54 protein-coding genes and 1 tRNA gene (2 of these 55 only partly in view) are annotated in these 56,597 nt (G+C 67.4%); 24 read left to right on the forward strand and 31 right to left on the reverse strand.

All coding sequences use genetic code 11. The features are described 5' to 3' along the window. From ACFVW6_RS18810 to ACFVW6_RS18835, 6 genes are all read right to left on the reverse strand, one after another. Window positions 1-56, reverse strand: partial view of an acetaldehyde dehydrogenase (acetylating) gene (locus ACFVW6_RS18810; RefSeq protein WP_378829179.1) — the start only. 889 nt of this gene lie to the left of the window's left edge; only the first 56 of its 945 coding nucleotides appear in the window; its start codon is at window positions 54-56; the stop codon falls past the left edge of the window. Then, window positions 56-871, reverse strand: a complete 816-nt coding sequence (locus ACFVW6_RS18815) for a 2-keto-4-pentenoate hydratase (protein ID WP_378829181.1) — start codon at window positions 869-871, stop codon at window positions 56-58. Before ACFVW6_RS18815 ends, ACFVW6_RS18810 begins: the two co-directional genes overlap by 1 nt. Continuing rightward, window positions 868-2,622 (reverse strand): bifunctional 3-(3-hydroxy-phenyl)propionate/3-hydroxycinnamic acid hydroxylase, encoded by a 1,755-nt coding sequence (locus ACFVW6_RS18820; RefSeq protein WP_378829182.1) that lies wholly within the window; start codon window positions 2,620-2,622, stop codon window positions 868-870. The genes ACFVW6_RS18815 and ACFVW6_RS18820 overlap by 4 nt, the downstream gene beginning before the upstream one ends. Further along, entirely contained in the window at window positions 2,619-3,644 is a 1,026-nt protein-coding gene (locus ACFVW6_RS18825) for a VOC family protein (protein ID WP_378829184.1), read from the reverse strand. The genes ACFVW6_RS18820 and ACFVW6_RS18825 overlap by 4 nt, the downstream gene beginning before the upstream one ends. Next, complete coding sequence (locus ACFVW6_RS18830; RefSeq protein WP_378829431.1) at window positions 3,641-4,501, reverse strand: alpha/beta fold hydrolase; 861 nt, start codon at window positions 4,499-4,501, stop codon at window positions 3,641-3,643. Before ACFVW6_RS18830 ends, ACFVW6_RS18825 begins: the two co-directional genes overlap by 4 nt. 106 nt (window positions 4,502-4,607) lie before the next feature. After that, window positions 4,608-5,588, reverse strand: a complete 981-nt coding sequence (locus ACFVW6_RS18835) for a lysophospholipid acyltransferase family protein (RefSeq protein WP_378829186.1) — start codon at window positions 5,586-5,588, stop codon at window positions 4,608-4,610. 119 nt (window positions 5,589-5,707) lie between these two features. On the opposite strand from ACFVW6_RS18835, the gene ACFVW6_RS18840 reads away from it, so the two are divergent. Beyond that, a complete protein-coding gene (locus ACFVW6_RS18840; RefSeq protein WP_378829189.1) occupies window positions 5,708-6,916 on the forward strand; it encodes a TetR/AcrR family transcriptional regulator in 1,209 nt (402 codons plus the stop codon). Between the two features lie 229 nt (window positions 6,917-7,145). Further along, window positions 7,146-8,975, forward strand: a complete 1,830-nt coding sequence (locus tag ACFVW6_RS18845; RefSeq protein WP_378829191.1) for an acyl-CoA dehydrogenase — start codon at window positions 7,146-7,148, stop codon at window positions 8,973-8,975. A gap of 56 nt (window positions 8,976-9,031) precedes the next feature. Here the strand turns inward: ACFVW6_RS18845 and ACFVW6_RS18850 are convergent, their stop codons facing one another. The 4 genes from ACFVW6_RS18850 to ACFVW6_RS18865 all read right to left on the reverse strand — a co-directional run bounded on the left by ACFVW6_RS18850 (window position 9,032) and on the right by ACFVW6_RS18865 (window position 13,328). Beyond that, window positions 9,032-10,318 carry a YhgE/Pip domain-containing protein gene (locus ACFVW6_RS18850; RefSeq protein WP_378829194.1) on the reverse strand — a complete coding sequence of 429 codons (1,287 nt, stop codon included), beginning with the start codon at window positions 10,316-10,318 and terminating at the stop codon, window positions 9,032-9,034. A 101-nt stretch (window positions 10,319-10,419) separates the two neighbouring features. Continuing rightward, window positions 10,420-11,154: a DUF2993 domain-containing protein gene (locus ACFVW6_RS18855; RefSeq protein ID WP_387792220.1), complete on the reverse strand. Its 735-nt coding sequence runs from the start codon at window positions 11,152-11,154 to the stop codon at window positions 10,420-10,422. 114 nt (window positions 11,155-11,268) lie between these two features. Continuing rightward, window positions 11,269-12,588, reverse strand: coding sequence for a sensor histidine kinase (locus ACFVW6_RS18860; protein ID WP_378829434.1), 1,320 nt, complete (start codon window positions 12,586-12,588; stop codon window positions 11,269-11,271). Between the two features lie 5 nt (window positions 12,589-12,593). Beyond that, window positions 12,594-13,328, reverse strand: coding sequence for a response regulator transcription factor (locus tag ACFVW6_RS18865; RefSeq protein ID WP_378829437.1), 735 nt, complete (start codon window positions 13,326-13,328; stop codon window positions 12,594-12,596). A gap of 221 nt (window positions 13,329-13,549) precedes the next feature. On the opposite strand from ACFVW6_RS18865, the gene ACFVW6_RS18870 reads away from it, so the two are divergent. The 6 genes from ACFVW6_RS18870 to ACFVW6_RS18895 all read left to right on the forward strand — a co-directional run bounded on the left by ACFVW6_RS18870 (window position 13,550) and on the right by ACFVW6_RS18895 (window position 19,432). Then, window positions 13,550-14,455 (forward strand): cutinase family protein, encoded by a 906-nt coding sequence (locus ACFVW6_RS18870; RefSeq protein ID WP_378829198.1) that lies wholly within the window; start codon window positions 13,550-13,552, stop codon window positions 14,453-14,455. 49 nt (window positions 14,456-14,504) lie between these two features. Then, entirely contained in the window at window positions 14,505-15,233 is a 729-nt protein-coding gene (locus ACFVW6_RS18875; RefSeq protein ID WP_378829200.1) for a hypothetical protein, read from the forward strand. A 255-nt stretch (window positions 15,234-15,488) separates the two neighbouring features. Then, complete coding sequence (locus ACFVW6_RS18880; protein ID WP_378829202.1) at window positions 15,489-16,649, forward strand: amidohydrolase family protein; 1,161 nt, start codon at window positions 15,489-15,491, stop codon at window positions 16,647-16,649. 100 nt (window positions 16,650-16,749) lie between these two features. Next, on the forward strand, window positions 16,750-17,583 hold the full coding sequence (locus ACFVW6_RS18885; RefSeq protein ID WP_378829204.1) for an SDR family NAD(P)-dependent oxidoreductase: 834 nt from the start codon (window positions 16,750-16,752) through the stop codon (window positions 17,581-17,583). A 41-nt stretch (window positions 17,584-17,624) separates the two neighbouring features. Then, window positions 17,625-18,299, forward strand: a complete 675-nt coding sequence (locus ACFVW6_RS18890) for a response regulator transcription factor (protein WP_378829207.1) — start codon at window positions 17,625-17,627, stop codon at window positions 18,297-18,299. Window positions 18,300-18,445: 146 nt separating this feature from the next. Continuing rightward, window positions 18,446-19,432 carry an alpha/beta hydrolase gene (locus tag ACFVW6_RS18895; protein WP_378829209.1) on the forward strand — a complete coding sequence of 329 codons (987 nt, stop codon included), beginning with the start codon at window positions 18,446-18,448 and terminating at the stop codon, window positions 19,430-19,432. A 16-nt stretch (window positions 19,433-19,448) separates the two neighbouring features. Here the strand turns inward: ACFVW6_RS18895 and ACFVW6_RS18900 are convergent, their stop codons facing one another. Further along, entirely contained in the window at window positions 19,449-20,075 is a 627-nt protein-coding gene (locus ACFVW6_RS18900) for a TetR/AcrR family transcriptional regulator (RefSeq protein ID WP_378829211.1), read from the reverse strand. Window positions 20,076-20,216: 141 nt separating this feature from the next. On the opposite strand from ACFVW6_RS18900, the gene ACFVW6_RS18905 reads away from it, so the two are divergent. The 3 genes from ACFVW6_RS18905 to ACFVW6_RS18915 all read left to right on the forward strand — a co-directional run bounded on the left by ACFVW6_RS18905 (window position 20,217) and on the right by ACFVW6_RS18915 (window position 23,098). After that, window positions 20,217-21,353: a VOC family protein gene (locus ACFVW6_RS18905; RefSeq protein WP_378829213.1), complete on the forward strand. Its 1,137-nt coding sequence runs from the start codon at window positions 20,217-20,219 to the stop codon at window positions 21,351-21,353. After that, the gene (locus tag ACFVW6_RS18910; protein ID WP_378829216.1) at window positions 21,350-22,288 is read left to right on the forward strand and encodes a fumarylacetoacetate hydrolase family protein; all 939 of its coding nucleotides are present in this window, start codon (window positions 21,350-21,352) and stop codon (window positions 22,286-22,288) included. Before ACFVW6_RS18905 ends, ACFVW6_RS18910 begins: the two co-directional genes overlap by 4 nt. A gap of 144 nt (window positions 22,289-22,432) precedes the next feature. Then, on the forward strand, window positions 22,433-23,098 hold the full coding sequence (locus ACFVW6_RS18915) for a TetR/AcrR family transcriptional regulator (RefSeq protein WP_378829218.1): 666 nt from the start codon (window positions 22,433-22,435) through the stop codon (window positions 23,096-23,098). A gap of 11 nt (window positions 23,099-23,109) precedes the next feature. Here ACFVW6_RS18915 and ACFVW6_RS18920 read toward each other — a convergent pair whose 3' ends face one another. From ACFVW6_RS18920 to ACFVW6_RS18935, 4 genes are all read right to left on the reverse strand, one after another. After that, window positions 23,110-24,147: an amidohydrolase family protein gene (locus tag ACFVW6_RS18920; protein ID WP_378829220.1), complete on the reverse strand. Its 1,038-nt coding sequence runs from the start codon at window positions 24,145-24,147 to the stop codon at window positions 23,110-23,112. Window positions 24,148-24,311: 164 nt separating this feature from the next. Further along, entirely contained in the window at window positions 24,312-25,061 is a 750-nt protein-coding gene (locus ACFVW6_RS18925) for a hypothetical protein (RefSeq protein ID WP_378829222.1), read from the reverse strand. A gap of 6 nt (window positions 25,062-25,067) precedes the next feature. Next, a complete protein-coding gene (locus tag ACFVW6_RS18930; protein WP_378829224.1) occupies window positions 25,068-26,027 on the reverse strand; it encodes a hypothetical protein in 960 nt (319 codons plus the stop codon). 57 nt (window positions 26,028-26,084) lie between these two features. Further along, window positions 26,085-27,632 carry an MFS transporter gene (locus ACFVW6_RS18935; RefSeq protein ID WP_378829226.1) on the reverse strand — a complete coding sequence of 516 codons (1,548 nt, stop codon included), beginning with the start codon at window positions 27,630-27,632 and terminating at the stop codon, window positions 26,085-26,087. A 315-nt stretch (window positions 27,633-27,947) separates the two neighbouring features. On the opposite strand from ACFVW6_RS18935, the gene ACFVW6_RS18940 reads away from it, so the two are divergent. From ACFVW6_RS18940 to ACFVW6_RS18955, 4 genes are all read left to right on the forward strand, one after another. Next, a complete protein-coding gene (locus tag ACFVW6_RS18940) occupies window positions 27,948-29,030 on the forward strand; it encodes an MCE family protein (protein ID WP_378829228.1) in 1,083 nt (360 codons plus the stop codon). 32 nt (window positions 29,031-29,062) lie between these two features. Further along, window positions 29,063-29,332, forward strand: coding sequence for a hypothetical protein (locus ACFVW6_RS18945; protein WP_378829231.1), 270 nt, complete (start codon window positions 29,063-29,065; stop codon window positions 29,330-29,332). A 575-nt stretch (window positions 29,333-29,907) separates the two neighbouring features. Beyond that, window positions 29,908-31,851, forward strand: a complete 1,944-nt coding sequence (locus ACFVW6_RS18950; RefSeq protein WP_378829233.1) for a nitrate- and nitrite sensing domain-containing protein — start codon at window positions 29,908-29,910, stop codon at window positions 31,849-31,851. 839 nt (window positions 31,852-32,690) lie between these two features. Next, window positions 32,691-33,911 carry an alpha/beta hydrolase family protein gene (locus ACFVW6_RS18955; protein WP_378829235.1) on the forward strand — a complete coding sequence of 407 codons (1,221 nt, stop codon included), beginning with the start codon at window positions 32,691-32,693 and terminating at the stop codon, window positions 33,909-33,911. 79 nt (window positions 33,912-33,990) lie between these two features. Here ACFVW6_RS18955 and ACFVW6_RS18960 read toward each other — a convergent pair whose 3' ends face one another. Genes ACFVW6_RS18960 through ACFVW6_RS18970 form a run of 3 tightly spaced genes read right to left on the reverse strand, consistent with a single transcriptional unit; the run spans window position 33,991 to window position 36,269 of the window. After that, window positions 33,991-34,809: an NAD(P)H-binding protein gene (locus ACFVW6_RS18960; RefSeq protein WP_378829237.1), complete on the reverse strand. Its 819-nt coding sequence runs from the start codon at window positions 34,807-34,809 to the stop codon at window positions 33,991-33,993. Continuing rightward, on the reverse strand, window positions 34,806-35,693 hold the full coding sequence (locus ACFVW6_RS18965) for an alpha/beta hydrolase (protein ID WP_378829239.1): 888 nt from the start codon (window positions 35,691-35,693) through the stop codon (window positions 34,806-34,808). The genes ACFVW6_RS18960 and ACFVW6_RS18965 overlap by 4 nt, the downstream gene beginning before the upstream one ends. A 57-nt stretch (window positions 35,694-35,750) precedes the next feature. Next, on the reverse strand, window positions 35,751-36,269 hold the full coding sequence (locus ACFVW6_RS18970; protein WP_378829243.1) for a nuclear transport factor 2 family protein: 519 nt from the start codon (window positions 36,267-36,269) through the stop codon (window positions 35,751-35,753). Between the two features lie 305 nt (window positions 36,270-36,574). Here ACFVW6_RS18970 and ACFVW6_RS18975 point away from each other — a divergent pair, with 305 nt between their 5' ends. Beyond that, a complete protein-coding gene (locus ACFVW6_RS18975; RefSeq protein ID WP_378829245.1) occupies window positions 36,575-37,510 on the forward strand; it encodes a LysR family transcriptional regulator in 936 nt (311 codons plus the stop codon). Between the two features lie 656 nt (window positions 37,511-38,166). On the opposite strand, the gene ACFVW6_RS18980 is transcribed toward ACFVW6_RS18975, so the two are convergent. Continuing rightward, the gene (locus ACFVW6_RS18980) at window positions 38,167-38,997 is read right to left on the reverse strand and encodes a hypothetical protein (RefSeq protein WP_378829247.1); all 831 of its coding nucleotides are present in this window, start codon (window positions 38,995-38,997) and stop codon (window positions 38,167-38,169) included. Here ACFVW6_RS18980 and ACFVW6_RS18985 point away from each other — a divergent pair. The 3 genes from ACFVW6_RS18985 to ACFVW6_RS18995 all read left to right on the forward strand — a co-directional run bounded on the left by ACFVW6_RS18985 (window position 38,996) and on the right by ACFVW6_RS18995 (window position 40,395). Continuing rightward, window positions 38,996-39,343 carry an Lsr2 family protein gene (locus tag ACFVW6_RS18985; protein ID WP_378829249.1) on the forward strand — a complete coding sequence of 116 codons (348 nt, stop codon included), beginning with the start codon at window positions 38,996-38,998 and terminating at the stop codon, window positions 39,341-39,343. The two genes, ACFVW6_RS18980 and ACFVW6_RS18985, sit on opposite strands and share 2 nt — an antisense overlap. 133 nt (window positions 39,344-39,476) lie before the next feature. Further along, window positions 39,477-39,857, forward strand: coding sequence for a DoxX family protein (locus ACFVW6_RS18990; protein WP_378829251.1), 381 nt, complete (start codon window positions 39,477-39,479; stop codon window positions 39,855-39,857). 391 nt (window positions 39,858-40,248) lie between these two features. Next, window positions 40,249-40,395: a hypothetical protein gene (locus ACFVW6_RS18995; RefSeq protein WP_378829253.1), complete on the forward strand. Its 147-nt coding sequence runs from the start codon at window positions 40,249-40,251 to the stop codon at window positions 40,393-40,395. Window positions 40,396-40,572: 177 nt separating this feature from the next. Here the strand turns inward: ACFVW6_RS18995 and ACFVW6_RS19000 are convergent, their stop codons facing one another. After that, window positions 40,573-41,499, reverse strand: a complete 927-nt coding sequence (locus ACFVW6_RS19000; protein ID WP_378829255.1) for an alpha/beta hydrolase — start codon at window positions 41,497-41,499, stop codon at window positions 40,573-40,575. Window positions 41,500-41,672: 173 nt separating this feature from the next. Further along, window positions 41,673-42,674 (reverse strand): helix-turn-helix transcriptional regulator, encoded by a 1,002-nt coding sequence (locus ACFVW6_RS19005; RefSeq protein WP_378829257.1) that lies wholly within the window; start codon window positions 42,672-42,674, stop codon window positions 41,673-41,675. A 93-nt stretch (window positions 42,675-42,767) separates the two neighbouring features. Between ACFVW6_RS19005 and ACFVW6_RS19010 the strand changes: the two genes are divergently transcribed. After that, window positions 42,768-43,610, forward strand: coding sequence for an NAD(P)H-binding protein (locus tag ACFVW6_RS19010; protein ID WP_378829259.1), 843 nt, complete (start codon window positions 42,768-42,770; stop codon window positions 43,608-43,610). A gap of 343 nt (window positions 43,611-43,953) precedes the next feature. Here the strand turns inward: ACFVW6_RS19010 and ACFVW6_RS19015 are convergent, their stop codons facing one another. The 3 genes from ACFVW6_RS19015 to ACFVW6_RS19025 all read right to left on the reverse strand — a co-directional run bounded on the left by ACFVW6_RS19015 (window position 43,954) and on the right by ACFVW6_RS19025 (window position 45,786). Beyond that, window positions 43,954-44,742: a ferritin-like domain-containing protein gene (locus tag ACFVW6_RS19015; RefSeq protein WP_378829262.1), complete on the reverse strand. Its 789-nt coding sequence runs from the start codon at window positions 44,740-44,742 to the stop codon at window positions 43,954-43,956. A 396-nt stretch (window positions 44,743-45,138) separates the two neighbouring features. Beyond that, window positions 45,139-45,223, reverse strand: a tRNA-Leu gene (locus ACFVW6_RS19020). 50 nt (window positions 45,224-45,273) lie between these two features. Next, window positions 45,274-45,786: a PadR family transcriptional regulator gene (locus tag ACFVW6_RS19025; protein WP_378829264.1), complete on the reverse strand. Its 513-nt coding sequence runs from the start codon at window positions 45,784-45,786 to the stop codon at window positions 45,274-45,276. A 104-nt stretch (window positions 45,787-45,890) separates the two neighbouring features. On the opposite strand from ACFVW6_RS19025, the gene ACFVW6_RS19030 reads away from it, so the two are divergent. Beyond that, window positions 45,891-46,445, forward strand: a complete 555-nt coding sequence (locus tag ACFVW6_RS19030; protein WP_378829266.1) for a hypothetical protein — start codon at window positions 45,891-45,893, stop codon at window positions 46,443-46,445. Between the two features lie 28 nt (window positions 46,446-46,473). Here the strand turns inward: ACFVW6_RS19030 and ACFVW6_RS19035 are convergent, their stop codons facing one another. After that, complete coding sequence (locus ACFVW6_RS19035; RefSeq protein WP_378829268.1) at window positions 46,474-47,748, reverse strand: glycosyltransferase 87 family protein; 1,275 nt, start codon at window positions 47,746-47,748, stop codon at window positions 46,474-46,476. Window positions 47,749-47,879: 131 nt separating this feature from the next. Next, window positions 47,880-48,311: a MarR family winged helix-turn-helix transcriptional regulator gene (locus ACFVW6_RS19040; RefSeq protein WP_378829270.1), complete on the reverse strand. Its 432-nt coding sequence runs from the start codon at window positions 48,309-48,311 to the stop codon at window positions 47,880-47,882. Window positions 48,312-48,368: 57 nt separating this feature from the next. Here ACFVW6_RS19040 and ACFVW6_RS19045 point away from each other — a divergent pair, with 57 nt between their 5' ends. Continuing rightward, window positions 48,369-49,388: a hypothetical protein gene (locus tag ACFVW6_RS19045; RefSeq protein ID WP_378829272.1), complete on the forward strand. Its 1,020-nt coding sequence runs from the start codon at window positions 48,369-48,371 to the stop codon at window positions 49,386-49,388. 303 nt (window positions 49,389-49,691) lie between these two features. Beyond that, window positions 49,692-52,007, forward strand: coding sequence for a hypothetical protein (locus tag ACFVW6_RS19050; RefSeq protein ID WP_378829274.1), 2,316 nt, complete (start codon window positions 49,692-49,694; stop codon window positions 52,005-52,007). Here the strand turns inward: ACFVW6_RS19050 and thpD are convergent. The 5 genes from thpD to ACFVW6_RS19075 form a co-directional block, all read right to left on the reverse strand. After that, on the reverse strand, window positions 52,004-52,927 hold the full coding sequence (gene thpD, locus ACFVW6_RS19055; RefSeq protein ID WP_355280350.1) for an ectoine hydroxylase: 924 nt from the start codon (window positions 52,925-52,927) through the stop codon (window positions 52,004-52,006). The two genes, ACFVW6_RS19050 and thpD, sit on opposite strands and share 4 nt — an antisense overlap. After that, window positions 52,914-53,315, reverse strand: coding sequence for an ectoine synthase (locus tag ACFVW6_RS19060; protein WP_378829278.1), 402 nt, complete (start codon window positions 53,313-53,315; stop codon window positions 52,914-52,916). Before ACFVW6_RS19060 ends, thpD begins: the two co-directional genes overlap by 14 nt. Beyond that, window positions 53,312-54,583, reverse strand: coding sequence for a diaminobutyrate--2-oxoglutarate transaminase (gene ectB / locus ACFVW6_RS19065; RefSeq protein WP_378829280.1), 1,272 nt, complete (start codon window positions 54,581-54,583; stop codon window positions 53,312-53,314). Before ectB ends, ACFVW6_RS19060 begins: the two co-directional genes overlap by 4 nt. Then, a complete protein-coding gene (gene ectA / locus ACFVW6_RS19070; protein ID WP_378829282.1) occupies window positions 54,580-55,131 on the reverse strand; it encodes a diaminobutyrate acetyltransferase in 552 nt (183 codons plus the stop codon). The genes ectB and ectA overlap by 4 nt, the downstream gene beginning before the upstream one ends. A 71-nt stretch (window positions 55,132-55,202) precedes the next feature. Then, the gene (locus ACFVW6_RS19075) at window positions 55,203-55,913 is read right to left on the reverse strand and encodes a response regulator transcription factor (protein ID WP_355280342.1); all 711 of its coding nucleotides are present in this window, start codon (window positions 55,911-55,913) and stop codon (window positions 55,203-55,205) included. A gap of 291 nt (window positions 55,914-56,204) precedes the next feature. Between ACFVW6_RS19075 and ACFVW6_RS19080 the strand changes: the two genes are divergently transcribed. Then, window positions 56,205-56,597, forward strand: partial view of a threonine/serine dehydratase gene (locus ACFVW6_RS19080; RefSeq protein WP_378829285.1) — the 5' portion only. 555 nt of this gene lie beyond the right edge of the window; only the first 393 of its 948 coding nucleotides appear in the window; its start codon is at window positions 56,205-56,207; its stop codon lies off the right edge, out of view.

Below are 56,597 nucleotides of genomic sequence, written 5' to 3' on the forward strand. Positions count from 1 at the left end.
ATCAGGTCGGTGCCGATATTGCCTGATCCGATGACGGCGACCTTGGTGCGGCTCATCACTTCTCCTCCAGTGTGAAGTCGACGGTGCCGAGCGGCCCCGAGCGCTGTGACAATTCGGCATTGACCCGCGCGCCGGGCACCAGCGGTGCCATCGGCCCCAGCGCACCGGAGAGCACGATCTCTCCCGCGCGCAGCGGATCTCCCAGGGCTCGAGCGGTGCGGGCGAGCCAGGCCAACGCCAGCAGCGGGTCGCCGAGGCAGTCCGCACCCGTTCCGCGCGAGACGATCTCGCCGTCGACGCGCATGACCATCGTGATCCCGCGTGGCTCGAAATCATCTAGCGAGAGCCGCTGCTCCCCGAGCACGAACCAGCCGCTGGAGGCGTTGTCGGCCACCGTGTCACCGAAGGTGATGTCCCAGCCGGCGATGCGGCTGTCCACGATCTCGAGCGCGGGGGCGGCGTAGTCGACGGCGCCGCGCACGGTGATGGGATCGAGGTCGTCACCGGTCAGATCGGCACCGAGGACGAAGGCGAGTTCGGCCTCGATCTTGGGCTGCAACAGCCTCGGCCGCTCGGACACCGGAGTGGCGTTCGCATCCATATCGTGAAAGAGCACGCCGAAGTCGGGCCGGTCGACCCCGAGTTGGCGCTGCACGGCCGTGGAGGTCAGGCCGATCTTGCGCCCGACGGCACGGGCGCCCTCGTCGATCCGCCGTCGGGTGCCCAGATTCTGCACCGCGTAGGCCGACTCGACGTCGTCGGCACCGATCAGGTCACGCACCGCTGCCACGGGCACGCCCAGGTCTGCCGCGGTCGCGAGTCGTTCGGCAGCGGCGCGGACAGCGGGCGGGTGCTTGATGGTCGTGGTCATCGTGCTTCCTCCAGGGTGTTCGGCGTTGCGGACGCCACGACGCGCAGGGGGTTGTGATCGGCGGTCAGCATCGCGGGGGTGACGGCGAGGCGGGCCAGCAGTGCGGTGACCAGTTCGGTGGCGTCGGATTTCGCGCTGGTTCCGAAGACGTACTTGTCCGGGCGGAGCAGCACCGTGCCACCCTGGGCGACACCGGCTTTGGCGAACCACCGGGCCAGTTCGCCGGTGTGGTCCTCGACGTCGGCGTAGTCGGTGGCGGCGACGCGCGCGTCGCCCGGCTCGCCCTGCGGGCGGCCACCGGTCGGATACACGGTGACGAACTGGGTACCGAGGATCTGCAAGGCGTTGCGCTGGGCGACGCCGAGTCCATCGCGCGGATCGACACCGTAGCCGACGACAGCGAAACCGAGGCCGAGGGCGTCGTCGAGGCGCTGGTGGCGTCCGTCGAAGGTGCGGACGTCGGGCTGCGGTGCCAGGGTGCCTTCTACCCCTCGCAGCACATTGCGGGCGAGCCCGAAGTACGCGCCACGCTTGAACCGCGGGGACGGCTTCATCTTGGCTTCCCGGATCCAGGTGTTCAGCCCGGGAACCTTCAGCGCGGTGGCCAAGGCGACGTCGCGAGCGCCCGCGGCGAACCGGTTGTCGATCGAGACGAGGCTCTTGTTGAAGACCGACAGATCGATCATCGCTTTGGCGTGCGGCCGTCGCTCGGTCTCGTAGGTGTCGAGGAGGTCGAGATCGGCGCCGTGCTGGATGATGGCGCCGAGCTTCCAGGAGAGGTTGTCCGCGTCACGGACGCCGGAGTTCATTCCCTGGCCGATGAATTGGGGCGTCATGTGCGCGGCGTCACCGGCGAGCAGAATGCGTCCCGCGCGCCACTGGTCGGCGACCACGGCATTGAAGGTGTAGACCAGTTTGCGCAGCACCGTCACTTCGTCGGGGTCGACGTAGTGGCCGATGAGATCGCGGACCCGGTCGGGGTCCTCCATCTCTTCTTTGCTCTGCGCGTCGTTGAGCATGAATTCGAACCGGTGGTGTCCACCGGGTTGCGGACACGACACCGTCGGCAACTCGGGATCACAGACGAAGTTGAAGTACGGCAGATGCCGAAAAGCGTCGACGCCGTCGTTGGCGAGCAGGTCGACCACGAGCCAGCGTTCGGGGAAGCTCGTGCCGGTCATGTCGATACCCAGCTGCGTGCGCACCACACTGCGGCCGCCGTCGCAGCCGACGAGGAACTTCGCGCGCACCTCCTCGGCGGTGGCCGGATCGGTGTCGGCGTCGTGTTTGCCGTACCCGGTACCGCGGCATTCGGCATGCCGGACCAGGACACCGTCGGCGTCCTGGTCGAAGCCGAGAACCTCCCGACCGCGGCGAACCGTCACGTGCGCATAGCGCTCGAGCGCGTTTTCGAGCGTGTTCTCCAGGTAGGGCTGGTACAGGAAGTTGGCCACCGGCCACCCCAGCGGGCGCGAGGCCTGGTTGAACTGGGCGAGCACCGAGCCGTCGCTGCGTACCCACTGCACGGTGCAGTCGAGGTTCATCTGCGCCGAGGCTTCGTCGGCGACGCCGGCGGTCTGGAAGATCCGCATGCCCTCGTCGTCGGTGTAGACCGCCCGCGCCAGGCCGTAGAACTCCGGCTCACGCTCGAGCACCAGCACCCGCACGCCGCGACGGCCGAGCAGATTCGCCAACGTCAGGCCGGTGGGCCCCAGTCCGACGACTACCACGTCGTAGTCGAACGATGTCATCGCGCCATGCCTCCGGTGAGTTGGGGAACAGTGATCTCGGGTGTCCGCAAGGTTCGGACGACCTGCCGGAACTGAGCGAACTTGTCCAGCACGGTCTCGCCGACCGGGGTGTGGCCCCAGATGCTGATGCCCTGGTAAGTGGTCGGCTCCCAGGTGGATTCGCGTTCCGGACCGAACACGATCGGGTTCCAGCCGACCTCGAGTTCGAAGCCCGAGGGGGTGACGCAGTAGAAGGACAGCTCCCGATCATTGGTGTGCTGGCCGACCGACCAGGCCATCTTGAAACCGAGATCGGTGACACGTCCGTACGCGGCCAGCACGTCGTCGAGCGAGCCCGACTGGATGTTGATGTGCTGCACCCGGGTTCGGATCGGGTCGATCTTCACGCCGCGGATGTTGGCGATGGCGATCGAGTGGTGCCGCTCGTTCACCCGCAGGAACCGGATCTTGAGGGTGAGGCCGGAGACGTTCTCGTCGATGTAGTCGCTGAGCCGGGAGTCGAAGACCGTCTGGTAGTAGCCCCGCAGTGATTCCGGTTCTCTCGACACGATCGCGACATGCCCCATGCCGGCTTCGCCGGTCACCCACCCGGAGCTGAGCATGCGCAGCGGCTCGGGGGTGGTGACGGGGACGGTGAAGATCTCCTGCGCGATCCCCTTGGGACCGGGGAACCGCCACAGGCGCTCGACGCCGCGGCGAGCCGCGTCCTCGGCGCTGCCCTCGGTGATCGGCACACCGCGATCCGACACGCGCGCGATGATGCGGTCGAAGGACTGGTGATCGTCGACCTGCCAGCCGATCGCGGTCACGTCCTCCTGCGGGCCGTGCTCCACCAGGAACCGGCACGCGTGATCGTCGAGGCGGAAGCGCAGGGTGCCATGGTCGACCTGGTCGGCGTGCATGCCGATCGCGTCGACGCCGAAACGCCGCCAGTCGGCCAGCCGCGCGGACTCCACCACGACGTACCCCAGATGGACGGCCCCGAAGACCGACCCGTCACCGAAGACGTCTGCGCCGGTCATCGCTCGGCCTTCAGGTAGGCGATCGCGAGGGTGTTGAACAGCTCGGCTCGTTCCCACTGCGCCCAGTGACCGGTCCGCGCCAGCAGGTACAGATCGCAGTGGGGCATGGTCTCGGCGAGCATCCTGCCCCCGGACGGCCGGTTGACCTTGTCGTCCTCGCCCCACACCACCAGCGTGGGGTGCGGCACCTTGCTCAGGCGCGAATCCCGGGTGAGGTCCATCCGGAAGAGCGTGCGCAGGGCGAACAAGCCGGAAGGCCGGCGCAACGGTGGATGCGCGACGACCTCGGGTTCGATGCTGGCCCGATAGCGCTCCTCGATCAGTTCGTCCGGCACCGTCGCACCGTCGTACACCAGGTACTCACGGATGAACCGGATGATCTTCTCGCGGCTGGGACCATCACCCCGGTAGTAGTTGAGAAGTTCCTGCAGGCCCTGGGTGGGTAGGGCGCGGGTGGAACCGACGCCGCCGGGGCCCATCAGGACCAGGCGACCGACCTTGCCCGGCCGGTCCATCGCCAGCCGCAGCGCCGCGGCACCGCCGTAGGAGTTGCCGATCAGGTGCGCCGAGTCGATCTCCAGGACGTCGAGGAACTCGCCGAGCACGCGCGCCAGGTAACCGAAGGGATCGGACTGGTCGAGGTATTTCGACGACCGGCCGTAGCCCGGCATGTCCAGCACGAGCACCCGGAAGTGCTCCGCCAGCGCCTCGATGTTGCGCGAGTAGTTCGACAGCCCGGTCGCGCCGGGGCCGCCGCCGTGCAGCAGCACGACCGCGGGTCCTGATCCGAACTCGGTGAAGTAGATCTCGCGGTCGCCGACCTGCACCATCCGGCCGGTGTCGACTCCCTTGTCGATGCTTGTCACGATGTACCTCCCAGTGAAGTTGATAATATCATCACATCCGATTGATCCCTCGTCAAGCAATTCTGATGAAAAACTCAGAACTGGACGGCGGCCGGTGCTACCCGAGCAGCGGTATCCGGCGCACGGTCTGGCGATCGAGCTCGACCTGCATCGCGTGGCGGACCCGCTCGGCGAACTCGGCGGCCGACTCCCCCGGCCTCGGCCGCATCGCGGGGAGCACCGTGGTCCGAATCTTGGTCGGTAGCGGGATGTAGGGCAGCAGCCCCGCGATCCCGACCGTCAGACCCCACGGCAGCGACAGCGTCACCGGCAGACGCTTGAGCCGCAGCGCCTTGTCGAGGCGGAGCCGGCGCGCGAGCCCGCGGCCGTCGGACAGGCAGATCAGCGATTCGCCCGCCCCTGACGTGACCACCGGAGCAATCGGCACGGCAGCCTCGATGGCCAGCCGCGCGAAACCGGTCCGGCCGTCGAACACGACCCGGTTGCGTTCCCCCCACGACTTGAAGGCATCGACATCACCGCCCGGGAAGACGAGCACATGCTCGCCACGCCCGAGCGCCCGGCACGCGTTCTCACCGGTCGCGGGCTCGGCACCCAGCCTGCTCAGAATCGGGCCGAGTCCGATCACCCAGGCCATGTGATGCGTCAGCGTGATCACACCCCGCGGATCTCCGATCCGGACATAGGCCGAGCGCGCGGCGAGCACATTGAGGTCGAAGACACCACCGAAACCGTGGTTGGCCACGAACAGGACCGGCCCGGGGGGTGGCGTCAGCACGCCGCCGACCTCGTGACGGTGATACCAACGGAACACCCACAGCAGGACTCGCACAATGACCGGCTCGGACCCCACCCGCCCCCGGTCCTGCGGCGAGTCGTCGAACGACCCATCGTGGAGCGGCTGAACACCACTGTCAGGCACTGTTTCTCGCTTCCCTTGCGTTGTGTCGCCGCGCGGCGGCCCACACATTTCGACGATTGACGAGAACTCGGATCCGGCGCCGCTGCCGAACCACCCCATCCCCCTCTTCCCTGCGCAACCCAATATATTGATGAAATGATCATTCTTGATACTCAAGTCATCAAATTGTGAGCCGCCCCACCCGACCGAACGGCAGCCACACCCGCCGCAGGCGGGGTATTCGCGGCAGACGCCGGGCCTGGTGACGGGGCGTCGGTACGCCACACTGGGAGGCGATGAGCACCAGCACCCCGACCGGCCCGCCGGTCCGCCGACGCCCCCGCGACCGCCGCGCCAGCATCCTGACCGCGGCCGCCGACGCCTTCTCGCAGGCGGGCTACCACGGCACATCCATGACCGACATCGCCACCGCCGTCGGGATTTCGTCGACGGCGCTGTATCGCCATTTCCGCAGCAAACAGGAACTGCTGGGCCACTGCTTGATGTCGGGCCTGGACGCGACGGTCTCCCGGCTGGACGCCGCGGCGGCCGACGACACGAGCGGGCATCGGGTATTCGAAGAACTCGTCGCGATCGCGCTCGAACTGCGCGGACTACCGAGGCTGTGGCAGCTCGAGTTCCGCAACCTCACCGCTGCACACCGCTACTCGGTGCTGATCCGGGCGGTCCGGTTGACCGGCTATCTGCGCCGAGCGGTTCGTGCGCAGCGCCCGGACCTGCCCGGCAGGGATGCCGAACTGTTGAGCTGGTGCATCCTCTCGGTCGCGGTCAGCCCGTCGTATCACCGCCAGCAATTGCCGACGTCAACCTTCACTTCCGTGCTCGATGCCGCGATCCTGCGGCTCCTCACCACCGAATTGCCCCCGGGCGGAGCCGTGCCCCGTGCGCCCCGGCCCCGGGCAGCGCCGCCGCAGGCCGCGGAGTTCGAGCGCGCCGTCCGGCCCGAGCGGCTCATCGGCGCTGCGGCACGGCTGTTCAACTCCCGCGGTTATGCCGCGGTGGGCATCGAGGACATCGGTGCCGCCGTCGGCGTGAGCGGACCCGCGCTGTATCACCATTTCTCGAGCAAGGCCGATCTGCTGAACGAGATCATCGTGCGCAACGAGCAATGGATCGGCCTGTACACCGCCCGCGCACTGGCCGAGGGCCGCGACGCGCGGGAGGCGGTGCACCTGCTGATGGAATCGTTCGTCGGATTCGCGCTCGAGCAGCCGGACTTGCTCGGCACCACCGTCAGCGAGGTCGGGCACCTGCCGGACCCGCAGGCCACACGCTACCGCCGGATCCATCGCGACGGCGTCCTGAGCTGGGCCCGGCTGCTGCAGACGGCGCATGCCGAATTGACACCGCCGGAGGCCCGCATCCTCATCCAGGCGATCAGCACTGTCGTGATCGACGCCGTCCGCAATCCCCGCGCCGTCGGCCGCCGGAATCTCGCGGGCGCGCTGATAGCCATCGGCGACCGCATCGCGCTGCACGGCTGACGACATCCTGGTATCACCCAATTTAGCCGGTATCAACTTAGATTCAGACTTCTAGCCACTGGCACCGGTTACGGGACGACATCCACGCACATTTCCTTAGTGAGTAGTAACTTACGGTTGCGTAGCGCCTCGGCGCGCCATCACAATGGCCCACGGCGCCTATCGGATCTGCGCACTCTCCACCTCACCTTCCGGTCGCATCGACCGGACCATCGAAGGGACTGGGCCCGTGGGCCATTACAAGAGCAACGTCCGAGACCTCGAGTTCAACCTGCTGGAGGTCTTCGGCCTGGCGGACGTGCTGCGCTCCGGCGCGTTCGGCGACCTCGACGACGACACCGTGCGCACGATGCTCGCCGAAGCGGCCCGGATCGCCGAGGGGCCGGTGGCGGCCTCGTTCGCCGAAACCGACCGCAATCCACCGGAATTCGATCCATCGACCCACACCGTGCGACTACCGGAGGGGTTCAAGCGCTCGGTCCGGGCGTGGCAGGACGCCGAATGGTGGCGCGTCGCGAAGTCCGAGGCCATCGGCGGCATCGCGGCACCGCGCATGCTGGCGTGGGCGATCAACGAACTTCTTCTGGGCGCCCAGCCCGCGGCGTACATGTACCTGACCGGGCCCGGCATGGCCGATATCGTCGAGCGCATCGGTACCGACGAACAACGGCGCTGGGGCAGGATCGCGGTCGAGAAGAAGTGGGGCGCGACCATGGTGCTGACGGAGCCGGACGCCGGTTCCGATGTCGGCGCCGGCCGCACCAAGGCCGTCGAGCAGGAGGATGGCTCCTGGCACATCGAGGGCGTCAAGCGGTTCATCACCTCGGCCGATGCCGACGATCTGTCCGACAACATCCTCCACCAGGTCCTCGCCCGCCCCGAGGGCGCGGGACCGGGCACCAAGGGTTTGAGCCTGTTCCTGGTGCCGAAGTTCCATTTCGACTCCGAGACAGGAGAACTCGGTGATCGCAACGGCGTGTTCGTCACCAATGTCGAGCACAAGATGGGACTCAAGGCCTCGGCCACGTGTGAACTCACCTTCGGCGGCCACGGCGTGCCCGCCAAGGGCTGGCTGGTCGGCGAGGTGCACAACGGCATCGCGCAGATGTTCGAGGTCATCGAGGAAGCGCGGATGATGGTCGGCACCAAGGCCATCGCGACCCTGTCGACCGGTTACCTCAACGCGCTGGAATACGCCAAGACCCGCGTCCAGGGTTCCGACCTGACCCAGATCGCCGACAAGACCGCTCCGAAGGTGACCATCAGCCACCACCCGGATGTCCGGCGCTCGCTGATGATGCAGAAGGCCTACGCCGAAGGCCTACGCGCGATCTACCTCTATACCGCCGCCCACCAGGACCCGGCCACCGCGCTGCACATCTCAGGCGCCGATGCCGAACTCGCCGCGCGGGTGAACGATCTGCTGCTCCCGATCGTCAAGGGTGTCGGCTCCGAACGCGCCTACCAGTACCTGACCGACTCGCTGCAGACCTTCGGTGGCTCCGGCTTCCTGCAGGACTACCCGATCGAGCAGTACATCCGCGACGCCAAGATCGACTCCCTCTACGAGGGCACCACCGCCATCCAGGCGCAGGACTTCTTCTTCCGCAAGATCGCCCGCGACCGCGGCGTGGCCCTGGCGCACATCGCCGATCAGGTCCGGGCTTCCGCGCAGCCCGAAGCCGGGACGCCGGAGTTCAAAGTCGAACGCGCTCTGCTGCTCACCGCGCTGGAAGACGTGCAGGCGATGACCGCCACGCTGACCCAGCACCTGCTCGCGGCCGCCGACAACGGCCGCGAGCTGTACAAGGTGGGGCTCGAGTCCGTCCGCTTCCTGCTCGCGGTCGGCGATCTGCTGATCGGATGGCGTCTGCTGGTGGCCGCGGAAGTCGCCGCGGCGGCCCTGCCCTCCGCCACCAAGGACCGCGACCTCTACCAGGGCAAGATCGCGGTCGCGTCCTACTTCATCAGAACCGTCCTGCCGAGGCTCAGCACCGACCGTGCGGTGATCTCCGACATCGATGTCGCGATCATGGAGCTCGACGTGGCCGCCTTCTGACGCCGAACCGGCGTCGACCATGGCAGGGTCGACGCCGGTCGGCAGCACCGAGCTCCTTACTTTCCGGCCGTCGAGACGGATCGGCGTTCCAGCCCCTTCCGGTCGTAGAAGCTTGTCGCCGCCAAGCCGATGACGAGGCCGATCAGCAGTCCGAGCAGGGCCATCCACACCCCTTGCGCCAAGCCCGAGTTCGCGCGGGCGTCGTAGTAGAGGATCGCCCGGACCGCGATGAAGATCTGGTGCATCGGCTCGAAGGTCGACAACCACTCCATGGCTCGCGGCGTTGCCTCGATCGGCACGGTTCCCCCCGCGGACGGCAATCCGAGGACGATGAACACGATGAGGTTGACCAGCAGACCGGCCGCGCCGAAGATCGCCAGGATGGACAGCGCGGTCACGCCGACCGCCACAATCGCGAGGATCCCGTAGAGGAACAGCATCGGCGCACGCTGGATCGACATCCCGAGCAGGGTCGCGACGGCCAGGTATATGCCGGACACCACCGGCGCGACGGCCACCAGGATGCCCCATTTGAGCAGCAGCGTTCGCACGCGCGAGATCGGCGTCGGCGGGTAGTGGACATACCAGGGCCCGTATTCGGTCGGCGCGAATCCCAGTGACGAGTCCACCATCGAGTGGATGATCATCGCGCCGGTGAATCCCGCGAGAAGTAGCAGCAGCGTGTAGAAGAACGCCGACAATCCCCCACCGGCGCCGTCGGGCAGGGTGCGGAACGGCACGACCACGACCGAGATGGGTTCGGCCAGACCGAGGCGGCTCACGCCGGAGAGCTGGGTGGCGGGCGCATCCGAGGCCGACTGGAGCTCACCCTGGACCTGATCGAGCAGCTGGGCGCCCACCTCCCGATTGGCCGCGTCGGTCGCCTGGGTGGTGATGCGCAGCAGAATCTGCGTCGCGTAGGCCCCGGCGGCCGGGTTCGTTTCGACGGTGATGACGGGCCGCTCGACATCGCCGGGCACGATGCTGGCCGTGCCCAGGATCGACAGACGCTTGGTGAAGTCGCTCGGGATGACGACGGCGCCGTAGATGGTGCCGTTCAGCATCTCCCGATGCAGCTCCGGCAGTCCCATCTGCCGTAGGTCGACCTTGTCGGCGGGAATCTGCTGTGCCATCGAGGCCGCGATCTGGTCACCCACGTTGACCTGCTGACCTCCCACCACGTCGCCGACGTCGAGGTTGACCAGCCCCACCGGGAAGTCGTGCAGGTTCTTCTCCGGGTCGACGATGTACCCCAGATACATGGTGGCCAGCAACGCCGCGAGCACCGCGAGCACCGCGCTGGGGCGCAGACACCTCGCCAGGTCTTTACCGGTGATCGCCATGCAACCGCTCCTTTGCTGACAGTTCGGCAACTTCGTCGCTACCCACCCGCCTGATCATCGACCACCACCTGATCGCAGGTCAAGCAATTCTGATGAAACAATCAGCATGTGTCGCCGGACGCCGGGAGAGCAGCGCTGCCACCGCGGAGTTCGACCCGGATCCCCGCGTCGGTCACGGTCACGGACTGCGGCCGCAGCCCCAGCGGATAGTCGCGAAGACTCTCCGTCAGCAGGTCGGCGATCTCCGCCGCGAGCTGCGGAGGAACACCACGGGAGGACACGATCTCGACGCGGATCACACCGTTGTCGATGTAGGGACGCAGCCGCACCGACACCACGCCGACGACCCCCGTGACATCGACCGTGCCGTCGGCGGCCGATGTCCTGACGTCGCCGGCCAGGCCGTGCAGCGTTCGCTCGATCGCACCGGTGCTCCAGTCCACCCGCGCCTCGGAGCTGGCCACAGCGGCCGAGCCGTCACCCTCTGCCATCGAGACGTCATGCAGCGTGGCATGGACCGCCATATCGACAGCGGGGCCGAACTGCGCGTCGTCGCTGTCGACGGTCAGCTCCGGGATCCGCCGGTCGATCAGGCTCAGCACGACGGGGCGCAGACCGAGGTCCACCTCCACCGAGGAGCCGAGGTCGTCGCGCAGACCGGTAGTCAGGCAGCTCTCGATGCGGTTTCGCAGATACAGCTCGGCGGACGCGATCCCGATCGTCGCCAGCACGAGTGCGACCACGAGTCCGATCACGGTGCCGCGCGCGACTCGTCGCCGTGCGCTCCGGGCCGGAGCCTGATCACGATCGACGGAATCCAGCTCTCGCAGCTTCATACATCCTTCTCCAGACTCCCCGAGCGAATCCCGGGGAACGACATGCCCTCCCGAACGTTATTGACGAATTCATCATAGCTGACCACAATTAGCAAGGTTGGTGATGTCGCCCACCTACCTGCCGGAATCCGGGCAGGCGATCTCGACAGCGAGCCGCAGGCCACCGAGTCCGCTGGGAATCAGCCGCGCCCGGCCACCGTGCAGTTCGGCCTGTTGCGCGACCAGCGAGAGCCCCAGACCCGACCCTTCCCGCGCGGCGCCGGTGCCACGTCGGAACCGGGCGAACACCGCTGCCAGCTCGTCCTCGGGCAGACCGGAACCGTTGTCGTCGACCGCCAGCACCACCCGCTGCCCGGCCCGCCGCACCGAGATCTCGATCCGGGTGGCTCGACCGTGGCGGACCGCATTGGTGATCGCGTTGTCGAGGATCAGCCGGACCCCGGGCGGCGAGCAGCGGCAGTCCACTCGTTCGTCACCGGTGACGACCAGCTGGATCTCCGGATGCAGGCGTGCCGCGTCCGCGACCGCCAGGTAGGCGAGCTCGACGAGGTCGGCCGGTTCGTTCGCGTGCTCGGAGGTGAGTTCACCAGCGGCCAGCAGTTCCAATGCCACCAGCGTCGATTCCACCCGGCGGTGCTTTCGCAGCGCGTCGCCGAGGATCTCCGCGCGCGCTTCGGGTCCCATCTCGACACCACGCGCGATCTCGATATCGGTGCGGATCGCGGTAAGCGGGGTTCGCAGCTCATGGGCGGCCGAGTTCGCGAAGGTCCTGGCGGTCTCGAGCGCCGACATCGTCCGCTGCTGCGAGGAATCGATGCGCGCGAGCATCGACCGGACAGCGGTGGTGAGTTGTTCGGCTTCCCGGATCCGGAACCACCCACCCGCCTCGGGGAGCCGCTCACCCGCATCGATCCGGCGGGTCAGCTCGACCAGCGGCCGGATCGCCCGGCCACCGAGTATCCAGCCCAGACCCGATGCCACGGCGATCGCCGCCGCGCCGGCGAGGAGCACATGCCGACGCTGCTCACGGGTCACCGATTCCGCCGCGGACAACGGCGCGGCGACCGACACCGAGTGCGGGCCGATGGCCGACCGCTCCACCTCCATCGTCTTGACGCGGTATCCGGCATCGGCCATGACCACTGTCTGATGCCCCTCGGGGAGCCGCGGAAGCTCGGTGGACGTGCTCGCCAGCACGGTGCCGTCGTGACGGAGGGTGATCGCGGCGACGCCACCGTCACTCAACCGGCCGATGAACAGCTGGGCTGTACCGACATTGGCTTCGACCAACCCGGTCATGAGGTCCAGCTGTTCATCGACATGCCGGATGTTGTTCCGCTCGATGGCGACGAACAGGAAGACCGCCAGCACTCCGACGACCAGGGTGGTCCCCGTCGCGGCGGCCACCGCCACTCGCGTTCGCAGCGAGAGCATCGCGTTCACGCCCCCTCCTCCCGGAGGACGAACCCGACCGCACGCACCGTGTGCAGGAGGCGAGGCGCGCCGTCGGCCTCGAGCTTGCGGCGAAGATGGCCGACGACGACGTCCACGACATTCGTCTGCGGCCGAAAGTCGTAGCCCCACACCGTCTCCAGCAACCGATCACGCGTCACGACCGAGCCGCGGTGGACGGCCAGCATGCTGATCACCTCGAATTCCCGGCGGGTCAGCGGGACTTCCCGGCCGTGCACCGATACCAGCCGTGCCGGGAAGTCGATGCGCAGCGCACCCACGGTGACCGATTCCTGCGCGGCACTCCACCCGCTACCGCGGCGGCGGAGCAGGGCGTGCAACCGCGCGGTCAGCTCGGCGAAGTCGAACGGCTTGGTCAGGTAGTCGTCGGCGCCGAGCTCCAGACCCTCGACTCGATCGGTCACCCGGGTGCGGCCGCTCAGCACACAGATGGGGATATCGCTGCCCGATGCCCGCAGCGCGGTGATGAAGGCCAAACCGTCCAGGCCCGGCATCTCGATGTCGAGTACCACGACGTCGGGCAGGTACGTGCGGGTCGCCGACAACGCCGCCGCGCCCTCGGCCGCGACGCACACCCCGAATCCGTGCAATCGCAGGCCGCGTGCCAGCGATTCCCGCACATCGACGTCGTCGTCGACGATCAGCACCGTCCCGCGCGCACCGGCCTCCGCGCCGATCTCGTCGGCGTTCGCCTCGCGCATCGGCGTCGTGGTCGCCATGTTCATCCGAAGCCCCTTTCTCTGCTGGTCGGACACGTTTCCTGTCGGAGGTCTACCGATTGCTTGAGAGTTCCCTGACGACGATTGACTGATCAGATCATCATGCGTGACGGTTTATACCAGCAGTGAGCGTCGCCGCCGATGACGCCGGTCACGCTCCTGCCACGACCAGCCACCGATGCAGACGACGAAGGAGCAGACAGGTGCGGATCACCGTGCACGCCGCGGCCATCGCGGCCGGTACAGCCATTGCGCTCACCACCGGCACCGCCCTCCCCGGCACGACCGCGAGCAGCGCCGGAGCCGACTTCGGCTGCCCCGCCGTCTACGTCGTCGCGATACCGGGCACGTGGGAAACCGGACCGACACGGCACACCAGCGGTCCCGGCATGCTCGCCGGTGTCACCGACGGTCTGCCCGCGAGCGAACAGGTCGCTTACGTCGACTACCCCGCGACCGCCTTCCCCTGGGAGGGCAAGGTGTACGGCGCATCACAGAAGACCGCCGTCGACACCGCACGGGAGATGGTGCGCACCACCGCGGAGCGCTGCGCGAACACGAACTTCGCCTTGGTCGGATACAGCCAGGGCGCCGACGCCGCCGGTGACCTGGCCGCAGAGATCGGGCGGGGTCACGGCGTGGTGTCGCCGGATCGGCTGTCAGCGGTCGGCTTGCTCTCCGATCCACAGCGGTCCCAGGCCGACGCCCAGGTAGGCCCGCTCGCCGTCGGCGTCGGCGTGCGCGGGGCCCGACCGGGCGGGTTCGGGTCGATCACGTCCCGGGTCCGCACGATCTGCGCGGTCGGCGACCTCTACTGCTCCACCGACGACGAGGACTTCATCGTCGCCGTCGCCGCCGGCTTGGCCGCCGTCTCCGACGATCACCCCGACGATCTCCCCCTCTACCGAACCAGAGCAGCCGACATGCTGGCCGCCCTGCGATCCGCCGACGAGCAAGGCGAGCTCAGCGAACAGACCCGCAACGAACGGGCACGTCAGCTCGCGCACTTCTACGGATCCGGAACGCACATGTCCTACGGGAGCTATCCGGTAGGCGGCGGTCAGACCGCCGTGTCGTGGCTGCACCACTGGCTCGCCGCTCTCGGCTGAGCCACCGCCCAGACCCGCCCGGGAATCTCCCTCACCAGAAAGAGCACCAATGCGCATCACACACCTGACAGCCGTTTCCGCGGTCCTGATCGGCGCGCTCGCCGCCGGCATCGGCACCGCCCATGCCGCTCCGCCCGAAGAACTCGGCGTCGTGCATTACACGACGACCACGACCGACACGAACACCCTCATCCAGATCGACGCGGGCTCCCTGGTCGTCGAGGACGGCGCCCTGAAGGTGAAGGCGCCGGACGGCAAAGTCCTCGCGGGCACCGAACTGCGTTTCCGCGTCGACGAATTCGTCTTCCCCATCGAGGCGGAGATCACGGAGCGGACCGCGACCCTGACTCCGCAGTTCACCCTCGACAAGGCCCAGTATCAGCCGGTCGCGCTGCCGTACGAGGACCAGGCCACCTGGAAGAACGACTACGACCGCGAGAAGGACGCGTGGAGCCGGATGACCAGCACCATCGGGCTCGGCGCCTCGATCGGGGCGATGGTCGGCGGCATCGGCGGCGCGGCCGTCGGCTGCGTGATCGGTGGCGCGACCGGCGCTTCCCTGACCGGCGCGCTCGCCACCATGTTCAGCGGACTGCCCGCCGACGTTCAGGGCTGCATCGCGGGCGTCGCGGCAGGCGGCTTCCTCGGCGTGCTGGCGGGCCAGCTCCTGATCGCCGCACCGGTGGCGATCTTCGCCGCGGCCCAGTACTTCACCACGATCAACCAGCCGTCGGTCCAGAGCGGACAGCAGCAGAAGAGCGAGCAGCAGGCGAAGTAGCGACCCGAAGCCCGGTCGGCCGGGCCGACGGCGTCGTCGTCCCGGCCGACCGCTCCAGACCCATGATCACCGGTTCGATGAAGAGATAGATCGCATCTGATACTTTCATCAGCGATTGGCGCATCGCTTCGCTCGATCAGCTCGATCGAGCACTCCCCACCACGTGGCGCCGTCCGCCGCGGATTCCGTTCGTGCCGACCCGGCCGGGTGTGGATCCGCGATGCGACCGAACCGATCGAAAGGAAGAACGTACTCGTGAAGGAATCCGACACCCCGTCGCGCGCCGGCGTGAGCCGCCGCCGCATGCTCGGTGGCGCCGTCGCAGGCACCCTCGGAGTAGCCGCGGCGACAGCACTGCCCCTCGGCTCGTCGACGCAGTTCGGCGCGGCGGGAACGGCCCGCGCCCAGTACGCCGCACCCACCGGCACCTACCGCATCGACCTGCACACGCACGTGCTGCCGCCGGATTACCGCGCGGCGCTGCTGTCGCACGGGCACTTCACCGTCGGCGGCTACCCCACACCCGAGTGGTCGCCCGAGTCCGCGATGCAGTTCATGGACTACTACGGCATCCAGGCCCAGGCCCTGTCGGTCTCCGACCCCGGCGTCGGGTTCCTTGCCCCAGGCAAGGAAGCCAACGACATGGCCCGCTACTGCAACGAGTACGTCGCCGGGCTCACCCGCCAGTACCCCACGCGCTTCGGCTCGTTCGCGGTGCTGCCCATGCCCGACATCGCCGCCTCGGTCGCCGAGGCGATCCACGCCCTGGATGTCCTGCACGCCGACGGCATCGTGCTGCTGTCCGCCTACCAGGGCGTCTACCTGGGCGACCCGCGCTACGAGCCCTTGATGATGGCGCTCAACCAGCGCAACGCCTACGTGTTCGTGCACCCCGCCGCGATCGCGGACGACGCCAAGCCCAGCCTGCCCCTGCCCGACTTCCTCATCGAGTACACCTTCGACACGACCCGGGCCGCGACGATGATGATGCTGACCGGTGTCACCAAGCGCTACCCCAACATCCGGTTCCAGCTCTCCCACGCGGGCGGCACGCTGCCGTTCCTGTCCTGGCGCGTCGGCGTCGCCTCCGAAACCACGGTCGGCGAGAACTGGCCCGAGGGTCTGGAAAAACCGTCCCTGCTCGACGCGAAGACGCAGATCTCGCGCTTCTTCTACGACACCGCGCTGAGCGGATCCAGCGCCGCGATGTCCGCGGTGTCGGCCGTGACGAGCCGCGATCACATCGTCTTCGGCTCCGACTGGCCCTTCAGCGCGACCACCCTGCCGCAGTCCGGCACCCACGACCCCGCTCCCGGACTCAGCGAGATCTTCGACGCCGAGCAGCGCATGGAGGTCGAGCATCACGCCCCGCTGCGACAGCTTCCCAGGCTGGCCGCGGCGATCAACGCGGGCTGACTCGGCGGCCCGCCGGGCGCGCGCCACTCAGTGCGCCCGGCGGTTTCCGAGCCGAAGTCGAGGAAAACTCCATCACCATCGATTCGTTCGCGGAGGGGTCGTGCCGACAATTCTCATCACCGGCGCAACATCAGGTATCGGCCTGGAGTGCGCCACCCAACTCGCTCCCGGCGCGCATCTGGTAATGGTCGGCCGCGACCAGGCCCGGCTGGACGCCGCGTCAGCGCGAGTCCGCGCGGCGGGCGCTGCCCGGACAGATGTGCTCCAAGCCGACTTCTCGTCGCTGGCGTCCGTACGATCGCTCGCGACGACCGTCCGTAGCCGTTATGACACCCTCGATGTCCTGATCAACAACGCGGGCGCGGTCTTCGCCGCGCGCACCCTGACCGTGGACGGCCACGAAGCGACCCTCGCGGTCAATCACCTCGCCCCCTATCTCTTCACGGAGTCGGTGAAACCGCTGCTGCGGTCCGCGGGATCGGCCCGGATCGTGATCACGGCGTCCACCGCGCACTATCGCGGGGAGATCGACTTCGACGATCTCCCGCACCGGCACGGATACTCGATCGTGACGGCGTATGCGCGATCCAAGCTCGCCAACGTCATGTACGCCCGCAGCCTCGCCGCGGAACTCGAAGGGTCCGGGGTGACTGTCAATGCCGTGCACCCGGGAATGGTGGCCACCGGCATATGGAACAAGGCGCCCTGGTTCGCCAGACCGATCGTGGCGGTGGTCAAGCGCGTCCACATGATCCCCGCCGCCGACGGGGCCCGCCGGCTCACCGAACTGGCCACCGATCCCGCCTTCGCCGGCGTGACGGGAGGCTATTTCGAGGACGGCGAGCTGCGTCTGCCCTCGGCGGCGGCGCAGGACCCGTCCCTGGGGCAACGTCTGCGCACGGCCAGTGACCGGCTGGTCGGCCTGCCCTCGTGACGGAGTCCCGCGCAGCGGTGACAGCCTCGGAACCGATCCTCGTGGTCGACGACGACGAGAACATTCGCGAGTCGCTCGAACGCGGGCTGACGCTCCTCGGCTTCGAGGTGCGGACAGCAGCCGACGGGGTCGAGGCGCTGCACGCATGCAGAAACCACCGGCCCGCTGCGATCGTCCTCGACCTGCAGATGCCGAATCTCGACGGCCTGGGGGTGATCCGCGCGCTGCGTGCGCTCGGCAATGACGTGCCCATCTGTATTCTCAGCGCGCGAACCAGTCTCACCGAGCGGGTGGCGGGCCTCGAGGCCGGCGCGGACGACTACCTCGTGAAACCGTTCGTCCTCGAGGAACTCACCGCGCGCCTGCGCGCGGTACTGCGACGTACCCGCGGTCCACACGCTGCCGACGCGCCCGCCGTCGACATCGGCCCGCTGCGGATCAGCGACTCGGCTCGACGCGTCACGATCGCGGGCAGGGAAGTCACCCTGACCCGGCGTGAGTACGACCTGTTGCATATTCTCGCTCTGCACCGCGGTCGGATCTTGAGCCGCGAACAGCTCCTCGAACTGGTGTGGGGATATAACTTCCCCACCCAGAGCAACGTGGTCGAGGTTTTCATCTCCCACCTCCGGCGGAAATTGGAATTCGGCGACCACGGTCGGCTGATCCACACCGTCCACGGCGCCGGATACGTCCTGAGAAACGACCTGGATTAAATTTGCCTCAGAATCCGGCGAGAAGAATCTTCATATCTCCGCCATAGGATCCGAGTCGAGCCGGGCGTCGCCCGGCCGATCGGTCCTGCGACTGTGTCCGATCACTCCTCATGGAAAGAGAAGAAGCGTTGATCGCGCTCGCCCGAATGACATTGTGGCTGTCCCTGTTCTCTTCGCTCGCAGTGCTTCTCGTCTACACGACGGTGCCGCGGGCGAACGCGGCCTTCGATCCGGCCGGCGTCGACTTCTGGGTCGACTCCGACATGGGTCCCGTCAAGAGCCGGGTATTCCGCGCAGCGGACGGAAATACGCAGCGCGTGGTATATGCCCTCGACGGTATGTGGGCGCGCGAGGACCTCAACGGGTGGGAAATCGAAACGGATATCGCTCGCACGCTGACCGCGCACAATATCAACGTGGTGCTGCCGATCGGCGGACAGTCCAGCTTCTACATGGATTGGGACCGCCCGTCGGATCTTCCGGAAACCTCGCCGTCCGACATCGCGGACAAGTCCGCGGCCGTCCCGGAGACCGGCCCCGGCAAGTCCTACACCTACACCTGGGAAACGCTGCTGACCCGGGTGCTGCCGGCCGCGCTCGACGAACGCCTCGGCCTGTCCCCGGTCCGCAACGGCGTGGTGGGACTCTCGATGGGCGGCAGCGCCGCGCTCGCGCTCGCGGCCCATCACCCGAACCAGTTCAGCTATGCCGCATCGCTGTCCGGATATCTCACCCCGTCGGCACCCGGCATGCGCGGCGCCATCGCCGCCGCGATGGCCAAGGCCGGCGGATACAACATCGCCTGCATGATCAGTTCGCCGACCTCGGACAAATGGGAACGGATGGATCCCATGTTCTTGGCTCCCGACCTGATCAAGAACGGGACCCGGCTGTGGGTGTCGGCCGCGACCGGAGTGCCGACCGAGACGGGCGAACCGAGCAAGGCGGCCGCGGAGGGATCCGCGCTCGAGACTCTCTCCCTGAGCAACTCGCGATCGTTCCAGGCGCGAATGACGACGCTGGGAGCGTCCACCGTGACCTACGACTTCCCGCCCGCCGGTGTCCACGCCTGGCCGTACTGGGAAGCCCAGGTGGGCAAGATGCTCCCGACCCTGTCCGGCGCCATCGGCTGAGCCGTTCGTGTCCGATTCAGATCTCGGGCAGGGCGCGGCGGCTGATGTCGTGTGCCTCGTCAGCGCTCACTCCGAGCATCCGCAGCAGGTCTTCGGCCACCTGGTCGACCGCCATCGAGTCGTCGCGGGCCGGCTGTTCGTGCAGCAACTGCCCGAGGCACAGCGCGGCGCCCGACACGATCACCAGCGCGAGTTCCGCGTCGCGCACTACGAAACGACCCGCGCGCACCCCTGATTCGATGTCGCGGCGCGCTCGCGCGGCCACGCCCTTGTCCGACCCCGCGTAGACGAGCCCCTCCGCGAGCAGAACCTTGCTCGCGGTGGGTTCACGCCGATGGAACCGACCCGCCAGGCGGAAGCTCTGCGCGAAGACATGCGCCGGATCATCGATCCCGGCCGTCAGCTCATCCAGCGTTCCCCCGAGCCGGTCGAGAACCTCACCCACCGCCACCTGCAGCAGTTCCTCCCGGCTGGAGAAATGGTTGTAGAACGATCCCATGCCGACGTCGGCCGCCTGAGTGATCTCCAAGATGGGGGCGTTGAGCCGCCCCTGGGCAATGAAGACCTGCGCCGCCGCTACGAGCGCGGCGCGGGTTCGCGCTTTCCGCCGCTCCAGACGATTGGTACCCGCAGCGTCATCCATCGCACCCTCCACATCCGATCCGTCGACGCGGACATCGCATCAATGATGGCTATCTCATACTTGACGCTATCATCCAATCGGTCTTGACTGATCACTACGTCTTGAATGATGATATCGTCAGTTAAGCGTTAGGAGTCACGGATGCACGGCCATCGCGACGCACACGCGGGAGTCCACAGCGAACTCGGCGCACTGCCCGGCGAACACCCCGGCAGACACCAGAATCCCGTCATCAAGGTCCTCGACCTCGCCTGGCTGGAATTCGAGAAGCCCGACCTGGAACGCGCCGAGACCTTCGCCCACGCGTTCGGCTTCCGCACCGCGTATCGGGACCAGCACGAACTGCACCTCCGGGGCGCCCACACCGGGGCTCCGTGTGTCCGGATCCGCCGTGGCGGCACCTCACGGTTCACCGGCCCCGTCTTTCACGCAGCCGATCCCACCGATCTCGAGCGCCTGGCGACAGCCCTCGACACCAGACCGTTCCCGCTGCCCGAATCACTCGGTGGCCGGGCGGTCGCCACGACGGACCCCAGCGGGCTCCGGGTGCGTGTGGTCGCCGAGACACATCCACTCGATCCGATACCGACCCCTGCCCCACTGGACTGGAACCGAGGGGACGAGGCGACACGAATCAACCGGCCACAGCGGCCACCGCGCGAGCCGGCGCCGATCCAGCGACTCGGGCACGTCGTCGTGCAGACCACGCGATTCCGGCAGACCCTCGACTGGTACCTCCACTACCTGGGCCTCATCGTCAGCGATTTCCTCTACTACGCCGGGCAACGCGACCGTGGCCCGGTCATGAGCTTCATCCGCTGCGACCGCGGGTCGATCCCGACCGATCACCACACCCTCGCCCTGACCCTCGGACCGAGCAACCGGTACGTGCATTCGGCCTTCCAGGTCCCCGACCTGGACACCCTCGCGGCGGGCGGCGCCTACTTGCACGACCATGGCTATCACCATTCCTGGGGCATCGGCAGGCACGTCCAGGGCAGTCAGATCTTCGACTACTGGCGAGATCCGGACGGGTTCATGGTGGAGCATTTCAGCGACGGCGACCTGTTCGACAACACGGAGGCACCCGGCTGGGCGCCGATGACCGCCTCGGGTCTCGCACAGTGGGGACCACCGGCCACCGCCGACTTCCTGGGCATTGCACCCGGCCGACCCGCCGCGGCAGAACTCGGCGCGATATTCGGCGCACTCCGGGACGAGAACAACGAATTCGACCTCCGCCGCCTCGTCGGCCTGATGAAAGTAGCTCGCTCATGACCCACACCGTCCTCCGGACGATCGACGGCTGGTGGCTGCGCACCGACGCGGGCGCGGCCCGCATCGAGACCGGCGCCACCACCACCGCGGAACTGCTCGCCGACCGGGCCGCGATCGCCGATGCCGCCGACAATGCCGACCTGGTTCCGGCCCACGAACTCGTACCGCTGTCGCCGGTGACGGCCCCGTGCCGCGTGGTCGCCCAGATGACGAACTTCGCTTCCCACGTGCGGGATTCCGGTGGCGATCCCGATTCGGTGCCACTCACCTTCTTCCGGAAGGCATCGGGCTCGATCAGCGGGCCCCACGACGACGTCGTTCGTCCCAGCCATGTGCGGCTGCTGGACTACGAGGTCGAGATCGGGCTGGTGTTCGGTAGAGAACTGCCTGTCGGCACCGAGGTCGACGCCGGCAATCTCGCCGACTACATCGCCGGGCTCGTCGTCACCAACGACATCTCCGCGCGCGACGTGCAATTGCCGCAGACCCAGTACTACGAGGGCAAGTCGTATCCGACCTTCACCCCGACAGGGCCCGCGCTGGTGCTCCTGGAAGACGGCGAGCTGGAAAGGTTCGCCGACCTGCGGCTGCGGCTGTGGGTCAACGGCGACAAACGCCAGGACATGACCGTGGCCGACATGATCTACCGGCCGCTCGAGACGGTACGGGCGCTGTCCCGGTTCCAGCGCATGGACCCCGGCGACCTCCTGCTCACCGGTACACCCGTGGGGACCGCGATCAGCGCGCCGGCCAAGCCGGTGGAGATCCTCGGCGCGATGCTCCCACCGAAGCTCAAATGGAAGCTGTTCTTCGACCGCCAAGCCAAGAATCCGAGGTATCTCCAGGACGGTGACGTCGTCGAAGCGACGATCGGCACCGACGACGGAACCATCGACCTCGGCACGCAACGTACCACTGTGCGATACGCGCGATAGTCACCCGAACAGCACGTTCGGGCCGAAAATACGTGCCTCGGTGACAGATCCGGCCGTAGCCGCCATCATCACAAATCTGCGTACGAATCGGTACTGAATCTACGATCAGTTATGATTCTTGCGGCAACTCGAGGTGGAGGGCAGATGACAGCCGAACAGACCGCACCCACGCGTACCGATCGCCGCAGGGAACGCACGCGCAACGCCTTGCTCGGCGCCGCACGAAAGTTCCTGTCCGAAGGCCAGTCGGCGGTGAGCATCAAGGAGATCACCGATGCCGCCGACGTCGGTTTCGGCTCCTTCTACAACCATTTCGATTCCAAGGAACAGCTCTTCGACGAGGCCGTGCAGTCCGCATTGAAGGTCTACAACGAAATGCGCGACCACATCGTGGCCCGCTACGACGACCCCGCGGAGATCTTCGCTGTCAGCTTCCGGCTCACCGGGCGGCTGCAACGCCAACTCCCGGAAATGGTGCGCGTCGTCCTGCACTCCGGTATGGGAGTGATGCTGCGCGATCAGGGACTCGCGCCCAGCGCGCGCCACGACATCATCGCCGCCCAGGAGGCCGGGCGCTTCGAACCGATGGATCCCGACCTCGCCATCATGGCGGCGGGCGGGGCACTGCTCGGCCTGCTCCAGCTGCTCGACGCCAAACCCGACGCGGACGCGGCCGCACTCGCCGACGAGATGACCTATCGAGCCCTGCGCATGTTCGGCATGAACAAGCGGGCAGCGGAACGCCTGAGCTCCGCGCCGCTGCCAGAACTGCCCACCAACCCCGACCTGCCGCTGCAGACCGGGGCGTAGATCCGCTGAGGTCAGGCCCGCCGGGAGGCCGCCCGCGCGATCGCCCCGAAGGCGCGCCTGCGCAGCTCACGGCGAGTCCGCGTCAACAGCGGAGCAGGCGGCACGGCGGCCGGTACTCCACCGAATCGGGGCAGTAGCGCGGCGGCGTTGCCGTGCCGGATCGCGTCTCGATCGTCTGGGCCGACGCCGTCGAACTCCCCCAGTCCGGCATCGAACCAGGCCACCGCGGCCTGTGGCGCGAACGGCCAGTCACTGCCGTAGAGCACGTGACCGGGATCGGCGAAGGCCAGCAAGCTCGGCAGCGCCGCCGCGCTCGAGGACAGCGCGGTGTCGAAGTAGAAGCTCGCGAACTCCTCGAGCACCTCGATGGGACTGCGCCCGGTCTCGCTGAAGATCGCCAGCGCCATCCGGTGCGCGGCGTACGGCACGAACCCGCCGCCGTGGCTGAGGATGAACCGGATATTGGGATAGCGTCGGCGAATCTCGTTGCGGACGAGCAGGTACGCGGCGCGACTCGTGTCGAGCAGGAAGTCGGTGGCGAAGGGCGGGACTCCGTCGACGGTCGGTCCCGGCACATCCGCCGGATGTACGAACACCACGGCCGAACGCTCGTCGAGCACCCGGAACAGCGCGTCCTGGTCCGGCTGCCCGATGTACACGCCGCGCGCGTTGCTCAGCAGCACCACGCCGTCGGCGTCGAGGGTGTCCAGTGCCCGCGTCGCCTCCGCGGCGGCCGCATCCACGTCCGGCCACGGAACCGTCGCGAAGAAGCCGAAGCGGTCGGGCTCCTGGTCGGCGACGGCCGCGGAGAAGTCGTTCACGGCGCGGGCGAGGGTCGCGGCGTCGCCCGGATCGGCCAGAAAGCTGGTTCCCGGCGTCGACACCGACAGCACCGCGGCACCGATCCCGGATTCGTTCATCATCTCCCGGGCAGAGTCCACCGACCAGGCCGGTACCTCGCGTCCACCCGCGGCGCTGATCCCTTGGCTGAGCAGCGCCTCCCGATATACGGGCGGTATCAGGTGCTGGTGTACGTCGATCCGATCCATGAACAGCAGCTTCCTCTCGTCACCAAGGCGTACGTCACGTGACGCGCCCCTCAGCATGTATTGATAGCTTCATCATATATGAGTGATTGGTCATACGCACCCACCTGCTGCGGATTTCTGCAGCCGGCCCGGCAACGCCCGTCCACGGCGCGCCACTACAGGAGCTACCGCGTGGCGGCCCGTACCTTCTCCACGGCCGAGGTGAAGACGTCCTCGAACGCGCTCTCGCCGCCCCCGGCCAGATTCTCGGCGCGCACGACGATGGTCATGCCGCCGATGACGGCGCACCCGGTGGAGGAGCTCGTGGCCATGGCCTGCTGCCCAACCACATCGGAACGGACCGCGGTGTGGAATGCGATGGCACCCAGCGTATTCAGATCGCCGGGCGTGGACAGGGTCGAGATGTCCACGCGCGTGGTGCTCACTTCTCTGCCCAGTACCGATGCGGACACCGTCATCTGTCCACATCGGGTCAGGATGTCCGAGATCGAGGCCAGGTCTACGGCACTGCCGGAGATGACTTCCGTGAAGACGATGCCATCGACGGTCTGCGCGCCCGCGAACGACGCATTGCCGGTGAGCTGCTGCAGCTGATTCGCGAGGTCCTTTTGCGCCGAACCGCATTCCGCCGGCGTGACGGTCAACGGTCCGGCGGTGGTGCTCCAGTCGGCGATCCCCGCCGCGGTGGCGAATCCGTCGGCGATCCGGTCCTCCGATACCTCGACCGGGGAAGATCCAGCGGGCAGTTCACTCGACGTCAGCAGCAGCTGATCCCGCGCTTCGTCCGAGCTCGCTTGCGTGCCCGAGGTCAGCCCGGCGGTGCCGGCGGCGCAGCCCCCGACCAGCAACGCGGCGCAGACCACCGCGCCGGCCCGCCAGCCTTCAGTCCGTCGTCGTGCAGTCACGGTGTCCACTCCTTGTCACCGGTTGGGGTCGAATGCTTCGGTTCCGAGCACGAGGCGCAGTCCGGAGATTCCGGAATGCGCTCGCGCGTAGGCGAGTTCACGACTGATGTCGCCGATGTTGTTGACGATGGGGAGCCCGATGCCCAGCGTGGAGAGCGTGCCGACGGCCCGTCCTTCGCTGTCGAGGAAGGCGGCGCCGCTGTCGCCGGGGATGCCGGGGGTCGGCGATTTCAGCGCGTGGGACCAACCGCCGAGTAAGCTGTCATCCGCGAAGCTCTCGCCCCGCTGGGGCGACAGAGCCGTGAGACCCGCGCGCAAGCTCGAGTTCCCATAGCTGTAGACACGGTCCCCTGCGGGCGTCCCGGTGGTGTTGAGCCCGGTGGGGCCGCCCCAGTAGGGCAGGCTCGGGTTGACCTGATCGACGAGTGCGGGGTCGATCGCGATCAGCGCGAAGTCGTTGTACGCGCATGCGTTTCGATCCGCCTCACCGAGTTGCTGCATGGTCAGCCAGCTGCTGTAGGCCAGCCGGCCGGTACCGATGGTGGTCCCGGCGCCGCGGAGTGAGCCGTGGCGAGTGAACTGCACCGCGGTGTCGAGCGGCTGACTCGTGGCCTGACATCCGTCGGTTTCGGTGGACTCGCCCAAGGAGGCGCAATGCGCGGCCTGCCCGAGATAGACCCCACCGGTGTCGTCGACGAAGACATAGTTCGTCGTGCACTGCCCAGCTCCCTGCGTGTTCGACTGGATGCCGGGCGTCAAGACGGCGGAGCCGGCAGCCGCCCATCGATGGCCGGCGTCGCCGGGCGCGACCGCCTCCACCGGAACGGCACTCGTCGTGTCGCGCGGCGTTCCGGCCGTTGAACTTCCATCGCCCTGATGCGTCCCGCCGGGGACGGCGCATCCGGCGGCCAGCAGCGCGGCGGAGAGCACGACCCCGATCGCGGGCACGGTGACGAGGCGGCGCAGATTCGACATCCCAACCGCTCCTTCCTGATTCGATTCGCTCGGCGCGTACACAGACGTTCGCCGCAGCTATTCCGGAGTGGGTTGCCGGTGCGGCGCGAACAGCAGCGCGCCGATTCCCGCGACGGCGACGATGACGCCCACGGCGATCAACGACGCCGTGAGCCCGTCGATGAAGGCCGACCGCACCGCGTCGGCCAGCGCCGGGCCTTGCGGACCGATCAGACCCGCGACGTGGATACCGGCAGCCGGTGACGACTCCACCGCGTGCGCGGCTTCCGGCGGCAACTGGTCGATCGACGGCAATCCCGACTTGTAGTGACTCGCGAAGACCGAGCCCATCAGCGCGATGCCGACCGCGGAGCCGACTTCGCGAGTCGCGTCATTCATCGCCGAGGCGACGCCCTGCTGCTCGGTTCGCAATGATCCGACGATGACCGCGGTGCCGACGGTACTGGTCAGGCCGACGCCGAGTCCGGACACGATCAGACCGCCGAAGAACGGGAGGTAGCCGGAGTCGACCTCCAGGAACGACAGCGCGAGCATCCCGGCGGCCAGCAGCAACAGCCCGACACCCATGACCGCCTTGATCCCGGCCAAGCGCGTCAGCCGCGGAGTGAGAACACTCGTCGGCAGGACCACCACCGCGATCGGCACCAGCGCCAGGGCGCTCTTCAGCGGGCTGTAGCCCAGGATCAGCTGCAGGTACTGCAGTCCGACGAAGAAGAACCCGAAAACAGCCATGAACTGGACCAGGATCGTGATCGCGCCGGCCCGGAATCCCGGGATGCCGAACAGCCGGGGATCAAGCAGGGGGTGATTGTTGCGCAGCCCGAGAACCGCGTACAACGCCAACGCGACCGCGGATACCGCGAGGCTCGCGACCACGGGCCAGCTGGTCCAGCCCGCCTCGCTGCCCTCGATGATTCCGTAGACAAGGGCGCCGATCGCCACCGCGCTGGTCCATGCCCCCGGATGGTCGAGGGGATGCCGTTCCGCGTCCTTGGTGTCGGGCGCCAGGATCAGCGCCAGCAGCCCACCGAGCACGGCGACCACGGCACCGGCGACGAAGATCGAGCGCCAACTCCACTGCTCGAGCAGGAGTCCCGCGCCGAGCAGACCGATGATCGCGCCCGCTGCCGCGAATCCGGACCAGACCGCGACACCGCGCTCCCGGTGGTCGGCGGGAAAGGCCGCCGTGATGGTCGACAGCGTTCCGGGCATGATCATGGCGGCGCCGACGCCCATCACCGCGCGCCATCCGATGAGCAGTTCGGTCGTGTCGACCGAGGCGGCGGCCATGGACCCTATCGCGAAGACGATCGTGCCCCCGATCAGGATGTTCCGCCGGCCGAATCGGTCGCCGAGCGCACCGATCGGCAGGACGAGTGCGGCCAGAGCGACGGTGTAGGCGTCCGCGATCCAGGTCAACGACGTGGTGGACGCCGACAGGTCGACGGCCAGGTCCGGCATCGCGAGGTTGAGCGCCGACACCGAGGCGACGACCAGCACCAGGCAGGTGCACATCGCGACGAGGACACCCGCTGTGCCCGCGCGCCCGACCACCGAGGTGCCGGACTCTGCCGTGGGCGGTGACGCGGCTGGTTCGTACTCCATCTCTCCTCCTGACAGGGGGTGACAACCTTGAAGCAGGACGCGTGGTCGTCTCCGGAAAGCGGTTCGCTGAACAGGGTGTCCGGTCACCGATCCACCGAGCTCGCACTATCGGATCCGATGTGACTATTTCATCAATACTGACTCACTCGTTCACAAGATGCAACAACGCGACAGGCGCGAGTGGCGCGAATCATCCCCGCGGCGCCCCATTGGGCGAGTTGCAGTCAAATTTGATGAAGTCATCACCATGCCGCCACTGGGTACCTATCATTTGTGATCATCTCATCACTTCTCGTGCTCGAAGGGGGCCCGCTCATGGTGGCCAGAAACAGGACCAGGTTCCGATGGTTGTGCGTCGCGGTCGGACTGACCGTTGGCGCGCTCAGCGGCTGTTCGCCTGTGCCGACTCCTGCCACCGAGATCACGGCGGATTTCGAGAACATCGCAGGCATGTACGAGGGCAATGACGTCATGGTCCTGGGCCTGGCGGTCGGCAAGGTCGACAAGATCATTCCCAAGGGCACCTACGTCGAGGTCCACATGACCATCGATGGCGGGGTGAAGATCCCCAAGGAAGCGATCGCGGCGATCATCTCCCCCTCGATCGTGACCGACCGCCACATCGAGATCACCCCGCCCTTCACCGGTGGTGAGTCGATGAAGTCCGGTGAGCACCTGCCCAAGGCGCGCACCAGGACCCCGGTCGAGCTGGACACGATGATCAAGACCATCGACCAGTTCTCCGCCTCACTCGAGCCCGAGCCCGGTCAGGAAGGGCTCGGCCCGCTCTCGGGTCGCGTGCTCTACCCGGTCCTCAACGGCAACGGCCAGAAGATCCGCGAAACCCTCGACGCCCTGTCTTCGGCGTTGAAGATCGGTGTCGACAACAAGGACGCCATCTCCAACATCATCATCAAGCTCAACGAGCTGACGACGATGCTGGCCGACAACGACCAGTCGGTGCGCGACTTCAGCAACCGGGTCACCGCGATGTCGGGCCTGCTGGCCGAACAGGCTCCCGGCTTGCAAGCCACGCTGGATCAGCTGAATGCGTTCCTGGCCAACACCTCCACGATGTTCGGCGAGCACGCCGACGAACTGTCGACCTCGCTGACGGGGCTGACCAACGTCACCAACCAGCTGCGCGCCAACTCCGGCGCACTGATCGAGATCGTCGACCTCACACCGCTCCTGATGGAGAACATCGATCGCACAATGGACAAGGACGGAAGGTACTTTCGCCAGAACATCCGAATCGGATCTGCCCTGTCGGGCGAAATCATCAGTGTGTTCTGCGAGCGGGTCCAGATGAAGTCCGATGGCTGCCGCTCCGGGAACATGCAGGAGTTCGGCCCGGACTACGGACTCACCGCCGCACTCCTCGGGCTCACGAAGTAGTTCAGGCTGAGGAGCAACGACACTGTCCCCCGTTGACGATCCACGCGGGGGGTCCCGCCGGATGCGACGATGCCGGCCTGAGACGTGAGGAGGTCGCCGTCCGCGACGGACGCACCGACGTCCTCGCTGGCAACGCGCTGGCCCGAGCCGTGTTCGCGCCCCTGTTCGACAGCACCACCATCGACCGGCACGGCCACCCCGATATCGCCCGCTTCACCTTCCTCGACCCCCGCCTGCACCGCCACGGCCGCACCGCTGCGCGCCGAGGCCGGACGCGAACCGCGGCACCGCGCACAACCTGATCATCTCCACCACCGAACCCGGCACCGCATCCGAGGATCGGCTCGCGCTCCTCGCCAGCTGGGCAGCGACGCGATCCCCGACGACACCCGTCACGATCATGGACAGGAACACGAGTGTGAAGATCGTGACCGGCTCTTCTCCGGTGGCCATGGCGTAGGCAACCGTCAGGACCGCGCCGATGGCCGTCTTGTCGGACTCCGGGTACGGCACCCCTCTATCGATCGGCAAGCGATGGTGGTTCGCCTCACCGGCAACACGGGTGCAGGCACCCCGAACACCGCAGACCGAGGGCAAACCGCATCAGAGCGCAACCCGGCACACCGGGTTTCAGCGCAGATCACCAGGGCAACTGTCACGACAGCATTTGACTGATGCTTATATCGCATGTGATTCTCTCATCAATTGAAGGGAGTGAACGATGAAATACCAGCGGGACCGGCAGGAATCGAACGCGCAACGACCCCGCGCCGCCCGCTGCACAAGCACACAGGGTGGGCAGACACACACTCCGAGCCGCCACGACACACCTGCGCGCCCAGCCACATCGACTCGGCTGACGGGAATCCGCGCACGAGTGCTGGCCATCGTCCTCATCCCCAGCATCGTCTTCGCTACCGCGGTGATCGCGGTGGGCCTGCACCTCGTCCAGGAAAACCGCCAGAACCGGGCGTGGGCCGAACTCACCCTTCGAGCGGCGCCCCATGCGGTGGACTTCAGCGAGGCCATGCTGCAGGAGCGTCGACTTGCGATGGTTCACACCGCACACCCTTTACTCGGCTCCAGCGAGCTCAGTAGTCAACGCCTTCGCGTCGACGCCGCAGGCCGGGCACTACTGGAGGCTACGTCGTCGCTCAGCGAACTCACCACCGGAGCGTTCGACGAATCCGCATCCCAGCTGCGTGACACTGTCAGCCGACTCAGCTTCGTGCGCGCACGGACCGATCGGGGCACCTCGACAGTCGACGAGGTGTACCAGGCCTACAGCCTGCTCACCGCGACGGGAGCTACCGCGGTCGAGGCGCTGGTTCATAGAGCTCCCGACGTGGACAGCGCCATCGCCTTGACCACGACCGCGACATTGCTGCGCACCGCCGATGCCATCTCCGCGGCACACGCACTCGTCGCGGCCGCCGGAACCGAGACCGTGCTCGACCAGCCTGCCTTGCAGGCGTTCGCCACCAGGATCGGCGCCTACCATGCCAACCTGGACTCCCTCGCAAGCAAGGACGATCCCGCCGTCCAGCAAAAGGTCGCGCAGCTGACCGCCAGCCCGCAGTGGCGACAACTGGTCGAGTTCGAGAGCGCCTTGATCGCCAGAGGCGCTGCGCCCACTCCGACAGATCTCAGCCCGGACACCACTCGGTCGGATCGCGACGAGCCTACCCCGCCGTCGTCCGCCGATTCCGTGGCAGCGCAACAGATTCTGGAACTGATCGTGGGTGGCCTGTTGACGCTGTGGCGCACCAACTTCGCCGGTGTCCAACAGCGGGCGACCGACATCGCGGACGCCGCCGCGCGCACCTCCGCGCTGACCGTGCTCGGAGCGCTGGCACTCGCCGCGGTGACATTCGTTCTGACCTCATGGTTGGCGAGCGGACTCATTCGACGGCTGCGACGCCTTCGGCTGCACACATTGGCCGTCGCGGACACGGAGCTGCCGGCGATCCTGGCCCGGATCCGCGCCGGTGACGCGATCGATCTGGCCTCGGCACTGCCTCCGACGGACTTCGGTGACGATGAAATCGGGCAGCTGGCAGAGGCATTCGACACCGCACAGCGCGCAGCGGTGGCGGCAGCCATGGCCGAAGCCCGGACTCGCGGCGCGGTCAACGCGATCTTCTTGAACCTCGCACACCGCAGCCAAGCCATGGCGCACCGACAGCTCGAAGTTCTCGATGCCGCGGAAGCTCACGAAGAAGATCCGGAACGGATGGATCTGCTGTTCAAACTCGACCATCTGGCCACGCGCGAACGCCGCAACGCCGAGAACTTGATCATCCTCGGCGGTGAACGCCCCGGCCGGCAATGGCGATATCCGGTGATGCTCAGCGACGTCGTACAGGGCGCGATCACCGAGTCCAAGGACTACACGCGCGTCGAACTCACCCGCTTTCCCGATGTCTCGGTCAACGGCGATGTCGTCGCCGACATCATCCACTTGCTGGCCGAGCTGATCGAAAATGCAACCTCCTCCTCATCCGCGACCGCACTCGTCACTGTCTCGGGCAGCCTTGTCAGGGGCTGCGCCATGGTCGAGATCACTGATCAAGGGCGGGGAATGTCCCGGCAGGAGCTGAGCCGAGTCAACCGAATCCTCGACAGCGCGCCGGATTTCGGTCTCATGCAACTTTCGAGCGATGCCCGGATGGGGTTGATCGTGGTCTCGATCCTCGCCGGCCGCAACCAGATCAAGGTTCAGCTCACCGAGTCGGACCACGGTGGAGTCACAGCGACTGTGTTCATACCTTCCGCCCTGCTCGACGACAGATCCCTGTTCGAGCCCGTCGGGCGCCGTTGATCCATGCCAGACGAACTCAGAAGATTGCAAGGACCAAGGCCGCGCGACTTCATGGCACGCACGCGTGGCCGCCGCACCGACGGATAATCCTGAGCCGTTTGAGAGCAGTCAGTTCTTTGGGATCTGGCGGTGGCTTTCGAGAAACCGCGACGATGTCTTCGACATCTCCCCTCCACCACCGCCGGTGCGGTGAAGCATTCCGGCCACTTCCGCCGGCACTGGGCATACCGCGCCGCGTTGCTCGCGCGACATCCTTCCGTTGCCACGTCTGAGATTTCTGCAGCTACGCCAACGGTTCCTGGGCAACGCCGTTATCGGATTCGCGCAGCAGGCGGAACAGTGGTGCCTGTCCACCGGTCCGCCGGACAGGCTGTATCGGCCGCCGAGCGCTCCCAGGCCGGCAGCAGTGCGGTGAGTCCAGCGACGACGATGAGCGAGTCGACGGCGATCGAAACGAGCGCGATCGAATTTCCCCCGGGGGGAATGGCGACTACCACGCCGATGCCCGGTGCGAATCTGGCGACGAGGGCGATGTGCAGTGCTGCCGGACCCTCGCGGACCTCCTGCGCCAGGTTCCCACAGCGCCGATGCGGCCGGCCTGCACGCCTTCGGAGGCTGAACATCAGACCTCGGTGCTGCGGCACCGCAGGATCTGCACGGGGGTCAACCCCATCACAACGATCAGTTTTGATGATTCTATCTACAGTCGATGGAACTGTCTGAAATGATGTCTAGAGTATTTCGATCACCACCGCAGTCGCCATAAATCGGAGCTCGAAATGAAGCGCTCGACAATGATGTCGCGCCCGCGACGACAACTCGCCGCCACACTCACCGCCGTGATCGTCAGCACCGTGGTGGCCATGACCGATGTACAGACCGGTCCGGCGGCGGCATTGCCGATACCACCACCACCTGTCCCCGTTCGGACCTCCGACCCGCTCGGCACCCACCCCGTCGGGGTGCAGGTGTCCTCCTACACCTCCGGCGGGCGGCGATTGAGACTGACCACCTGGTACCCGGCTGTCGCCGATCCCGCTCCGCCGTATGTCACCCCGGGCGGCATCACCGGGACCGCGGTGCAGAACGGCGCCGCCGACCGCGCGGGCGGACCGTATCCACTGATCATGTTCTCTCCGGGTCTCGGGGCTCCCGGTGACGGCTACTACTTCTACGCCCAGAACTTGGCCAGTCATGGCTATGTCGTCGTGGGTATCGATCATGACGACGCCGAGGACGTGGTGCCGGGCCCGCGGCTTCCCGATCTGCCGACGGGCCTGCGGGCCATCGCGGAGCAGAATTCGAGCGACTCGGTGTTCTCCCTGTTCAGCGACTGGTTCCGGCGGACTCAATTCGCGATGACCTACCGACCCCAGCAGATTCGCGTCGCCCTCGACGAGGCACTCCGCCGCAACGACGACCCTGCCGAGGCGCTGAGCGGAATGATCGACCCGGACAGAATCGGCATGAGCGGCCATTCACTCGGCGCGGCCTACACGCTGCTCGGAGGCGGGATGACGATCCCGTGCGATCATCCGATCAGCGGCGAAGCCGCCGACTGGCAGAACTCACCGATCGTCCGCGTCGACCCGTGTGCGATGCCGGCGGCTCAGGCCATGACCGATCCTGCGGCGCTGCGGGATCCGCGCATCAAGGCAATCGTTCCGCTGGCGTCTCCGGTCTTCGTCGCCGACCCGTACATCCGCGAAGCGGCCGCGAACATCAGTATCCCGATGATGTTCCTCACCGGAGCCGATCCGTATCTGGAAGCGTCCCGGTCGCCACAGTGGCAGGTGTACGACGCGGCACAGGGGCCGAAATACTTCGTCGAGATCGCCGACACCGATCACTTCCTCGTCACGGATGTAGCCGCACTGAACCCCTACTTCAGTAGCGTTCAACTTCCCTGGGACAAAGCTGATTTCGCGGGCAAATCCGCCGTGTACATGCGGTATTCGGCCGCCTTCTTCGATCGGTATCTGAAGGGCGACGACACTGCGGAGGATGTTCTCCGGGCCCCTGCCACCGGAGTCGTCGCCGCCGTCCACTATCAAAACTGACGGCGCACAACCGGATCACGCCGCTTGCCGCGCGTTGCATCGATCGCGGCAAGTGGCGCGTCGGTCCACTATGTCGGATTCAGCGGAAGTCGTCGGCGTGCGCCGCCGCCCACTGACGGAAGTCACGTGGTGGTCGGCCTGTCACCTCTTCGACTGTGGGATAGATCTGGGACTCGTCGAGTGTCCGATCGCTGTAGAAGCTGAAGAAGGCGTCGATGTATTTCTCGGGTATCCGCCCGCTCATATCGGCACGGGCTTGCTCGTCGGTGAGCGGATGGAAGCGTAGGTCGCGCCCGAGCGCCTCCGCGAGAATTGCCAGCCGTTGGGCCGGCAGCAGGCGCTGCGGGCCGCTCAGCTTGTGGATGCGCTCCTCGTGTCCGGAGTCGAGCAGTGCGCGCACCGCCACGGCCGCGATGTCGTAGGGGTCCACCGAGGCGATGGGCACGTCGGCGAAACCGTCGCGGACATCGTCACCGGACCGCAGCTGGGGCAACCAGCGCAAGGCATTGGACATGAAGGCGTTGGGACGCAGAAAAGTCCAGGCCAGACCGGACTCGCGGACGGCGGTTTCAGAGGCGATCATGAACTCCGAGACGGCGTTTCGGGTGTCGGTGGCGACGGTGGCCAGGCTCGACAGCAACACGACCCGTTTCACTCCGGCCTGCCGCATCACGGTGAGCAGGCCCGGCATGTCGCGGTAGCCGGGCAACAGGAAGACCGCGTCGACGCCCTCGAAGCCGGCGGCGAGCGAGGTCGGCTCGTCCAGATCGCCGACGGTCTGCTCGACGGGCAAGTGGGTCTGCTCGCGCACCAGTGCGCGGACAGGTTGCCGCTCGCGGAGGAGCGCTTGGACTACTTCGCCGCCGACATTGCCGGTGGCGCCTGTGACGAGGATCAACGAAGGGTCCTTCCGAAGTGTGCTGCTGCGGTGTCGGCGGCCAGCGTGACCTGGGGGTCCTGGTCGTAGAAGTCGAATTGGCTGCCCTGCGTCCACAGGATGTCCTTGTGGCCGGTGAGTCCGGCGTGGAAGCGGCGGGCGCCGTCGGGGATCGCCGCGTCCTCGCTGTGCACGAGCAGGGTGGGCTGGGTGATCCGGGGCGCGAGGGCGATGGCATCGTAGGTGAGCCAGTCCTGCCAGGCCATGACGGCGAACCGGTTGGGCCAGGCCGGAATACCGCCTCGCGCCGGGTTGAGGTAGAAGTCGATGTCATAGGGCATGGCCGCACGGGGATCGGTCGTGCTGACCACGGGGACGTAGTCGACCTCGCCGGTTTCCTCGAAGTGGGCCCGGGCCCGCTCGGCGATCCGGATCTTCTCGGTGACCGCGTCAGGCCCACCGTAGGCGACCTCGCAGATGGCCGCATCGTGCAGCCACGGTGCGATCAGGGCGAGCGAGCCGACGCGCGGGTCGCGGACGGCGTTGCCCGCCATGTACATCGCGGCAGCGCAGATCCCCAGCGCGCCCAGTCGGTGGGAGTCGATCGACGGGTGTGAGGCCAGGAAGGTGACGGCGTGGCGGATGTCGTCGACCTTGCGTCCCGGGTTCTCGACCTCGCGCGGTGTGCCACCGGATTCGCCGAAACCGGTGAAGTCGAACGACAGCGCGGCAAACCCGCGGGCGGCGAGGTGTTCGGCGTAGCGGTCGGCCATGAGCTCCTTGACGCTGGTCCAGGTCCCAGCGACGACGATTCCCGGGACAGGGTCTTTGCTGTCGGGGAGGAACAATGTGCCGATGAGGGTGGTGTCCCCGGCGGGGACACCGACTGTGTGTCGAGTCGTCACGAACTGCCTTTCCGGCGGAGAGGGACGCAACGCACGGTGGTGCGCGGCCGTCGGTTCCTATCGAGGTTGCACAGGTGCTTTTCGGTGCGTGGATCGGTCGGCGGCATGCTCCAGCAGCCTTTCGTTGCCGTCACCCCAGCGCGCGTGCATCGTCACGCCGGTGATCTGCCAGTGGTCGCCGATCCGTCGCAGATCGAATCGGTACGTACCGCCCAGGGTCCACAGCGAATCTCCGTATCCGGTGACCAAGCGGTGGGTGGCCTGGAACGGGGCGGTGCACACCGCGGTGTCGTCGACGAGGCTGACCACCGGGTGGCCGAGTAGGTGGTGTGTGGAATCGAAGCCACCGAGTACCTGTGACCAACCCTCCACGATCTGTTCCGGTGAGAGCGTCGAGGGTTGGCCGCCATTGAGGCTCGTGTAGTCCAGACGTACTTCACCAGCAAACAATGTCGCGAGCACGTCCCACTCACGGTGGTCGGTATGCCAGGCCATCCGTGTGCACACTTCCGTCACGGCCTGGTGATCGGCCAGCCGGCGTAGCTCTCCCGCGACGGATTCGTCGGTCACGTTCATCAGGCGAATCCTGACGGCCGTACACCTGCGGGTGACCGAACAGCATGTTTCAGTGCCGGATTCGCGAGCTCGGAGAACCCGCCCCAGCCGACATCGCGTCCGCTCCCATGATCATGTCGGATACTGCTCATCGTGTCCCTTCCCAGCTGTATCGGGCAGCCAGAGCTCGGGCAGACACCCGGACCGCCCGATTCGAAAGTGTTGCGCTGCAACACAAATGATCTTGACGTCATCGGCTCCGCGACGGAAACAGCGATCCACTGTGGCGGTGCACGACGAATCGTTGTGACAGCTAGGGTGGTGCCGTGAGCGAGCTCGATCTCCGGCATCTGCGTTCGTTTCTGGCCGTGGCGCAGCAGCGGTCCATCACTCGAGCCGGAACGGCGATGCACCTGACACAGCAGGCGGTCTCAGCGCATGTGCAACAACTCGAACGTTCGCTGGGGGTGGCATTGCTGGTGCGCACCTCCCGCGGAGTTCTGCTCACCCCGGCCGGTGAGGAACTCGCGCTCGGCGCGGCGACGGTTGTCGACGACCTCACCCGCCTGGTTCACCGGGTGCGCGCGGTCGCCGACGCCCAGACCGGCACTCTCCGGCTGGCCTGCTGCCCAGCGGCTACCGCACTGTTCGCCGTCGCCGTGGCCGAGGCGCTCGAGACCACCGTCCCCGGGTTGCAGGTGAGCTTGCGAAGCGCCCGACACCCCAAGGACGAACTCGAACTCCTGCGCACCGGTGGCGCCGACGCGGCGTTCATGTGGCTGCCGATCGCCGACATCGGACTGCATCACGCGACAGTGCGCCGCGACCGGCGTGCTGTGGCGCTGTCACCGCGCCACGCTCTGGCGCACCGCACGAGCGTGACACTCGCCGACATCGCCGAGGACCCGGTCCTGCGCCCCGACGTCCTGACTTCCGACCAGGCACAACGGTTCTGGGCTGTGGACCCCAGGCCCGACGGCCGCTCAGCTCCCCTCGGCCCGATCGTCCCCACCGTCGAGGACTGTCTGCTCGAGGTCGGTCGCAACCGCGGCGTCTGGATCGCACCCCAGCCACTCGGCACCGCGATGCCCATCGGCGATCTGCGCTGGGTCCAGCTCGCCGACGCCGACCCCGTCGACCTGGCAGTCGTCTGGACCGAGCAGGCACCTGAGCCCCTGATCACACGGCTGATCGCCGAAGTCCGCGCCGTTGTCGGTCCCTCCACCGACGTCGGCCACCCCGTATCGGGCCGGCAGCAATGACAGTGGCCACGATCAGGATGGCGCAACGGCGGGTAAGCGAGACGTCGACCTGCCCCGGCCATGAGGCCCGCGACAACGTGGCCGTTGGGCAGATATCGGTACCGCAGGAACACTTCGATAAACCTTCTGGTGCCGTGCCCTTCGCGATTGGGACGGGAGGTCGACCGGCGGGCTTCGTAAACCGGGCGCACTGGCCCTTTATGCGGGCCTGGTCGAGCGCTGTCGGCCCCCGGTAGCGCGCCGGGATGCGCTGCCTGTCTACACGACTGTGCCGATCACATCGGTGATCGGCCCTCGATCGCGACGTTCGCCGAGTTCGTTCCCGCACGGTGACCCTGATGCACCTCGAGTCGCGTCGCCGCGACCGCCCGCGGCAGGGTGTTCCGGAACTGGCTTGATGCCAGTTTGCCTACCGGAACATACTTGTGCCACGGGGTGCCACAGCCTGGTTCAAGTCGTCAGCCACTGAAATGATCTCTCGCATAGACGGTCACACCGCGATTCTGGACGCGCATGGGTGAGGTGGGCTCGCTTGCGCTCCGGAGGTCCGGGCGACGTCCTCTACGAGGACATCCATCAGGTCATCGCGAAACCCGCCTGTTCGAGCTGATGACTGCGGCAGGGCAGCGAGACGCCCCCACGCACGCAGTCGAGCACTAGTCACGTTCGGTCGACCGTTCGGCGATCCGCATCGCCCACTCGTACAGCAAGGCCGGATCACCCAACGTCGCCCTGGCCGCGCGACGAGCTCCCGTACCACCCGCGGCGGACAGCAGATCGTAGAGTCCGAGGTGCACCCATTCCCACAGCATGCTGTCGAAGTTGTACGACATCATCGCCCGTTCGACCCGACCGCGAATCTCGATGATCTCGGTCGGGGACAAACCCACGCGGTGCAGCCGGTCCTCGGTGGACCGTTCGGCGTCGGCATCGAGTGCGGTGTCGAGGAAAGGTTCGAGCAGATCAGCCCAGATGTCGGGACGGCTGCGGACCGGGATGGCGTTGCGCGAGCAGAACTCCGCCAACGCGGACCGATCCGCGGCGCTGACGAACAACGTCTCGCCGCTGACGGTACGGACTTCCGGCGGCAACGCGGCGGGGTCGGCATCTCGGATCTGCCCGACCGCGACCGTCCCGTGCGGATACACCGACGCGCCTGCGAACGGGTAGTCCGTGAACCGGATCTCGGCCTCGGCAATGAACACCTGCATCCGTTCATTGTGACCGCCGAAGGGACACCCCGACCGGGCATGTGACCAACAACAGACAAGACGCGCAGAGCCCGAGCCGATCGACAGCACAGCGGTGCGATTCGGCTCGAGTTCGCGAAATTGCTGCGGTGTATGCCGATCGGGGTCGGCACCCTCCCGGTCGATTACCGAAACTGCGGTCCACGGGAAAAGTGCGGGCGTGAGATAGTCATTGATAATGCTCCCTCCACCCGGCGGCGGCACCGGACCATTTCGACCAGACAGGAACTCCCGCATGGCGCGCAAAGTGGTAGTCGACCTCGTCGACGACATCGACGGCACCACCCCTGCTACAGAAACGGTCACTTTCGGTATCGACGGCGCACTCTACGAAATCGACCTCTCCGACAGCAACGCCACCGAGCTCCGGACCACCTTGGAGCAATGGGTTCCGCACGCCCGCAAGACCGGCCGCACAGCCAAGTCGACCAGTCGACACGCTCCCGCACCGGCCAAGACGGCGCGCAACCGCAGCGATCTGTCCGCGATCCGCACCTGGGCCGCGGAAAACGGACACAAAGTCTCCGCACGCGGCCGCATCGCCGCAGACATTGTCGACGCCTACAACCAGGCCGTCGCCTGATCGGCGCGCAACCAACTCCACGATCCCACTGCCGACCGCGCCGAACAATCCGCGTCGCTAATCCACCGTGCTGAACCCCTCGACCAGCAGAATGGCAAATGGCCTGTCAGTGACACGAGAAAGAGGTGCCCTCATGAACATCGCACTGTGGATCGTCGCCGCGTTCCTGGCCGCCGTGTTCACCATGTCGGGCGTACTGAAACTCGCGCAGTCCAAAAGCAAGCTCGCCGAGTCCGGCATGGGCTGGGTCGAGAACTTCGAACCGGGAACCATCAAAGCGATCGGAGCGCTGGAACTCCTCGGTGCCGTGGGGCTCATCGTGCCCGCGGCACTCGGCATCGCCACCGTCCTCACGCCGCTGGCCGCGGTCGGCCTGATCCTCGTGATGGCGGGCGCGATCGTGGTTCATCAGCGGCGACAGGAATATCCGTTCGTCGCGGTGAACATCGTCTTGCTCGTCCTGGCCGCCTTCGTGGCTTGGGGCCGGTTCGGCCCTTATTCGTTCGGGGATTGACCCGCGACGGCAGCGGCATCGCTGGGCGTGCACCCCGAACCTCTGGGCCGGCTCGAAATGTCTGGTTGCGCCCCGTGAGGACCTTCGGGATGATGATCGGCAAGGGGTCCCATCGAAAGCCGTTGGAGGGCAACCCAGTCTGACATATTCGCGACGCCACGTTGAACCTCATGCTGTACAGCCCACTACGGGGGGTTATCGCATTTGGCACGGCCGCGTCGGTATAGCGCACGGAGTGTGCCGCTTCGAGTGCGGCGCACTCCAGGTTGTGGGTCAACGTTGGTCTGCAACTTCTGGATGGGGCTGCATCCTGATTCCGGGTGCCCAATCGGCGAGTAGACGCCTGTTTGAGGCACGCCCATCTTTGCTCTGCGCCACTGAAGGAGTCGGTGTGTTCGAAATTGCCTTGCTTGGTTCGCTGTGTTTCATCTGCTACATGACGCTGTGCGTAGTCGTGGTGCTCCGTACCGGCAGCGCAGCGGGCTTGCGTGAGGTCGCGATCGCTGTCCACGGATTGCGTCGGTTGACTCTGCGCTAGTCGCGGAGAAGCGAGCCGCGACCGGGCAGCTCACTGCCGGTCGAAGCACGACGAAGGCCCCGGACCCTCACACCGCTGTGGGTGGCCGGGGCCTTTCGGGTTCTGCTGGTCGCGACCGAGGTCGATCACCCCGCCCGCGCATGAACGCACGCTCCAGGCGAGCGTTCGGTGCGCGATTCAGAGGTTGGTGTCGAAGAACGGGATCAGCGCGTCCAGGGCGATCTTCACCGGCTCGGGGCGGTCGTAGAGGTCGTAGTGTGAGTACCCTTCGGCCACGACCAACTGCTTCTTCTCGGATCGGGCGCGGCGGTAGATCTCGAGTCCGTCCCGATAGGAGCCGAACGCGCCCGGCTTGTCGCCGACGACGACGCACAGTGGCTGGGTGAGCAGTACTTCCGCATGGGTGAACGCGTCCCAACCGTATCCCGCGGCGCGCCGCGAGATCATGCTGCGCGTTGTGCCGTGGGGCTGCCGGCCACGGGAGGTCGTGTAGTACTCGGTCGCCTCGACGACGTCGATGTCGAGTCCCTCGGCGGCCTCCACCGAGGGCGGGAGGAGGTTCTCGACAACAGGATCGGCGCCACGGGCTTCGGCCGTGCGCTGAGCCGCGATCGCCTCCAAGGCCGTGATCGGGTCGTACCCGCTGAAAGCCTCATGGAGCAGGTGACCGAAGTTCACGCCGACGACGCTGCCGACGACCTTGATTCGCCGTTCGGTCGTCGCGGCGCTGATGGAGTACCCTCCCCCACCACAGATTCCGAGCACCCCGATCCGGTCCGTGTCGACGTACGGGAGGGTGACTAGGTGGTCGATGACGTAGCTGAAGTCCTGCACGCGCTGCGTGGGATCTTCGATGAATCGGGGCTCACCACCACTGGCGCCCTGGTAGCTGGCGTCGAAGGCGACGGCGACGTAGCCCGCGTCGGCGAGTGCTGTTCCGTAGACATTCCCGGAGGTCTGTTCCTTGCAGCTGCCAATCGGATGGGCGGTGATGACGACGGGATACTTCCGGGACTCGTCGAACCCCGGTGGCAGGTAGATGTTCGCGGCGATATCCCAATATGGCGTCTTTACTGTGGCCGAGACGATGTTGTCGATGCTCATGGGGGCAATCCCTTCGGATAGCGGCTGCGGCTGTCCGCCGGAGGCCGACGTCGTGCTTCAACCACTGTCCAGAGATTCGTGGTGCCGCGACAGAGTCCCGCTGTCAGGGGTACCCTCAGTTCCCCTCTCGGAGCGGCGGTCACCTCGCGCGTGCAGCGACCGCCGCGGGTGCTTCAAGGCCCCGTCGCGGCCGCGAAGGCGGCGGCTCGGTCTCGCAGCAGCGCGACCAACTCGGGTGAGTCGACCACCTCGAACGGCCAGCGCACCCAGAGCAGTCCACCGGCCAGCATTTCGAGGCGGGTGTCGGCGATGCGCCAGTGTGTCCCTGGCTCGCCCGAGGGGAGAATGGCCGGTGAGAAGTCGGTGGCGAAGCCGCCCATGTAGGCCTGCACCTGGTCGATCGGGGCGTGGATCAGGATGGTGGCGGCGTACTCGCGTGGGGGCGCTCCCAGTTGGGCGGCCAAGAACGCCGCGGGATCGCCGCCGGGAACCGTGCGCGTGGGAAATCGCAGACCGGTCGGATCGGCGCGGGTGATCCGGTCGGCACGCAGGACCCGCCAGCCACGCTCGAGGTCGCGGCCGATGAGATACCACCGAGAGCCGCGCGGCACCAAGGCGATGGGTTCGATTCGGCGCACGGAGTCGGTGCCGGCCTCTGTCCCGACCGTATTCATGTATCGCAGTCGAACTTGCTCGGAGTCGCGGCAAGCCAGGGCGAGAACACCGAGAATTCCGGCGTCCAGCGGTGCTGGATAGGCCCCGGGTGCGACCCCGGCGGCATCCCCGAGAGCCATGGACGAGCGCAACGCCCGCATGCGGCGGGTGATCGAAGCGGGGAGTACCTGCTCGATCTTGGCCAGCGCGGTCAGCGCCAACTCGCTGCCGCCTGCCGAGCCGTTCGCCGCCGACGAGGCGAGCGCGGCGGCGAGCGCGAGCGCCTCGTCGGCGGTGAAAACCAGCGGCGGTAGATCGCTTCCGGTGGCGAGGCGGTACCCCCCGACCGGACCGCGTTGCGCGGCGATCCGGTAGCCCAGCCCGCGTAGCCGCTCGATGTCGCGACGCAACGTTCGGCCCGGGATGCCGAGGCGTTCGGCCAGTTCCGCACCCGGCCACGAGCGGCGGGTCTGCAGCAGCTCGAGCAGCCGGAACGCGCGTTCGACCGAGTTGGACTCCATCCCACGACCTTTCCGACATTGTGGACAGATTATGACCTAATCAACGACCAGTATGGACGTATCAACCCGGCACCACAGCAAAGGAACGCAACGATGACCATCCTCGTCACCGGCGCGACGGGCTCCGTCGGCCGCCACCTCGTCGCCACCCTCGTCGCGCGCGGCGCGTCGGTCCGCGCGCTGACCCGCAAGCCCGAGGACGCGAACCTGCCCGAGAGTGTCGAGGTCGTCGCAGGCGATCTCGCCGATGCCTCGACCTTCGGGCCGCAGGTGTTCGAGGGCGTAGATCGCGCCTTCGTCTTTCCGGTCAACGGGGTGGATGTGTTCGTCGAGGCCGCCGTGTCCGCCGGCGTGCACCGCTTCACGGTCCTCTCCTCGTTGGCGGCGGCGATGGAGTTCCCGCGCGACCGAGGATCGGCCAGCCAGCGGCACCACAGCGCCGTAGAAGCCGCCGTCACCGACCGCACAGACGCCTGGACGATCCTGCGTCCCGGAACCTTCGCCAACAACCTGCTCTCCTGGGCCTGGCAGATCCGCTCGGGCGCACCGATCCGGGCGCCGTACCTGGGATCCGCGCAAGCACCGGTCCACGAATACGACATCGCGGAAGCCGCGGCCGAGACCTTGCTGTCCGACGACTACATCGGGGAGACGGTCGTGATCACCGGTCCCCAGGCACTGACGCGCACCGATCAGGTCACCGCCATCGGTGCCGTGATCGGCCGTGAGATCCCGCTGGTCGAGATCACCCCCGACGAGTTCGTCAGCGAGACAGCGCAGTTCATCCCGCAGCCGATCATGAAGATGCTGCTCGACTACTGGCGCGACACCCTCACCGTGCCCGACCAGGTGCGTCCGGTCACCTCCGTGACCGGCAGGCCCGGGCGCACCCTCACCGACTGGATCACCGATCACCGAGCCGACTTCGGCGGCTGATGGGGCAGAGCGCGTTCGTACGGCCCGCCACGTCGACTGGGGCGGGCCGTGCCGTGTCCGCCCCGATGCTTTCGGAAGGAAGCGACAATGCCAGGTTGTCGTCGTGGGGATCGATGACAACCTGCGGTGCCGCGCGGTCAGCCGCTGCGCCGGGTGCGGTTACCGCTCTACCGCAGGGTCCGTTTGGAGCCGCTGTTGCGACCTCGCCGTGCAGGGCTAGCCATTGAATGTATCGGCGTATCTCGTGGCGCCCTGCCATGGTCTCCGGGGACTCCAACGCGCAGAATCGGAGCTCGGACCATTTGCCCTATGTGCTGGCCTCAGCGAAACCTGCTGGGCCGCATCAGGTCCAGACGTAGCATTGCGGATCCATCCGTCGCCACGCGCGGTTCATCTTGGCGTAGGCGGCTCGGCGGTAATGCGGCCATGTGTACCCGCCGGCGCGGAGCGCGCGGTGGTGGCCGACCCATACCAGGAGCATGACCGCGAGGAACAGGACGCGGTGCACGGCCATGGTGCAGCGGAAGCGGGTACGGGACCGGTTGCGAAGCAGCACCGCGAGTCGCTCACATTGCAACCGCACGTGGGGCACCTCGTCGGCCAGGATCTGGGCGCAGACCGCACGCAGGACCGGTGAGCCGGTCGCCCGGCGAATCGCGTTGTAATAGACCATCGCCAGAACTTCGACCATGACCACGGGGGTGGTCCAGACTTCGATGTCGGTGATGCTGTACCGAAGTCTGCGAAAGAGCGTGTCACCCCAATCAGCCTGTCGCCGTGGGATTCCCGCATCATCCAAGATCCGGCCCAGCAGCGCGCCGTGACGTTGCTCCTCACGGATGAACAGATCGATGACATCGCGATACGCGGGATCGTTGGTGGCAGCGGCGAATCGGTCCGCGGACGCCGCCAGATGTCGCCCATCCGATGTCTCGCCGAGCTGCCAGGCCTGCAGCGACCGGCGAAGAGGTGCCATCTCGGCTGGAGATGCCCAGACACCGTTCGATTGCCACGGAATCTCGCGCTGCTGGAGCGCATTCTGCTGGAAGTAGGCCAGCCATTCCTCGGTGGAGCGCACTCGTCGCTCACCCACCCGTTCGCCGACCGACGTCGCGTTCTTCGATTCCCCCACAGTCTCCCCCTCTGCTCGCCTCCAGTCGTACCCGAAGCGGGAGCCGGCCGCCAGGTGAACCTGCGACGAGACCGAGGCCGAGCTACCGGGAACCATTGTTTCCGGTAGCTCGGTATGTAGGCAGTGAACACTCGCCGGCAACCCTCACCGAAGCGCAACCACCTGACAGTCCCGATATCGAGGCGACCCGACGCGCCCGCACCGAACAGAACCGAAAACTTGCGATCTATCGACAGGCGCCGGAGGCCGGGACCGATCCGCAGCTCGTCGCATCCCGCCGAGCCGATCCCGCCGACAAAGCATCCGGCGTATCGGAGACTCGGCCTGAAACTGACCTATAACGACAAAACGCGGATGGTATCGCCTAAGCGATACCATCCGCGTGTGCAAAGAAAGTGTCCGGAGGGGGACTTGAACCCCCACGCCCTAATACGGGCACTAGCACCTCAAGCTAGCGCGTCTGCCATTCCGCCACCCGGACTTGCTGGTGTGCCAAAAGATTATCCGACGCGGTGACGGAATCCAAATCGCCTAGGTGACCTGCTGTTTTGCCCACTCTGCCCACTCCTGGTTCATGCGGTAGAAGCGCTTGCCCCACTCGAGGGCGATGTGGCCGTTGGTGGAGAAGGGGTTGGCGGTCCAGTCGACCGCGGATTCGAGGGTGCTGAGTTCGGCGAGGGCGGTGGCGGAGCGGGTCTCGAGGGTGGTGAGGTAAGTGATCGCTTCGGCGGGGGTGAGGGCGTCGAGGAAGAAGACGCGCAGGAGGGTTTCGTTGCGAGTGATCGGTTTGGGGGCGACTTCGGTGAGCCAGTGGTGGAGGTCGGCGCGGCCGTCGGGGGTGATCGTGTATTCCTTGCGGCCGCGGGGGCCCTCGTCGGAGATGGTGATCTTGCCGGTGTCGGCGAGCTTGGTGAGTTCGGTGTAGATCTGGCTCTGGGTGGCGGGCCAGACGTTGGCGAGGGATTCCTTGAAGCGGTGGATCAGGTCGTAGCCGCTGGCGGGGCGGTCGGCGAGCAGGCCGAGCAGGGCGTGACGGAGGCTCATGCCTCTCACCTTACATTCCACTCTTGACATGTCGAAGTAGGAACCTCTAATTTCGACCTGTCTGAATTGGAATGTCGCGCTACTCGCGTACTCAGGGAGTCACCATGTCCTACCTGCGCACTTTTGCTCCGTGGATCGTCTATGCGTTGGTTCCCGGCTCGTACTGGCAGTGGGCGGCGCTTGCCGCCGCCGTGCTCGCGCTCGCCGAGCTGGTGGTGCGCAGGCGGAGTGGGGCCGGGTTCGACGCGCTGATCATCGAGATCGGGACGCTGGCGTTCTTCGCGGGGCTGACCGCGCTGGCGTTCAGCGATCCCGACACCGGGCTGCACGCCTACTCCCCTGCGCTCTCGCACACCGCGCTGGCGCTGATCGCCGGCGTCTCGCTGGCCGTCGGGATGCCGTTCACCCTCGGGATCGCGAAACAGACCACACCACAGGAGGTCTGGGCGGAGCCACTGTTCGTGCGGACGGCGTATGTGCTCACCGCGGTGTGGACGGCGAGCTTCGCGGTCGGCGCGGTGCTGCTGGCGGTACTGGCGCACGCGGACACCTGGCCGCGGACGCTCGCGCACGCGCTGACGTTCGCGGTGCCGATGGTGTTCACCGTGCGGTACGTCGCCTACATCCAGGCCAAGGCGGCCGCGTTCGACGCTGTGTGAGCCGTTCAGGGCCCCCTACGTCACCGGCTCAGCCGGCGCGGGCGGGCTCCGCGTCGACGGCGGGCTCGGCCGTCGACGTGGTGGCGGTGTGGCGGCCGGTGACCAGGAACAGCACGACGAGGCCTACCGCCAGCCACACATAGGTGTCGCCGACGACGTGTTGCCACCACGCCCACGAGGTCTCCCGGTGTTCGCCGTCGGGCAGGAAGCTGTGCGGCGCGATGACGAAGACCGCCGCCACCACGACCGCCGTCGCGTACCAGCCGCGCGCGCTGGCGATGGGCAGGGTGCGCGCGTGGCAGACGATGGCGAGCAGGGCGGGCGCGATCCACACCCAGTGGTGCGACCACGAGATCGGCGAGAGCAGCAGGGTGAAGACCGCGTTGAGGGCCAGCGCGATCGCGGGGGCGTCAGCGGCCTTGCGCATGGCGGCGACGACGAGCACCAGCAGCAGGGCGCCCAGGACCAGCCAGAGGGCGTCGAAGGGCAGCCCGGTGATGTGCAGGCGGGCCAGCACGGCCTGGATGGACTGGTTGGTGTGGAAGGCCGAGCCGCTCAGGCCGGAGACGTTGCCGAGGCCGCCGAACCAGTAGCGGGTGGATTCGCCGGGCAGCAGGGCGAACGAGGCGATGGTGGCGACGGCGCCGGTGGCCGCGGCGGTGGCGGCGGCCTTGTAGTCCTTGCGGACCAGGAAGAACAGCACGAACGCGGCCGGTGTCAGCTTGATGGCCGCGGCCAGGCCGATCAGCATGCCGCGCGGGTAGCGGGTCTTGGGCAGCAGGCAGTCGGTGGCGACGAGCACCATCAGCAGCAGGTTGACCTGGCCGAAGTCGATGGTCGAGCGCACCGGTTCCAGCAGCATCGCGGCGGGCAGCGCGCACGCGGTCACCAGCAGCGCGGCCTGGCGGTTGTCGCGGTGGTAGCGCCGGGCGACGAGGAACAGCGTCCAGGCGAGCGCGGCGATCGAGGCCACGACGTAGAGGATCTTGGCCACTCCCCAGGGCAGCAGCGCGAACGGCGCGAGCGCGATGGCGGCGAACGGCGGATAGATGAACGGCAGGCCGATCCCGATGGAGGTCTTGGGCAGCTGGCCGTACATGTCGGCGCCGTCGCGCATGGCCTCGATGCCGAGGCGATACACCTGCAGGTCGATGAAGCCGCCGGAGTACTGCTCGAACGGCCAGAGCGGGACGCGCACGCACACGATCGAGACGACGGTGAGCAGCACCGGCACCAGCCACCATGCTCGATTGATCGGGCGTGGGGAGGGCTGCCGCACGGGGTGGGTGGTGTCACTACTCATCCGCGGCGACTATACCGACTCACGTGCCGCGCCGCGCCATCGCCCGTCGGCGGCGGTGACCCGCGCAATAGCCAGCGGGATGCCCGATGGGGCTGGTCGGAGCGGATTCCGGAGCCGACGGTTCGACGCGTTCAGTCGCCCCGGTTGTAGCGGGTGAGGAGGCTCGCCAGCGTCGCGACGTCGGCGTCGGTCCAGTCCGTGAAACGGTCGGCGAAGGCCTCGCGACGGCGTTGCTCGGCCGCGCGCGCCACGGCCCGGCCCGCCTCGGTGGCATGTAGGAGATGGTTGCGCCGGTTGCCCGGGTCGACCTCGCGGGTGAGATAGCCGAGCCGCTCGAGCGCGCCGACCTGTCTGCTGACGGTCGACTTGTTGAGCAGGAACTGTTCGGCCAGATCGGTGGCCTGACAGCCGCCGCGCTCCAGGATCAGGTCGAGGATGCTGTAGGCGACCAGGGTGAGCTCGGGGTGCAGTTCGGCCGCGCGGCCGCGGGCGCGGCGGGCGAAGGCGGTGAGCTCGCGCTGGATGGCGTCGACGGCGGCGGTTCTTGTGTCGGGCGCATTCATAGTTGTATGCTACAACAATCAAAGTTGTATTTACCAACCGTTTGGAGATCTCCGGCGATGACCACCACCCAGCTACGGCATGTTGCCGGACATCTGCTGACGCCGTTGCTGATGTGCCTCGGGATGGCGTTCGCCTATCTCGGCGCGTTCCATCAGCCGACGCCGAACCATCTCGAGCTGGCCGTGGTCGGCGACTCACCGCAGGCGATGGTGCTGGCGCAGACCATGAAGGACAAGGCGGGTGACGGGGTCGACATCATCACCGTGCCGACCCGGGACGCGGCGCTCGCGGCGCTCGGCGACCGTGAGCTCACCGGCGCCTACGTGCCCGACGAGCGACGGCCGGAGCTGCTCGTCGCGACGGCGGGCTCCGACACCACCGCGATGGCCGCCGAGGTGGCCTTCCGGCGGGTCTCCGACCATCAGGGCGTGCCGCTGGTCGTCACCGACGTGACCGCGAAGGCGGACGGGGACCCGACCGGGCAGGGGCTGTTCTTCCTGCTGGTCGCGTTGAGCGTGGGCGCGTACGGCAGCGTCGCGGTGATCGGGGCCGCGGGCGCGATGCTGCGGATGCGGGTGCGCGTGGCGATCGGTGTGGTGACCGCGTTCGTCGTGAGCCTGATCGGAATCGTGGTGGCGGGTCCGGTGTTCGGGGTCGTCGACCACAACTACGCGGCAGTGTTCGGGGTCGCCTGGCTCTACAGCGCGGGGATCATCCTGATCGGCATCGGACTGCACACCTTCCTGAAGCGGTGGACGACGCTCGCGCTCATCACGCTGTTCGTGATGCTGAACTTCACCACCTCCGGCGGCGTCTACGGGCCGCAGCTGCAGAACGGCTTCTTCGGTGCGCTGCATTCGTTCTGGAACGGCGCCGACTTCGTCGAGGGATTGCGAACCCTGCTGTACTTCGACACCGCGACCGGGTTCGGGACACGGCTGCTCGGTCTGTTCGCGTGGCTCGCGGTCGGCGTGCTGCTCGTCGTCGTCGCGGGTCGGCACGAGGCCCGCAACACGCCGAAGCCGGTCGCGTCCGCCGCGGTCGAGGAGGAGATCGGCGAGTCGGTCGCCGTCTGACGGACGCGGCGGGAACCTCGCTCGCCGAAAATCGTTGCCGAGGCTTCGGATCCGGGATCCGGGCGCAGGTCAGCGGGTTCGCCAGGGCGTTGCGCGGAAAGGGTCGCGGTATCGCGTAGGGGCGAGTACGGTGTAGCGCGCAACCGCGGCCAGCGTCAGGCGCCGCGTGGGGGTCGAACGCGGAAAGGGTGGGCTGCACCGATGAATCATCCCGGCGCGCAACCTTTCGGCGACCCGATCCCGCTCGAACAGCGCTACACCAGCGCCGACCCGATCGACTGGTGCGGCGCCGAGGTGTATCCGATGTACGCCGAGGCGTTGCCGGCCGGGACGACGGCGGTGCGGTTGCGCGCGGTGTCGGTGCTGCCGCCGCCCGAGGTGTCCGGGCTCGGCCTCGGGCTGACCGTGCAGGGCGGGTATGTGCACCTGAACGGGAAAACGTTGCAGGGCGTCGACATCTGGTACGACGCGCTCGCCGACGGGGTCGACATCACGGTCACCGCGGAGGGGCCGGAGCCGCTGTTCACCCTCACGCCGGTCTGGGCGGTCGGCTCGGGGACCCAGCAGTCCTGGACCGGCAACTACGGCATGGTCATCGACCTGTACCCGGGCGGCTCGTCGACGCTGTGGTGCAGTACCGGGCCCGGCACACCGGATTTCAACGAACTCGTCGTCGAGCTGACCACCTTCCCGGCGCCCGACCCCGCACCGTTCGTGGCACCACCCTCGTCGACCGCGGCGCCGTCGATCCGGGCGGCCAGCGCGCACACTCCGTTCGCGCCGGTCACCTTGCCGCCCACGCCGGCGATCACGGCCGCGATGCTGGCGGCCGGTCCCCCGGCCGGGTACGTGTTCTCGGCGGCCGACGCTCCGCCGGATGTCGCGCCCACCCCGCACCTTCCGGCACCGGCCGTGATGCGGACGGCCGACCACCCGGCGGCACCCATTTCGGCAACCGGTCCCCTGCCTGCCAACGCCCATCCGGCAACCGATCCCCTGGCGGCTCGCGCCATTTCGGCAACCGATCCCCTGGCAGCTACCGCTATTCCGGCTACCGACTCCCGGACAGCTGGCCCTGCGAGATCGGTAGCCGAACCCCCGTCAGGGGCGGCGATGCCGACGGCCGGTGCACTGTGGGCGGCCGATCCCCGAGCAGCTGCTGGAGCAGCGATCGAGTCTTCTACGGCGGCCGCGATGCCGATCGTCGGCGCCCTGTCGACGGCTCATTCTCCGGCTCCGGCCACTGGATCGTCAGGCGAGCTGTCCTCGGCGGCCGCGTCGCAGACCGCCGACTTCGGATCATTCGCGAGATCGGCGGCCGAACCTCCGTCAAGCGCGGCGATGCCGACGGCAGGTGCAGTCTGGGCGGCCGATCCCCGAGAAACGGCCGCAGGACCGGCAACCGAATTCCCTTCGGAAGCCATGATGCCGATACCCAGTGCCCTCGCGGCGGCCGATGCTCGCGCAACGGCCGAGAGGCCGGACACCGAGCATCCCTCGATGGCCGCGATGCCGGTACGTGGTGGCCTGTCGACGGCCAGTTCCGATGCAGCGGGCGCGCGACCAGCGGCCGAGCAGCCCCCTGCGGCCGCGGTGCCGGTGGACAGCTACTCGGAGGCGGACAGTTTTCGGATCGGGGACCCGACACCAGCTGCCGAATTTCCGACGGCTGCCGCGCGGCCGACAACCGGCTATCCGGCGGCGGCCTCCGGGCCACCGACCCTGCCTACGCGACAGCCGACTCCGCATCCTGTGGATCCGACACCTGCCGTCGAGGACGGACTTTCCCTGGCACCGGCAGTCCCGCCGACGTCGACCATCGCGGGGCACCAGGCAGCCACCGCACCGGCACTCATGCCACCCACGGTCGCCGGGCGACAGGTAGCCAGCCCACCGCCAGACCTGCCGCCGACCACCGCAGCACAGCAAGCAACCGCCGCACCGGCACTCATGCCCCCCACCATCGCGGCACAACAGGCAGCCACTGCACCGGCGCTCATGCCACCCACGATCGCGGAGCAACAGGCAACCGCCGGACCAGTACTCATTCCACCCACCATCGCGGGGCGGCAAGCAACCAGCCCACCGGCAGACCTGCCGCAGACCATCGCGGCACAACAGGCAACCGCCGCACCGGCATTCATGCCATCCACGATCGCGGAGCAACAGGCAGCCGCCGCACCGGCATTCATGCCACCCACCATCGCCGGGCGACAGGCAACCAGCCCACCGGCAGACCTGGCGCCCGAGCACCCCGCACCGCGCGACCTCAGGGCGGGGCATCCGGCTCCCCCGCCCCCGGCGATCACGCCGGACCCGCGCGTCGAGACGGCCCCTACGATCGCACCGCCGACCCTGCGCGCACCGCAGGCTTCGGGGGGACAGAGTATCGGGCGGGCGCTCTACGATCTGGGGACCGCGATGAACGAACGGGGTGAGCACGATTCGGCGCGCACGCTGTTGACGCAGGCCGCCGAGGCGGGGCACAGTGCGGCGGCCTACGACCTGGGGGTGCTGCTGCTGCGCGATGGTGATCGCGCCGGTGCCGAGCACTGGTGGAAGGCCGCGGCCCACGATGATCCGCGGGCCGCGGCCTCCCTCACCGAACTGCCGCGCTAGCGCGTCTGATCCGCCAGCGCCGACACCGCGCGCGGGCCGACTTCGCGCACCGGAGCGACCTCACGAGACGCGATGTGCGCGGGTCTGCGCCGCGGCGCCGCGAACGGTTCCGCCAGCGCGTTGTCGACGCTGTTGAACACCAGGAAGATGTTCGAGCGCGGGTACGGCGTGATGTTGTTCGACGAACCGTGCATCAGGTTCGAGTCGAACAGCAGGGCCGACCCGGCCCGCCCGGTGAACTGCGTGATGCCGTAGCGGGCGGCGAGGAAGGTGATGTCGTCGTTGGTCGGCACCCCGAACCGCTGCTCCCGCAACGATTCCCGGTAGTGCCCCTCGGGCGTCTCGCCCAGGCACGGCACGAAGGTGCGGTGCGAGCCGGGCATCAGCATCAGGCTGCCGTTGAACGGGTAGTTGTCGGTCAGCGCGATCGACAGGCTCACCGCCCGCGGGGCGGGCATGCCGTCCTCGGCGTGCCAGGTCTCGAAATCGGAGTGCCAGGCGAACCCGCTGCCACCGAACCCGGGCATGTAGTTGACCCGGGTCTGATGCAGGTACACCGCCGATCCGAGGATCTGCTCGGCCAGCCCGACGATCCGCGATTCGGCCAGCAGCTCCGCGATCGGCTTGCTGAGCCGGTGCACCTGGAACACCGAACGCACCTGTCCGGCCACCGGTTCCACCACCACCCGGTCGTCGCCGTAGAGCACGGGATCGGCGGCGAGGTGGCCGATCTCCGCGCCGAACGCGGCGACCTCGTCGGGGCTGAGCAGGTCGGGGATGACCGCGTACCCGTTGGCATCGAAGCCGGCCAGCTCGGGCGAGGTGACCCGGCCCCACACCGTCGGATCGGTGCGTTCGATGTGCGGGGCCGGCTCGATCAGCCGGGTCGGGTAGCGGTCGAGCCGATCAGACACGGGCATCCTCCTCGACGATGAGCGGATACACCCCGTTCTCATCGTGTATTTCGCGGCCGGTGACGGGCGGATTGAACACACACAGCATCCGCAGCCGGGTGCGCGCGTGCACCTGATGACGTTCGTTGCCGTCGAGCAGGTACATCGAGCCGGGGCCGAGCTGGTGGACGGTCTCGTTGTCGAGGTCGAGCAGACTGCCCTCGCCCTCGACCAGCCAGACCGCCTCCACGTGGTTCTGGTAGTGGAACTCGTGGACCGTGCCCGCGTCGATGGTGGTCTCGTGGAAGGAGAAGCCGACGCGGTCCCCGGCCAGGACGATGCGCTTGCTGCGCCAGCCGGGACCCGCCACGTCGCGTTCGGTGCCGGTGATCTCGGCGGTGGTGCGCACGATCATGCGGCACCTCCGCACACGGCGTCGATCGAGGCCGACAGGACCGACAGGCCACGGGCGAGTTCGTCGCTGCCGAGTGTCAACGGCGGCAACAGTTTCACCACCTCGTCCATCGATCCTGAGGTCTCCACCAGCAGCCCGTCCTCGAAGGCGGTCCGGCAGACCTTGCCCGCCTGCGACGGATCGTCGAAGACGATGCCGTGGACCATGCCGCGGCCCCGCGTCGAGACCCCGTCGTAGCGGTCGGCGACCGCGGACAGGGTGCGCCCGACGTACTCGCCGTTGGCGGCGGTGCGCTGGGCCAGCGTGTCGTCGCTCCAGTACTCGCGCAGCGCGGCCGTCGCGGTGACGAAGGCGGGGTTGTTGCCGCGGAAGGTGCCGTTGTGCTCACCCGGCGCCCACTGGTCGTGCTCGGGCTTGAGCAGCACCAGCGCCATCGGCAGGCCGTAGCCACCGATCGACTTGGACAGCGTGACGATGTCGGGGGTGATGCCGGCGATCTCGAAGGAGAAGAACGGACCGGTCCGGCCGCACCCCATCTGGACGTCGTCGACGATGAGCAGGATGTCGCGCGCGGCGCACAGGCCGGCCAGGTGCCGCAGCCATTCCGCGCGGGCCAGGTTGACCCCACCCTCGCCCTGCACGGTCTCCACGATCACCGCGGCGGGGCGGTCGAAACCGGACGAGCTGTCGTCGAGGACGCGCTGCATCCAGCCGAAGTCCTCGATGGTGTTGTCGAAATACCCGTCGTAGGGCATCGGGGTGGCGTGCTCGAGCGGCACGCCGGCACCGGCCCGCTTGGCGGCGTTGCCGGTGACCGACAGCGCGCCCAGGGTCATGCCGTGGAAGGCGTTGGTGAAGCTGAGCACCGTCTTGCGGCCGGTCACCTTGCGGGCCAGCTTCAGCGCGGCCTCGACGGCGTTGGCGCCGGTCGGGCCGGGGAACTGCACCTTGTAGTCGAGGCCACGCGGGGACAGCACGGTGTCCCGGATGGTCTCCAGCAGTTCGCGTTTGGCGACGGTCGACATGTCGAGGCCGTGGGTGATGCCGTTGCCCGCGATGTAGTCGAGCAGCGCGCGTTTGAGCACGGGGTTGTTGTGGCCGTAGTTCAGCGCACCGGCGCCGGCGAAGAAGTCGAGGTATTCCCGACCCTGCTCGTCGCGCAGCCAGGCACCCTCGGCGGTGGTGAAGACCGTCGGCCAGTCACGGCAGTAGCCCCGCACATTCGATTCCATGGCCTCGAAGATGCTGGTGTCGGTGGTCGTGATCATCGTCGTTCCTCCTGGCGCTGAGCGGGTGCGATGACATACAGCAGCTCGGCCTCGTGTGAATCGGGGAAATCGTGCGTTTCGAACAGCGAGACGGTGCGCAAACCCGCACCGCGCTCGCGGGCCACCGCGGCGAACAGCGCCTGGGAGGCGGTGTTGCCGGGTGAGATCGTGGTTTCCAGCGTGGTGATGCCCGCGGGGGCCACCGCATCCAGCAGCGTGTGCAGGATGCGGCCGGCCAGGCCGCGGCCACGGAATTCGGCGACGACGGCGATCTGCCAGACGAACACGGTGTCCGGCGCTTCGGGGCGGACGTATCCGATGACGAATCCCACCGCGCGGCCGTCGCTGTCGGCGACCAGCGAGGTGGCGGCGAAATCGCGACACCACAGCAGGTAGGCGTAGCTGGAGTTGACGTCGAGTACCTGCGAGTCGCGGGCGATCCGCCACAGCTGGGCTCCGTCACCCAGCCGGGGTGGGCGCAGTATCGGTTCGGAACCGAGAACCGCAGGGGCGGAAGCGGATTCGATGGACACGGTGGACGAAGGCATACATCTACAGTGTCGAACCGACTTTGCGGTCTCTGTGTCGAGCTCTTTGCAGTTGTATGACGAGTCTTTTACTACGCTTGCGGGTCGAGCCGATAGCCCAGACCACGCACCGTGACCACGATGCGCGGGTCGGACGGATCGCGTTCGATCTTGGTGCGCAACCGGCGCACGTGGACGTCGACGATCCGCTCGTCACCGAAAAAGCCCTGGTCCCACACCCTTTCGAGCAGGACGGCGCGACTGAGCACCCGGCCGGGAGTCTCGGCGAGCTCACAGAGCAAGCGGAACTCGGTGACCGTGAGGTGGATCTCGGTGTCGCCGCGGCGGACCGCGCCCGCGTCGGTGGCCAGCACCAGCGGTGCGACCGGGTCGGCGTCGAGCACCGCTTCGGGCGTGACGTCACGATCGGCGGTGATCCGCGCGCGCCGGCGCAGCGCGCGCATCCGCGCGGTGATCTCCTTGATCTCGAACGGCTTGCTGACGAAATCGTCGGCGCCCGCCTCGAGGGCCGCCACGACATCGTGGGTGTCGTAGCGGGTGCTGATCACGATGATCGGCACGTCGTGGTCGCGGCGGATCTCCCTGATGCAGTCGAAGCCGTCGGTCTCCCCACGCATGAGGTCGACGATCATCAGGTCGGGCGGTCCGTCGCTGCGGAGCTGGTCGAGCGCGTCCTCGGGGACACCCGCCTCGGCGACGGCGTATCCCTCGTCTTCCATCGCGCGGCGCAGATCGCCGCGCATCTGGACGTCGTCGTCCACGATCATCAGGTTCGCGCTCATGCCCGTACCTCGCTCTCGCGAGATCCGACCATGACCGCGCCGGTGGCCGAGTTCGGCCACCGTTCGCTTCGCTCGCACATGTGCACATCCTTTGCTGACACGCCGGGCGTGCGCCGGATCACTGCGGGGAGTTCGCGTCCCCAGACCGACACGACATCCCGTCTTCGAGCTCGTTACCGATCCGTTATGTACCCAGACCCGAGGTCGCGTAAACCCGCCGTAACAATTCGCCCGGTCAGCGGGCGATCCGGACGGCCATCGGGAGCGCTGGTCCGGTGGCATAGTCGAGGCGTGACACCGACCTATGACGACATCGAGGCCGCCGCCGCCAGGATCGACGGGCTGGTCCGCCCGATCACCGTCGCACCGGCCGCTCCCGGCCCGGCACCGCTGACCTTCGCGCTGGAGTTCCTGCAGTTCACGGGCACTTTCAAGGCGCGTGGCGCGCAGAACTTCGTGCGCGCGCACGCGGCGGCGGGGACGCTGCCCGCGGCCGGTGTGACGATCGCCTCGGGCGGCAACGCGGGACTCGCGTGCGCGTGGGCGGCGCGCGAGGCCGGGGTGCCGGCGACGGTGTTCCTGCCCGACACCGCTCCCCCGGTGAAGATCCGTCGATTGCGTGACTACGGCGCCGAGGTGCGCCTGATCGGTCCGGAGTACAAGCAGGCCCTCGCCGCGTGCCAG

This window comes from Nocardia sp. NPDC058244, assembly GCF_042882065.1.
Classification (GTDB): Bacteria; Actinomycetota; Actinomycetes; order Mycobacteriales; family Mycobacteriaceae; genus Nocardia.

What these genes read in the sequence shown, in the direction of transcription:
- ACFVW6_RS18900 (WP_378829211.1), bottom strand. Translation starts at nt 20,075, where the DNA reads ATGGATGACGCTGCGGGTACCAATCGTCTGGAGCGGCGGAAAGCGCGA.
- ACFVW6_RS19045 (WP_378829272.1), top strand. Translation starts at nt 48,369, where the DNA reads ATGACCACCACCCAGCTACGGCATGTTGCCGGACATCTGCTGACGCCG.
- ACFVW6_RS18980 (WP_378829247.1), bottom strand. Translation starts at nt 38,997, where the DNA reads ATGCGGGAGTTCCTGTCTGGTCGAAATGGTCCGGTGCCGCCGCCGGGT.
- ACFVW6_RS18920 (WP_378829220.1), bottom strand. Translation starts at nt 24,147, where the DNA reads ATGGATCGGATCGACGTACACCAGCACCTGATACCGCCCGTATATCGG.
- ACFVW6_RS19000 (WP_378829255.1), bottom strand. Translation starts at nt 41,499, where the DNA reads ATGAGCATCGACAACATCGTCTCGGCCACAGTAAAGACGCCATATTGG.
- ACFVW6_RS18850 (WP_378829194.1), bottom strand. Translation starts at nt 10,318, where the DNA reads ATGGCGATCACCGGTAAAGACCTGGCGAGGTGTCTGCGCCCCAGCGCG.
- ACFVW6_RS19075 (WP_355280342.1), bottom strand. Translation starts at nt 55,913, where the DNA reads ATGAGCGCGAACCTGATGATCGTGGACGACGACGTCCAGATGCGCGGC.
- ACFVW6_RS19060 (WP_378829278.1), bottom strand. Translation starts at nt 53,315, where the DNA reads ATGATCGTGCGCACCACCGCCGAGATCACCGGCACCGAACGCGACGTG.
- ACFVW6_RS19010 (WP_378829259.1), top strand. Translation starts at nt 42,768, where the DNA reads ATGACCATCCTCGTCACCGGCGCGACGGGCTCCGTCGGCCGCCACCTC.
- ACFVW6_RS18865 (WP_378829437.1), bottom strand. Translation starts at nt 13,328, where the DNA reads ATGCGCGAGGCGAACGCCGACGAGATCGGCGCGGAGGCCGGTGCGCGC.
- thpD (WP_355280350.1), bottom strand. Translation starts at nt 52,927, where the DNA reads ATGCCCGTGTCTGATCGGCTCGACCGCTACCCGACCCGGCTGATCGAG.
- ACFVW6_RS18820 (WP_378829182.1), bottom strand. Translation starts at nt 2,622, where the DNA reads ATGACATCGTTCGACTACGACGTGGTAGTCGTCGGACTGGGGCCCACC.
- ACFVW6_RS18895 (WP_378829209.1), top strand. Translation starts at nt 18,446, where the DNA reads ATGACATTGTGGCTGTCCCTGTTCTCTTCGCTCGCAGTGCTTCTCGTC.
- ACFVW6_RS18985 (WP_378829249.1), top strand. Translation starts at nt 38,996, where the DNA reads ATGGCGCGCAAAGTGGTAGTCGACCTCGTCGACGACATCGACGGCACC.
- ACFVW6_RS19050 (WP_378829274.1), top strand. Translation starts at nt 49,692, where the DNA reads ATGTACGCCGAGGCGTTGCCGGCCGGGACGACGGCGGTGCGGTTGCGC.
- ectA (WP_378829282.1), bottom strand. Translation starts at nt 55,131, where the DNA reads ATGCCTTCGTCCACCGTGTCCATCGAATCCGCTTCCGCCCCTGCGGTT.
- ACFVW6_RS18990 (WP_378829251.1), top strand. Translation starts at nt 39,477, where the DNA reads ATGAACATCGCACTGTGGATCGTCGCCGCGTTCCTGGCCGCCGTGTTC.
- ACFVW6_RS19030 (WP_378829266.1), top strand. Translation starts at nt 45,891, where the DNA reads ATGTCCTACCTGCGCACTTTTGCTCCGTGGATCGTCTATGCGTTGGTT.
- ACFVW6_RS18875 (WP_378829200.1), top strand. Translation starts at nt 14,505, where the DNA reads ATGCGCATCACACACCTGACAGCCGTTTCCGCGGTCCTGATCGGCGCG.
- ACFVW6_RS18910 (WP_378829216.1), top strand. Translation starts at nt 21,350, where the DNA reads ATGACCCACACCGTCCTCCGGACGATCGACGGCTGGTGGCTGCGCACC.
- ACFVW6_RS18935 (WP_378829226.1), bottom strand. Translation starts at nt 27,632, where the DNA reads ATGGAGTACGAACCAGCCGCGTCACCGCCCACGGCAGAGTCCGGCACC.
- ACFVW6_RS18860 (WP_378829434.1), bottom strand. Translation starts at nt 12,588, where the DNA reads ATGCTCTCGCTGCGAACGCGAGTGGCGGTGGCCGCCGCGACGGGGACC.
- ACFVW6_RS18940 (WP_378829228.1), top strand. Translation starts at nt 27,948, where the DNA reads ATGGTGGCCAGAAACAGGACCAGGTTCCGATGGTTGTGCGTCGCGGTC.
- ACFVW6_RS19040 (WP_378829270.1), bottom strand. Translation starts at nt 48,311, where the DNA reads ATGAATGCGCCCGACACAAGAACCGCCGCCGTCGACGCCATCCAGCGC.
- ACFVW6_RS18855 (WP_387792220.1), bottom strand. Translation starts at nt 11,154, where the DNA reads ATGAAGCTGCGAGAGCTGGATTCCGTCGATCGTGATCAGGCTCCGGCC.
- ectB (WP_378829280.1), bottom strand. Translation starts at nt 54,583, where the DNA reads ATGATCACGACCACCGACACCAGCATCTTCGAGGCCATGGAATCGAAT.
- ACFVW6_RS19005 (WP_378829257.1), bottom strand. Translation starts at nt 42,674, where the DNA reads ATGGAGTCCAACTCGGTCGAACGCGCGTTCCGGCTGCTCGAGCTGCTG.
- ACFVW6_RS18970 (WP_378829243.1), bottom strand. Translation starts at nt 36,269, where the DNA reads ATGAACGTGACCGACGAATCCGTCGCGGGAGAGCTACGCCGGCTGGCC.
- ACFVW6_RS18905 (WP_378829213.1), top strand. Translation starts at nt 20,217, where the DNA reads ATGCACGGCCATCGCGACGCACACGCGGGAGTCCACAGCGAACTCGGC.
- ACFVW6_RS19035 (WP_378829268.1), bottom strand. Translation starts at nt 47,748, where the DNA reads ATGAGTAGTGACACCACCCACCCCGTGCGGCAGCCCTCCCCACGCCCG.
- ACFVW6_RS18825 (WP_378829184.1), bottom strand. Translation starts at nt 3,644, where the DNA reads ATGACCGGCGCAGACGTCTTCGGTGACGGGTCGGTCTTCGGGGCCGTC.
- ACFVW6_RS18840 (WP_378829189.1), top strand. Translation starts at nt 5,708, where the DNA reads ATGAGCACCAGCACCCCGACCGGCCCGCCGGTCCGCCGACGCCCCCGC.
- ACFVW6_RS18915 (WP_378829218.1), top strand. Translation starts at nt 22,433, where the DNA reads ATGACAGCCGAACAGACCGCACCCACGCGTACCGATCGCCGCAGGGAA.
- ACFVW6_RS18815 (WP_378829181.1), bottom strand. Translation starts at nt 871, where the DNA reads ATGACCACGACCATCAAGCACCCGCCCGCTGTCCGCGCCGCTGCCGAA.
- ACFVW6_RS19025 (WP_378829264.1), bottom strand. Translation starts at nt 45,786, where the DNA reads ATGAGCCTCCGTCACGCCCTGCTCGGCCTGCTCGCCGACCGCCCCGCC.
- ACFVW6_RS18930 (WP_378829224.1), bottom strand. Translation starts at nt 26,027, where the DNA reads ATGTCGAATCTGCGCCGCCTCGTCACCGTGCCCGCGATCGGGGTCGTG.